Source organism: Micromonospora sp. NPDC051543 (genome assembly GCF_044454415.1).
Classification (GTDB): domain Bacteria; phylum Actinomycetota; class Actinomycetes; order Mycobacteriales; family Micromonosporaceae; genus Micromonospora.
This window is the reverse complement of sequence record NZ_JBITDT010000004.1, coordinates 421,940-463,716: the sequence shown is the minus strand read 5'-3', so window position 1 is coordinate 463,716 and position 41,777 is coordinate 421,940. Positions and strand designations below refer to the sequence as shown.

Here is a 41,777-nt window from a genome sequence, read left to right as displayed (position 1 = left end):
CGTCACCCGGCGCCCCTCCCACCACTTATTCCTACGCCGCCCCCCCCCCGGCGGCCCGCGGGCGCCCCCCCCCGCGCCCCTCGGTCCTGCCCAACCCTTTCACCCCAGGAGGACGTACGTGTCGACCGCCACTCATCGCGCGCAGCCCGGCCGTGTCGGTCAGGCCTGGCGCGGTTTCCGCCGCTGGCGGCGGTCCCGGCCATTCTGGGGCGGCCTCTTCACCCTCCTGGCCGGAGTGGAGATCCTCGGCACCACCAAGGTCAGCCTGGCCGGGCTGACCCTGCAGATGGGACCGACCGGCTTCCTGTCCTGGTTGATCCCCACCATCCTGGTCACCTGCGGCCTCCTGATGTGGCTCAGCCCCGCGCAGCGGATCTTCTATGCCATCGTCGGCGCGGTGACCGCGGTCTACTCGCTGATCGGAGTCAACCTCGGCGGGTTCTTCATCGGCATGTTGCTGGGCATGGTCGGTAGCGCGCTCGGCTTCGCCTGGGTGCCGGTCAAGAAGTCCGCGGCGGTGGCCCCCGCCGCCGAGGAGCCGGACGACGAGCAGGCCGAGGACGGCGACACCGCCGACGAAGCGCCGCTCGTCGACGAGCTTCTGCCGGCGCGGGAACGCCAGGACGAGGTCACCGGGCCGCTCACCGACATCATCCCGCAGCCCCGCAGCGTGCTGCGCGAGCCAGCCCCGCACCAGCAGATGGACGCGCGCGACACCGCTGAGCTACCGCCCGTGGTGGAGCCGGGACCGTCGCAGACCCGGTCGACGGTGGCCCGCGACCCGAAGACGTACGTGGTGACGCTGCTCCTGATGAGCCTCGCCAGCGCGGGTCTGACGACGGTCGACGGCGCGTCGCCGGTGCGAGCGGCGGCGCCCTCCTGCCCAACCCCGACATCGCCGGCCCGGCCCACCACGCCGCCCGCCTCCCCGCCCAGCGCGAGCCCGAGTCCGAGCCCCAGCGCCACGACGGAGAAGCCGGACGGAAATCTGATCAGCAGCATCGTCGACGGGATCGGCGACCTGTTGACCGGCGGTGACGACGACAAGACGGAACCGACCGGCAAGGCCGCCGCCACGGACGAGCCCACCAGCGGTACCGCCCGGGCCAGCGAGTCGGCCACGCCGAGCGCCGACCCCACGCATAGCGCCACACCCGACTCCACCCGGACGGCGACCCCCACCCGCGCCCCCGACGCTCCGTGTGCCACCCCGAAGCCGACCAAGCCCGCGCCCGTCGAGCCCGGCAAGCCGCTGCCGAAGCTGGCGGCCGATCCCGACATGCCAAAGGTCGCCGCCATCCCGGCGAAGCTGACCGGCTCCAAGGTGGTGATGACGGACCTGCGGTTTCGCGGGGTCGAGCCGTTGCGCACCGCCAAGGGCGAGATGCGGGCGTTGAAGTTCACCATGAGCAGGGCGGTGACCAGCGACTTCGCGTTGCTGGTCGCGGGGCCTTCGAGCGGCTCGCTGTTGAGCGAGACCGACCAGCTGACGATCGACGGTGACGTGACCTTCTACGCGACCCGGTTCGTCGGCCGGTTCCTGGGCATCAAGGTCACCCTGACTCCGGACCTGCCCTTCCCCGACGGCATCCCGGTCACCTCGCCGCTGCCGCTCACCTTCACCGACCCGCAGATCGATCTGGCCTTCATCTCCTGCGACACGTTGACCGGCCGACCCAGCCTCAAGCAGACGCAGCAGTGACCGCAGCGTGGAACGGCGTCCCGATCCGGACGCCGTCCCACGAGCTGCACACCGGTCAGAGTCGGGCCAGCGCCTTGCGCAGCGGGTCGAGGCCCAGCGCGCCCAGGTCCAACGCCTGCCGGTGGAACTCCCGCAGGTCGAAGTCGGCGCCCTTGCGAGCCATCGCGTCCTCGCGTGCCTGCAACCAGATCCGCTCACCCACCTTGTACGACGGCGCCTGGCCCGGCCAGCCCAGGTAGCGGTTCAGCTCGAAGCGCAGGTTCTCGTCCGGCACCCGGCAGTGCGCCCGCATGAACTCCCAACCCAGCTCGGGCGTCCACCGCTCGCCCGGGTGGAAGCCGAACGGGTTGTCCTTCGGGATCTCCAGCTCCAGGTGCATGCCGATGTCGACGATCACCCGTGCCGCGCGCATCGCCTGACCGTCGAGCATGCCCAGCTTGTCGCCCGGGTCCTGGAGGTAACCCAGCTCGTCCATCAGCCGCTCCGCGTACAGCGCCCAGCCCTCGCCGTGCCCGGAGACCCAGCAGAGCAGCCGCTGCCAGCGGTTGAGCAGGTCGGCCCGGACGGCCGTCTGGGCCACCTGAAGGTGATGCCCCGGCACGCCCTCGTGGTAGACCGTCGTCACCTCGCGCCAGGTGGAGAAGTCGGTGATGCCCTGCGGCACCGCCCACCACATCCGACCGGGGCGCGAGAAGTCCTCGCTCGGCCCGGTGTAGTAGATGGCCCCGTCGCTGGTCGGCGCGAGGCAGCACTCGATCCGGCGAACCTGCTCCGGGATGTCGAAGTGGGTGCCGTGCAACTCGGCGATGGCCTTGTCGGCGAGCGCCTGCATCCAGTCGCGGAACGCCTCCTTGCCCTGGATCGTGCGCGCCGGGTCGGCGTCGAGCCGCGCCACCGCCTCGTCGACCGTCGCACCCGAACCGGCGATGCGCCCGGCCACGACCCGCATCTCCGCCTCCAGGCGGGCCAGCTCCGCGAAACCCCAGGCGTACGTCTCGTCGAGGTCGATCTTCGCGCCGAGGAAGTACTGCGAGGCGAGTTCGTAGCGCTCCCGACCGGCGGCCTGCTTGTCACGCCCGTGCGGGGCCAGCTCGGCCCGCAGGAACTGGCCGAACTCGGCGGTCGCCGCGGTGGCCGCCGCCGCGCCCCTGCGTAGCTCGGCGCCGAGGGTGCCGTCGGCGCCCAGCCGCTCGACCAGACCGTGGTAGAAGTTGTCCCCGGTCGGGTCGGTCCAGATGTCGCACTGCTTGGCCACCTCGATGAGCTGCACCTTCGAGCTGACCTGCCCGTCGGCGAGCGCCTCACGCAGCGTGGCCTTGTAGCCCTCCAGCGCGCCGGCGAGGCCGTTGAGCCGGGTGGCGATGTTGGCCTGTTCGTCGGCCGTCGCGGTCGGCATCAGGTCGAACACCATGCGGATCTCGTGCAGCCCGCTGGTGATCACGCTGACCTCGCTGGTCGTCTCGCCGGCGTCGTAACGGGCCAGGTCCAGGCCGAGCCGTTCCTGCATGGCCTCCTTGGCGGTGCGCTCCGCCTCGGTGTCCGGCTCGGCCGTCTCCAGCTCGCTGAGCGTCTCGCGGGTCAGGTCGGCGCGCGCCCGGTATCCGTCCGGTGAGAGGTCGTCGAGCTTGTTGTCATGGCCGGCGATGCCGACGTAGGTCGCGCCGGTCGGACTCAACGACGCCCACTTGTCCACGTAGCGGTTCGCGATTTCATCAATTCGTCCCACGCTGCGACACTACGTGACCGCCCGGTCAGGTTGTCGAGGTCAATTGTCGTGTCCAAGCAACGGAAAATTGGACGACTCTGTCGCACCCCTCGGGCAGAGTGTCAGGGGTGACCACCGACATCACTCCTGACAGGGCCCCGCTGCGGGCCTGGTTACCGGGCTTCTTCGCCCTCGCCGCCATCTGGGGCTCCAGCTTCCTGTTCATCAAGGTCGGCGTGGCCGAGCTGCACCCCGTGCAGTTGACCCTCTACCGTGTCGGCGCCGGCGCGCTGACCCTGTTGGTCGTCCTCGCGGTGCTGCGCGACCGGCTGCCCCGTGAACCCCGGGTGTGGGCGCACCTGGCCGTCGTCGCCGCGTTCGGCGTGGCCGTGCCGTTCACCCTCTTCGGTTACGGCGAGCAACGGGTCGAGTCGATGCTCGCCGGCATCTGGAACGCGACGACGCCGTTGATCGTGCTGCCGCTCGCGGTGCTGGTGTTCCGGACCGAGCGGTTGACCGTACGCCGAGCGATCGGCCTCGGGCTGGGCTTCGTCGGCGTACTCGTCGTGCTCGGGGTCTGGGAGGGCATCGGCGGGGCCCACTTCGTCGGGCAGGTGATGTGCTTCGGGGCGGCCGCCTGCTACGGCGTCGCCATCCCGTACCAGAAGCGGTTCATCGCGGGCAGCACGCACTCCGGGCTGTCGCTGTCCACGGCGCAGTTGCTGCTCGCCACCGCGCAGCTCGCCATCGTCACCCCGTTCGTCGCGGGCGCGCCGCCGCTGCCCACCGAGCTGTCGGCGAAGGTCGTGGCCAGCGTCCTGGCCCTCGGCGCGCTCGGCACCGGGCTCGCCTTCGTCATCAACATGCGCAACATCCGGTTGGCCGGCGCGAGCACCGCGTCCACCGTCACGTACCTGATTCCGATCTTCGCGGTGCTGATCGGCGCCGTGGTGCTGGACGAGCGGCTCAACTGGCACCAGCCGGTCGGCGCGCTCATCGTGCTGCTCGGCGTCGCGGTCGCGCAGGGCGTGTTCGGCCGTCGGACGCCCCGGCCGGTCGTCGGCGTGGGTGCGCCCGCGGCGCCCGCCGCCGAGCCCGCCCGCCGCTGACCCACCGGCACGCCCCCGATCGGGGTCCGGACCGCCGGTCAGGCTCGGTTGCGGGTCCACTCCACCAGCTGCTCGGCCGACCAGGTGTTGACCACCCGGTCGGCCGGGACGCCGCAGAGCGCGGCCCGCTCGCAGCCGAACCGCTGCCAGTCGAGCTGGCCGGGCGCGTGCGCGTCCGTGTCGATCGCGAAGCGGCAGCCCGCCTCCAGGGCGCGGCGGATCAGCCGCTTCGGCGGGTCCTGCCGCTCCGGCCGGGAGTTGATCTCGACTGCGGTGTCGTGTTCCGCGCAGGCGGCGAAGACGGCGTCCGCGTCGAAGTCGCTCTCCGCGCGGGTCCGCGCCCGGTGCCCCCTGTCACCCGGGCCGGTCACCCCCGCCGGCCGGGACGACACCATCCGGCCGGTGACGTGGCCGAGGATGTCCAGGTGCGGGTTGGCAACGGCCCGCACCATGCGCCGGGTCATCTTCGACCGCTCGTCCTTCAGGCCGCTGTGCACCGAGCCGACCACCACGTCGAGTCGGGCCAGCAACTCCTCGTCCTGGTCGAGCGAACCGTCGGCGAGGATGTCCACCTCGATGCCGGTGAGAATCCGGAAACCCTCCGGCAGCGCCGCGTTGACCTGCGCCACATGGTCGAGCTGACGGCGCAGCCGCGCCGCCGTCAGCCCCCGGGCCACGGTCAGCCGCGGCGAGTGATCGGTCAACACCATGTACTCGTGACCCAACTCGACGGCGGCCAGCGCCATCTCCTCGATGGGGGAGCCGCCGTCGGACCAGTCCGAGTGGGTGTGGCAGTCGCCCCGCAAGGCGGCGCGCAGCGCGGCGGCCTCGGCATCCAGGTCGCTGCCCTCGGTCGCCACCAGCCGGCGCAGATAGACCGGTTCCTCACCGGCCAGGGACTCCGCCACGCAGCGAGCCGTCACGTCGCCGACGCCGGTCAGCTCGGTGAGGGTGCCGTTGCCGGCCCGTTCGGCCACCTCGGCCGCCGGCAGGCCGGCCAGCGCCGTGGCCGCCGAACGGAACGCGCGCACCCGGTAGGTGGCCTCGTTCGCCCGCTCCAACAGGAACGCGATCCGGCGCAGGTCGGCGATGGGATCCCGGGCGGCCATGTCAGGGAGCCTTCGGGCAGCCGTGTTGGCGCTGCCACGCGGTCACCTCGGCGGCCGGTTCCCGGTTGCCGCCGCGCCGCCACGAGTCCAGGTAGCGCGCCGGCCAGAGCACCCCGCGCCGGATCCACCACCCGTCCTTGCCCGTGCACGGCGGCGAGATTCCGAAGTGCACATGACAGACGTTGTTCGCGTTGCCGGTCCGACCCACCTTGCCGAGCTGCTGCCCGGCACGCACCCGGACCCCCGCCTCGACGCCCGACGAGACGACGCTCAGGTGCGAGCCGTAGTAGCGCACCCCGTCGTCACCGAGCAGCGACACCGACAGGCCGCCGTTGTCCGGGCCCTGCGGCCCGCTCTTGGAGTACCTGTCGACGCGACTCACCTCCAGCACCTTGCCGTCGGTCACCGCCACGAAGGGCTCACCGCAGTTGGCGAACACGTCCGTCGCCGGATACGCCCCGTGCGTCGGGTGGTAGTCCACGTTGTCGGCGCGTACCGGAAAGACGTGCCGGACCCCGGCGCGGGGCGCGCTCGGCGACGGCTTGGCCGACGACGGCGTCGGGCTGGCCGGGCCCTTCGTGGTCGGCGCGACCGTCGGGGCCGCCGGCTGCTCCCCGGTCGCCCAGACCGCCGACGGCGACGGCGCGGCGACGCCGTCCGGCGGCGCCCCGGGCCGGGTCGTCGCGCAGCCGGCGGCGAGCACCGGGGCGAGCAGCAACAGGAGCGGGTACGCCGGACGCACGCGGCGACCGATCGTCGGCGAGGGCATTCGGCCATCCTGACAGACCGGTACCGTGGGGACGAGCGACGCGCGTGAGGGAGGGCAGCCGGTGAGCATCGCCCGAGAAGGCCCCGTCCCGGACCCGGCCGCCGCGCGGCCGGCGTCACGTACCCCGTCGGGGCTCTTCCCGGCCGGGCCACCGACCAGACCGACCTACCGCGAACCGCACCCGGTGACCGGCGCTGGTGTCGCCTCCGGCGGCGGTGCGGCGGCTGCCTGGCTGCTGCTGTTCGGGCTCCTCGGCACCGACGTGGTCGGTTACGCGTGGTGGACGGTGGTGGCCGGCCTGCTCGCCTGGGCGACCGCCCTGGTGCTGGTGCGGTACGGCGACCGTGGAGTGGCCACCGGAGTGGCCATCGTGACCGCCGGCGGCTGGAGCATCGCCGCCGCCGTGGTGGCCGTGCGCTGGGCCACGAGCGGTGACTGGCCGCTGTGGTGAGCGAGCCCGGACCGGCCCGGTTCAGGGCGTGGACGACTGCGCCGCGTGCCCGGTTGGCTGCGTAGCGAACGCCGTCTTGACGTGGCCGCCGAGACTCGGCACTCTCGGCACTATGGCCTGGACCACCCCGCGGCAGGACCCGGATCGCAACCGCCGCCGCCTCCAGTTGCTCGCCGAGTTGGCGGGCGCACGGGCGGTACGCCAGCGCAGCCGGCCGCAGCGACAGCGCACCGAGCGTCTACGCCAACTCATCGCCACCCGCCGTCGGGTAGCTGGCTGACCCGACTTTGTCAGGTTTGGCCGGCGTCTCGGGGCGTTGACCGGTCGCCTGCCGACCCGACCGGCTAACGTGCACCCTTGACGAGTCGGCGCTGTGCCGAGGGCTTTTGGGGGAACCGTGTCGTACTTCGCTGCGGCCGTGGTGCGTGATGACAGTGGCTGGACCGCGTCCGAGGTCAACCTTCGGGGTGCCACCGACATCGACGAGGTCGCCGACCGGCTGCGCGATGTCGACCTGGAAGCCGACACCTCGCTGCTCTTCGTCGAGGCCGACGACGCGTACCTGGTGATCCTGCGTCTCGACGAGGGCGAGGACCTGCGGGTCTTCGGATCGGACTCGGCGTACGCCGAGGAGTCCCGGCTCGGTCAACTGCTGGTCGGTGACCTGAAGACGTCGGTGACCGGGCTCGACGGCGACGACGAGCCGCGCCCCACGGCCAGCGGCGACGAGGAGAGCGAGCAGCCCGCAGTCGACCCGGAGGCCGACCCGGTGGGCGACGCCGACCTGCTCGCCAACCTGGGCATCTCCGCGCAGAAGCTGCTGACGCTCTGCGGCCACGAGGGGATGCTGCCTGCGGACGTCACCGCCGAGATCTGCGAGGTGCTCGGCTGCGCCGACGAGGTCGAGGAGTTGCGTGAGGTCTGAGCCGGCCGACGCCACCGACCCATCGTTGGAGATGATCCGGCCGGGCCAGCCGACGCCCGGCGCGGTGGGCCGAGCCGGGCCGGGCGCACACGAGGGCCTGGCCGACCCCGGTGGGATCGGGCGACGGCAGCGGCACGAGCTGTGGATGCGCCGAGCCCTGGAGGTCGCCGTCACCGACCCGGCGATCCCCAGCGGTGGCGTCGACGACATTCCCGTGGGTGCGGTGCTCTACGGCCCGGACGGCGGCGAGTTGGCGATCGGGCGCAACGAGCGGGAACTGACCGGCGACCCCACCGCCCACGCCGAGGTGCTGGCCCTGCGGCGGGGGGCCGAACGGGCCGGCGAGTGGCGGCTGGACGGCTGCACGCTGGTGGTGACGCTGGAGCCGTGCACCATGTGCGCGGGCGCGCTGGTGCTGGCCCGGGTCTCCACGGTCGTCTTCGGCGCGTGGGAACCCAAGACCGGCGCTGCCGGCTCACTCTGGGATGTGTTGCGCGACCGCCGGCTCAACCACCGTCCCGAGGTCTACGGCGGTGTGCTGGAAGCCGAGACCGCCGCCGTGCTGCGCGCCTTCTTCCGCTGAGGCCGCACTGGGTCAGGCCGGCGGCAGGGTGACCGTGACGACCAGGCCGCCGCCCGGGCGGGGGTGCGCCTCGGCGGTGCCGCCGTGGGCCCGAGCCACCGCTCGGACGATCGACAGGCCCAACCCGAAACCACGCGTACCGGCCACCCGCTCGCGCGACAGCCGGCGGAACGGCTGGAACATCGTCTCGACGTCGTAGCCGGCGATCAGCGGGCCGGTGTTGGTCACCCTGAGGGTGGGTCGTCCGTCCACCAGGGCGGTGCGCACCTCGACCCATCCGTCGGCGGCCAGGTTGTGCCGTAGCAAGTTCTCCACCAGGTTGAACGTCAGCCGTTCCAACAGCACCGGGTCGCCGTTGGCCGGGGCCGGGGCGAGCCCGTCGATGAGCCGTTCGTGCCGCTCGTTGACCGCCAGCAGCGACTCGCCCAACCTGCGGGTCTCCTCCGGCGCGCCCGGCCGCGTCACGGCCAACTCCACCAGCGCGCGGTTCAGCGCCAACGGCGTCCGCAGCTCGTGCGAGGCGTTCGCCACGAACCGGCGCTGCCCGTCGAAGGAAGCGGCGTGGCCCGGGCCGGCGCGGTTCGGCGTGGCGTGGCGCGGCCGGGCCCGGCGTGAGCGAGAGAGCGTGATGACTGTGAGGCATCAAGATGCCTGTGAGTCATCACGCTCTCCGCGGTGCGCCGCCCCGGACGGTCAGGCGATGATCGTGTCGAGCGCGATCTCGACCATCTGGCTGAAGGTCTGCTCCCGCTCCTCCGACGTGGTCTTCTCGCCGGTCTTGATGTGGTCGCTGACGGTCAGCACGGTCAGCGCCCGAGCCTTGAACCGGGCCGCGATCGTGTAGAGCGCCGCCGACTCCATCTCCACCGCCAGCACGCCGTAGTCGGCGAGCGTGTCGTAGAGGTCCGGCCGGTCGGTGTAGAAGGCGTCCGCCGCCAGGATCGGTCCGACGTGCATCACGATGCCGCGCCGCTCGGCCACCTCGACCGAGGTACGCAGCAGCCCGAAGTCGGCCACCGGGGCGTAGTCGATCAGACCGTCGAAGCGCATCCGGTTCATGTTCGAGTCGGTGGACGACCCGATCGCCGCCACCACGTCACGCAGTTGCAGGTCGGTGCTGAGAGCGCCGCAGGAGCCGACCCGGATCAGCGTCTTCACGCCGTACTCGTTGATCAGCTCGTGGGCGTAGATGGAGGCGGACGGCATGCCCATACCGGAGCCCTGGACGGAGACGTCGACGCCGTTCCAGCGGCCGGTGAAGCCCAGCATGCCCCGGACCGTCGAGTAGCAGGTCGCGCCCTCGAGGTAGGTCTCCGCGATCCACTTGGCCCGCAGGGGGTCACCTGGCATCAGGACCCGCTCGGCGATCTCGCCCGGCTTCGCGCCGATGTGCGTACTCATGGCAAAGATCCTGCCAGGCCGGCTCGGGCGATACCGGTTCGGCGTCCGAACCCGGGGTCCTGTACCCTCGTCGGCGGTGGCGTGTCCGAGTGGCCTAAGGAGCACGCCTCGAAAGCGTGTGAGGGTTTACGCCCTCCGCGGGTTCAAATCCCGCCGCCACCGCTCGTGCGTAGCAGCGCGCCGGGGACCGTACGGTCCCCGGCGCGCTGCTTGTTCTCCGCCGCCAAGGTCTGCGTGAGGCTTTGCAAAAGAGACGAATTTCTACTGGTTGCGATCATCACATTAACTGTGGTAACTCTATGAGCTTCGGTGTCCGGGCGGCTCCGCACACGTGAATTCCATCGACTCGGCCGTTTCGGGGAGTGGCGATGAAGAGGCTTCTGAGGTTCTTGGACGCGGCATTCATCACGCTTCAGGCGATATTCGCGCTGACTGCGGTGGTCGTCACCGAGGTCCTCAACCAACAAAATCTGCATCTCACTTTCATTGAAGCGCTCCTGGCGATGATCGTCATTGACTTCTTTATTCTGTTCAGCAGTCGCTGGAGAGTGCTGACCAGGAGTACCGAGGAAATTGCGAGGACGCTCGCCCACCGGGGAATAGGCGTCGAGTTCGTCGAACGCCACACCTTCGACTGGAGAACCGCTGTGGCGTCGGCGCGTCACGACGTCTTCATCAGTGGTACGACGTTGACCGGCTTCGTGGCCGCGAAGGATCTGTTCGCCGGGCTGAACAGACGTGTGCAGGTGCGCTTCCTGGTGCTCAACGTGGGCGACCTGGACGTCCTCGAGGGGTTTCGGCGGATGAGGTACTCGGACTCCGAGCGCCACAGTCAGCAGCGGTACCTGAATCAGGCGAACCTCTTCAAGGATCTCTACATCCGTTTGCGCGACAGCGGAAATATCCAGTTCGCCGTGTCGGACCGCATCATGCCCATGGCCTTCATCGCGATTGACGTGAACCGGCTGTCGGAGAATTCCCTCATACGCGTGCAGCACTACCTGCACGAGAACGAGGCCGACCAGGCGACGGTTTCCTACGTCGTGCGACCCGGCAACCCCACCTATGCGCTGTACGCGTCGCAGATCAAGATCCTCTGGGATGCGGCTCTCAAGCAGAACACCTATCTCGACGCGCCATGACAGCGGCTACTTCTCGGCGATCCAGACCGTCCAGGTGTCCCGTTCGACCGCTGGCCAACGAGGAATCCGCTCGACGACGTAGTCGGCTAGTTGACGGATACGCCGGTCGTCGAGCGCGTGGAGCAGGGACCGGCCGCGCCGCAGCACGATCTCCTCGTACAACTCGCCCGGTTCGCGGAACACTTTGCGCAGCTCACAGACTTTGCTGCTGTCGACAAGCCGGAATCCTGCCTCCAGGAGAGCGGACGTGACATCCGGCTCTCGTCGCCGGCGCTCGATCTCGGTTGCCCTCAGCCGTTCGTCGAAGGCGAGGTAGTAGCCACGGATGTGTTCCGCCGAAGGCGGTAGGAGGACGTCGTCCACCGTGCGGTCCTGGACCCAGAGCAGGCCGCCGGGTTTCAGGATGCGGCGGGCCTCCCGGAAGTTGCGGTGCAACGTCGTGAAGTGGTGGATGAGAGCTCTCTCGACGACTCCGTCGAAGACGTCGTCCTCCGCGCCTACGGCCTCCGCGTCGGTCTCCAGAAATGACACGCGGTCGACTCCCTGGCAGTAGCTCCGGGCCGACTCCAATGACAGGTGCGACGAATCCATCCCGACGACCAGCTGCGGTGCCATGCCCGCGATCGCCTTGGTGTAGATGCCGCCGCCGCATCCCAGGTCGGCGACCAACCGACCCTCCGGGCGCATGAGTCGCGCGAAGAGCGCCGACCAGGCGGGGTCCGCAGACCGCCCGACGTAGGTGTCCCGATTGTGAGGGTCGTCGAAGTCGATGTACTTGCTCATTTGATCATCGCCTGATCCAGGCTCGCAGCATCAGTCTTCCCGCGCCTTCGGACGCGTCGACGAAGGCATGACGCCCGTGCAGGTAACGCCGGTTGTCGCTGATCACGATCTGCCCCCGGAGCAGTCGCCCCTCGATGTGTAGAGCCTCGCTCGCCATTACTGCGTCGAGGAGGTCCATGGCCCTCGTCTCGGCCGGAGTCAGCGGCCGTACCCCCGGCATCGCGTGCCCGGACTCGATGTAGTCCCGCAGATATGTTAGGTGGTGCGTGCGGTCGTCGATGCCCGAGCGCTCGACGACCCGCCGTACGATCGTGGCACCGGGTGCGTCCTTGCGCCGCTGGTCGAAGTGGAACTGGTTACTGAGGACGTCGACGATGTCCGGCATCTGTGCCGAAGCCAGCCGCAGGATCTCCTGCGAGTCTATGAAGACGAGTTCACCGCCGGCCGCCGCCTGACGCAGGCAGAGCAGTGCGATGAGATCCGGCACCTCGCCGGGAACGGGTACGCCGTCGGTGTGGAAGCTTCCGCCGGCCCGGCTGTCGGAGTAGCGGAGCGTGCGATCCGACAGGTCGTTCCCCCGGTACGTCACCTCTCTCAGCAACTGCGCCGAGGGGCCGACGCTCTGTGGGATCAACGTCCCGAGCGCCTCGCAGATCAGGGGGAAGACGACCCGCAACTGCGGGCCGGAGAGATCGTCGAGCCCGGACAACACTGCGATGCCGCGCGTGGTGAGCACCTCACCGATGCCGCAGGCGTCAACCATCCGGCTCATGTGCCGGCGCCATGTCTCGCGCGGCTGTCGCTCCAGGCGTGCCACGTCGGCGGGATCCATGAACACCCGGTACGGGGAGAAATCCACGACTCATACCTCCTCGGAGTCCTACCGGGACCGATGGGACGTCGTCCTCGTCCGCACGAACGGCGGCCGGGGCCGAGCAGGTGGCCCGACGCCTGCGGGGCGCGTCAGCATCTCGACCAGGACCGGGCCGGTCGCGTTCAGCAGTCGGGCCAGCGCGGTGAAGACATCAGGTGTGGTCGGGCCGCGGAACAGTCCCGTAGGCCAGCCGAGGTCGTGCCCGAGGGCCGAGAAGCTGAGGCGGGATCCGAGCGTGTCGCCGCCACCGACCGACTCGTGGCTGCCGTTGTTGACGATCACGTGCCGGTAGTTCGGGACGGTGAGCGCGGCGGGCAGGAGCACCGCTCCCAGATGCATCAGGGCCGAGCCGTCGCCGTCGACGCAGATGACCGGCACGTCCGGGCGGGCCACGGCCAGACCCTGGGCGACGGAGCACGCGTGACCCATGGCACCGACGCAGTACACGAACTCTTCGAACCGACCGGGGTAATCCGTGCGGTACTCGTGCACGAGTCTGCTGTTGAAGCCGGTGGAGCCGACGACGATGCTTCCGGACGGGGCAGCGTCCAGGACCAGTCGTACGGCGTCGCGACTGGTCCACTCCTCCTGTGCGCGGCCTCCGGTGGCCGGAGGTGTGGGCGGACGCGCGGTACCGACCTCGATCAGGACCGCGGTCACCGTGTTGCTGGCAACCGCCTGCTGGTGAGCCAGACCCAGCGTGGCGACGACGTCCGACAGGTCGGACGCGCAGGTCGTGCGGAACGGGATGTCCGCCGCGCGGAGCAGGCTCGCCGTGGCGCGGCCCACCGCCTCATGTTGAGGCTCGTCGCCGGCCCAGCCCCGCACGCCGATGAGGAGAACCAGTGGGACGGGCTGGACGGAGGTATGTGTCAGCGAGGTGAGGGGATTCAAGGCGTTCAGCAGCCCCGAGTTCTGCATGCAGACCAGCGCGCATCTGCCGCTGCCGAGCGCCCAGCCGGCGGCCAGCGCCACGGCGGAACCCTCGTTGGTGCACACGGACGCGTCCTCGCCCGGCCGCTGCCAGATCGGACCCAGGAACGCCAGTGAGGAGTCCGGCACACCGACGACCAGGCCGAAGGTCTCTCTGATTCGTTTGGCTGCGCCTGCCGCCTCCACGCTCACCCGTCCCTTATCGAGTCAGCTTCCGTGCGTTCGGAATGAACTCCTCGTGGCGTCGGATGAATGGTCGTTCCTCGACATCGCCAATCCATACGCCTTCGAGATTCTTGTACCCGCTGTCCGACCCGCCGAGGACGCGGACCACCGCGCTCATGAAACCGCCGTGGGTCACGGCCACGAGAGGCGTAGCCGAACCATCGTGGGTGGCCGCGTCGCGCCATTCCAGGAAGCGGCGGAAGACGGATTCGTCGTGTTCGTATCCGTCCGGCTTCCGCCCCGCTGCCCGCCAACCCGGCCACTTCTGGTCGACGTCCTCCGGCAGCATGCCTTCCCAGGCCCCCCAGCTCCGTTCGATCAGCCGTTCGTCGACCCGGCACGGGATGTCCTGGGATTCCGCGATCGCCTCGGCGGTCAGGCGGGCCCGTTGCAGCGGGCTCGTCCATACCTGCGAGAACGGGGGAAGGGAGGTGAGCGCCTGGCGAGCCTGGTCGATGCCGGCCCGGGTCAGACGGGTGTCGCTGAGACCCTGCATCCGGCCGGTGAGATTCCACTCCGTCTCACCGTGGCGCAGGAGGAGAAGCTCCATCAATTCCACCCTGATTCCGACTGCAACTTCAGGACCTCCTCCATCGAGGCGAGTGCCAGGTCCGCCGGTTGACGTCCGCCGGCACCGAGGATGGACTGGTACGTGTCGTCCATGGCTCGGACCGCGGCACGCAGCCCCTGATTGGCGTAGATGGCCAGTGCGAAGCCGGCGCGTTGCATCTCCTCGAAGCCTGCCTGGCGAATGGAGGTGGCCAACACCCCGAGGGGTGCCCGCGCGCGCCAGCCGTCGGCGAAGGCCTCCAGCGCGTGCATGTCGCTGGAGCGGTGCTGGATGATGATCGCGTCGGCGCCGGCCTCGACGTAGGCGTTCGCTCGCTCGAGTGCGTGGTCCACGGAGAACCCCTGGGAGAGCGCTTCGGTGCGAGCTACCACCAGGCAGTCGTCGGCGGTCCGGGATCCGGCTGCGGCCGTGATCTTCGAGCAGAAGCGATGGACATCGTCGAGCTGGTGTTCGCCATCCAGGAACGTGTTCCTCTTGGGGAAGGCCTGATCCTCGAGGCAGATCGCATCGATGCCCCGGTCCACCGCCTCCCGGGCGAGCCGCCGCACGTTGATCACGTCTCCGTAGCCGGTGTCGCAGTCCACGATGACCGGGTGGGAGGTGGAGCGCTTGATGCGCCAGGCGGCATCCAGCATCTCGTTCAGCGTGATGACACCCTCGTCCACGAGGCCAAGTGAATTCGTGACGCCGAAGCTGCTCACCCAGATGGCGTCGAAGCCCCGGTGCTCGGCCAGCCGGGCCGAGAGGGCGTCGTGGGCACCGGCGACAACTGCGATTCTGTCCCCTGTCAGCAGGTCGGAAAGACGTCTTGCGGGCCTCTCTCGACGTACCGTCACGCTGCGGCTCCTCCGACTAGGGATCCTTGGGCAGGGTGGCACCTCTCCCTGTGATACTGCCGACGATCTCAGTGCTTGTCGAGCGGGCCCGGAAGCGGCTCCGCCAGTATTCGAGGATGATGCCAATCGATGCGTTGGCCAACCTGCCAGGATCGGCAGGTCAGCCCCTCCATTGAATCCCCCAGGCCTCAACGGGGTCGGGGCGAAGAGGTTGCTGGTGCGGCCGCCACCGTTCGTGAAACACGGGAACGCCCGGTGCGATCCTTGCGGATCGACCGGGCGTTCTCCCGTCAGAGCTGCGTTTCGCCGCCGTCGACGAACAGCTCGCTTCCCGTCATGAAGCTGCTCTGGTCGGAGGCGAGGAAGAGTACGGCGTTGGCGATCTCGTCCGGGTGGGCGAGGCGGCCCATGGGCACGGTGGACGCGATCGACTTGAGCAGGGCGGGCGACTCCCCGGGGCTGGGCGCCAGGCCCGCGAGTCCGGGAGTCTCGGTGGAGCCGGGCACGAGCGTGTTGACCCGGATCTTCCGGCCCATCAGCTCGGCGGCCCAGCTGCGGCCGAACGAGCGGATGGCGGCCTTGGACGCGGCGTAGACGCTGAAGGCCGGAATGCCGCTGACCGCCGACGTCGATCCGGTCAGTACGACCGAGGCACCCTCGTTGAGCAGGGGTAGGGCCTTCTGGACGGTGAAGATGGTGCCGTAGACGTTGGTGTCGAAGGTGGTGGCGACGTGCTCGACCGTGATCGAGTCGAGTGGCCGGAACTCGCCGCCGCCGGCGTTGGCGAACAGCACGTCGAGCCCCGCGCCGCGTTCCTCGATGGCCCGCATCACCCGGTCCAGGTCGTCGAGGTTGCGGACGTCGCTGACGATGCCTGTCGTGTTGGCGCCGATGCTGCTCACCGCCTCGTCCAGCGGGCCCTTGCGTCGGCCTGTGACGAAGACGTACGCGCCTTCGGCGGCGAAGCGGCGGGCGGCGGCCAGGCCGATGCCGGTGGTGCCCCCGGTGACGAGGGCGGTCTTGCCGTCGAGCTGTCCCACGGTCGGTCTCCTTCGCAAATTGTGTACCGAGCGGTACTGATCCGACCGTAGCAACCCCCGAGCCGTGCGACAAATTTCTGTACCGATCGGTTCAACCGTGGCTAGGATGGGTGCCGGAGGTGGTGGACCGTGCCGGTACGAGGGCGCCCTCGGGGCTTCGACGTCGACGAGGCGTTGGAGCGCGCGCTTGAGGTGTTCTGGCGTCAGGGGTACGAAGGCGCCTCGATGACCGACCTCACCGCGGCCATGGGCATCAACAAGCCGAGCCTCTATGCCGCCTTCGGCAGCAAGGAGGAGCTGTTCCGCAAGGCCGTGGCCCGCTACGCCGAACAGGACATGGGGTACGCGCGGCACGCAATCGCCCAGACCGCCGCGTACGACGTCGTTGCCACTCTCCTGCGCGAGAACGTGCTCGCCGTCACCCGACCCGACCGCCCGGCCGGCTGCCTCTCGATCCAGGGCGGCACCGCCTGCTCCAGCGAGAACGGGGGCGTCGCGGAATTCCTCGCCGCCAGCCGCCTCGCCGGTGAGCGGGCCCTCGCCGACCGGTTCGCCCGTGCCGTCTCCGAGGGTGACCTGCCGGCCGACGCCGACCCGGCCGCGCTCGCCCGATTCGTCATGAGCGTCACCGAGGGGCAGGCGATCCACGCCGCCGCCGGGGTCTCTCGCGACGAGCTGCGGCAGACGGCGGAGATCGCGCTCGCCGGGTTCGCCGCCGTGTCCGGGGCGCGGCGCCCCGCGACCGCGGACAACCCGGCCTGAGCGCTCACGCTCGAACGAGCGCCGCCACTCCGTCGAGGAGCCGTTGCAGCCCGAACTCGAAGAGGCTGTCGGCGCTGAGGTCGATTGCCGACCGGGAGAGCCGGGCCAGGTGCGGGAACTCGCCGGCCGCGAGTAGCCGGCCCAACGCGTCGGCCTGGGACACCATCCATTCGTCATCGGTCAGGCCGGTGTCCTGTTCCGCCTCGGCCCCCTGCTGGAGGTTCACCGCAGTACCCCGTACGTGGTTGGCGAGGGCGACCACCAGGTGCAGCCGGGTGTGCCGGTCCAGGCCGCAGCCGGCGAGGGCGCGCAGGGCGCATTCGGTGTGCGCGACGGCGTGCGGGACCATCAGCGGACGGGTCAGCGAGACGATCTGGGCCAGCCAGGGGTGTCGACAGTAGATCGACCACTGCAACCGGCAGAGCAGCTCCAGTTGGGGCCGCCAACCGGGCGGGAGCGTGCTGGGCAGCCGATACGCGGCGAAGGCGGCGTCCGCCATCAGCAGCAGCAGGTGCTCCTTGCCGTGGACCTGCCGGTACAACGACATGGTCGGCACGTCCAGCTCGGTCGCGATGCGCCGCATGCTGAGCCCCGCCAGCCCTTCGGAGTCCGCGATCCCGATGGCCGTAGGCACCAGCTGGTCGCGGGTCACCGCGTGGAGGGGTCCGCGCCGCACCTCGGCCCGCCCGCCTCGACCGGGCGTCGCGGGCTCCGAGCCGGCGACCACCATGCCCACGCCGGGCACCGCCCGGATCAGGTTCTCCTGCCGGAGCGCGGTGAGGGCGCGGCTCGCGGTCGCCATCGCGACGCCCCGCTCCCGGACGAGCTGGCGGGTGGACGGCAGCCGGTCGCCGGGGCCCAGCTCACCGGACGCGATGCGCCGCCGTAGCTCCGCGACGATGCGCAGGTACGGGGGTGTGGACTCGCCGATCTCCGTCACGGTCGCCCTTCCGCCGGCCGAAGCCTAGCGCACTAGAGCGCCCGAACCCGTCCATCGGCGTCCCCCGAGGGGCTGCTCGTGGGTGCACTAGAGCTACCTGGCCGATCCGTCGCCGAATCGACATGCTCGCCGCAGACGGCCTGTACGCCGTACCAGGTTCGATGATCGGAGACTGTGATGACCAGCATCCCGTACCGCCGGTGGGTCGCCGCGATGGGCGCGGCCGTGCTCCTCGCGACGGCAGCGACAACGACGGCGGTCAGCCCGGCCGCCGAGGCGGCCGATCGCCGGGGCGCGGCCGTGGTGCGGACCGACCAGGGCGCCCTCCGGGGGACCGTCGCGGCGGACCACCTGAAGTTCGAGGGCATCCCGTACGCGCGCCCGCCGCTGGGCGCACTGCGCTGGGCCCCACCGCAACCCGGGCCACAGTGGACGGGCGTACGCGATGCGACCCGACCCGGCCCCGCCTGCGCTCAACTGAAGGGGCTGCCGATGGACGACCAGTCGGCGTCCGAGGACTGCCTCTACCTCAACGTCACCACACCCCGTACCCCCGCCCGGACGCCACGACCGGTGCTGGTGTGGCTGCACGGCGGCGACTTCCGGTTCGGCCGGGGTGACGCCTACGGCGGGGAGCGGCTGGCCGCCGACGGCGACGTCATCGTCGTCACGGTGAACTACCGGCTCGGTGCGCTCGGCTTCCTGGCACATCCGGCGCTGGCCGGGCCGGACGGGTCCGCCGGCAACTACGGGTTGCAGGACCAGCAGGCGGCGCTGCGCTGGGTGCGGCGCAACGCGACGGCCTTCGGCGGGGACCCGGGCAGCGTCACCCTGGCCGGCCAGTCGGCCGGCGCGACAAGTGTCTGCGCCCACCTCGCCGCGCCCGGCTCCGCCGGCCTGTTCCACCGCGCGATCATGCAGAGCAACTCGTGCGCCAACCCCGTTCAGACCCGGGCGGAGGCGGTCGAGGCGGCGCGGGAGTTGGCCGGACGGGTGGGTTGCACCGACCCCGGCGTACTCGCCGCGTGCCTGCGGGGGCGGGACGCCGTCACGCTTGCCGACGCGGTCGGCTACCCGGGTGCGGGCGTCGATCTGGGCCCGGTGGTCGACGGCCGTACCCTGCCGGTGGATCCGGCGGATGCGCTGGTCAGCGGCCGGTTGCACCCGGTGCCGGTGTTGACCGGGACGAACCGCGACGAGTCCATGCTCCAGGTGTGGGGGATGGAACGCAGCGGGATGAACTGTCCCGAGCCGCCCGCCCCGGGGCAGGCGCCCGAGTCGTGCCCGCTCACCGACGACCAGTACCGCGAGCAGGTACGCGCCATGTTCGGTGACCGGGCCCAGGAGGTGCTGGCCCGCTATCCGAGCGACGACACGCGCTCCGCCAGCGAGGCGTTGGGGGCCGTGTGGACCGATCAGGCGTACGCGGAGCCGCTCTACTCGGCCGCGCTGGCGTTCGCCCGGACCGTGCCGACGTACGTGTACGAGTTCGCCGACGAGGATGCGCCGTTCTTCGCCGAGGGGCCGGCGCCGACCTTCCCGACCGGCGCGTACCACTGCGCCGAACTGCCGTACCTGTTCGACGTCGACTACGCCCAGGCCTTCACGCCCACCCAGCGGCGGCTCTCCGGCGAGATGGTCCGCGCCTGGAGCGACTTCGCCCGGACGGGTCGGCCCGGGTGGTCCCGACTGCGCGACCGCTCCGGGTACGTGCGGGTACTGGCCGGTGGCGGCGGGTCGGGCACGACGGACTTCCCGGCAGAGCACTCGTACGACTTCTGGCGAGAGCTCCGGGGGTGACCGGCGGGCCGGCCCTCCAACCAGGTGGAGGGCCGGCCCGCCGCGCGTCACGCGGTTGGGGCGTTGCCGTCCCGGTGGGTCAACCGGTACGAGGCGTCCACGGCATCCGTCTCCAGGATCACCGTGACCGGACCGGCGGGCAGGGTGCAGGTGACGGTCCGCTCGACGGCCGGGCTGGTGGGGCCGCAGTATCGGATGCCCTGGCTGTCGAAGACCGACAGGCGGGCGTCACCCGAGCCGGCGGTACGCGTCCAGGTGAAGCTCTCCCGGCTGGCGTGCTGATCGGCCGGGACGGTGTAACAGGCCGCGAAGTGGTCCGCCCCGGTGGTCGCCGTGGCGCCCGCCGTGTCGGCCGGTAGGACCGGGCAGGCCGGCGGCCCGTCGACCCGGGCGAAGCCCACGGCGTACGAGGCGGTGGGCTCCCCCTCGTCCGCGGTGAGCAGTACGGAGAAGGGTGCCTCGCCGGTCAGCTCGCAGCTGTACTGACGCAGCGAGGAGTAGTCGCACACCTGATCGCCGGCGGCGTTCAGCACGCTGATCTCCGGTGAGGACGCGTCTCCGGCCACCAACTCGACGACGTGAGCCCCCGACGGGCTGGGCAGCTGGAGGCAGTTGTGCTGCCCCGCGGCGCCGAAGCTGCCCCGGAGCGGGGCGTCCTGCCAGCCGGTGTCGGACACCGGCGTGCAATCCGACGTCTTCCACGGCAGCAACGCGACGGCGTACTGGAAGTCGTTGTCGATCACCGAGGTGGTGTCGCCCCCGGCGAGGACCATCGTGTACCTACCCGCCGCAGGGACCTCACACCGGGTGCCGGTGCAGACCTTGATTCCGGCGGAGTCGTAGACGGTGGCCCACGCCTCGTAGTTCTCGTCGTCCACCGCCGTGACCCGGTACACGCCGGCGCTGGGGAGGTCCAGGGTGCGGCAGCGGATGCCACCGAGGCTGCCGGCCGGCGCCGAGTTGTACGTGCCCGGGGTGATGGTCGGGCAGCCGACCGCGTCGGAGAGCCGACGGACCTGGATCTTGTAGGTGAGGTCCGTGGCGTCGGCGGGCCAGGTCGCCAGGTAGGAGACGACGCGGTAGGTCCCGGTGGCGGGCAGGACGCACCCGTCCTCCTCCGACCAGTCGGTACACAGCACGACACCCTGCCCGTCGACGATCGAGGAGGAGACGTCGTTGTACCGGTCCGGAGCGCGGTAGACCATGATCCGCTCGCCAGCTACGCCGTGGAACGGCTGGCAGTTGGTCTGGACCGGCGAGGTCTGGTGCACCGTCAGGGCCGGCTGGTCCCAGTTGAGCCCGGTGGAGGCGGCGCAACCCGCGGCGCGGTCGAGACGTGTTGCCGCCACCCGGTAGGTGACCGGCTCCCAGTTCCAGTTCTGCGCCACGAACGTGTACGCGCCGGCGGCCGGCACCGCACAGGACCGCCAGGAGTCGTACTCGGTGCACACGACCTGTCCGGCGGGGTCGTACAGCCGCCAGTTGAGGTACTGGTTCGCGTACTGGTCCATCCGGATGACCAGCCGACCGGGGGCTTTGACGCGCAGCGACTGGCAGCCGATTTCGTCGTACGGTTGCACGGTGCCGGTCCCGACCGCCGTTCCGGGGTCACCGAAGGTGCTCAGGGACAGGGCCGGGCAGCCGACCGACTGCGAGATCCGGGGCATCTTCAGGGTGTAGGGGGCCTTGTTGCCGTACAGCTCCTGCAGGAAGAGCCGGTACGGTCCGGGCTCGCGGAGGGTGCACTCCGTCGGGTACCGCACCGCACAGATCGGCTGGAACTGGGCGTCCAGGATGTTGCCCTGGATGTCCTCGGCGCCGCCCGGGTCGGCGAGGTGCAGGACCGCGCCGGTGGGCTGCGTGAAGGTGAAACAGCGGGCCGCAAGGCCGGCGGGCAGCGTGCCGCTGCGCCCGGCGGAGGCGAAGGAGAAGAAGCCCGCGGGCAGGTTGACGCAGGCGGACGGGGTACGCGTCGACTCCGCCGACAGCGAGTAGGCACCCTTGCCGGTTCCGGAGTAGAGCTTCACCGTGATCGTGTAGGTGCCGGCGCCGCCGAGCTTGCACTCGTTGAGGTACGAGCTGACGTAGCAGACGGTGCCGCCGTCACTGCCCTTCACCTGTGCGCTGAGACTGTCACCGGATACCTCGCGGAGGCGGACGAGCAGGGTGTCCTCGTCGACCGTCGAGGTGATCGTCCAGTTCTGCTGTGCGGCCCCGGTGATCGACGCGCAGTTCTTGACCGTGCCCGTCGGGAGTTCGCCGCCGCAGGCTGCGGCGAGGCCGACGACGGACTTCGTGTCCGAGGTGGCTCGGCCCGGGGCCGGAGTCGTGGTCGCCGACTTCGGGGGCGTGGTCACGGTGGGCGGTTGCTCGGTGGTCAGCGCCGGTCGCGGCGACTGCTCGGCCGTCGGGGCGGCGGTGGCGGGACCGGCCAGCAGGCCCGCCCCCGTGAGGCTCAGGGCCGCCACCGCGACCCATCTGGGAAGGTGTTTCCACAGTGGACTTAGCGCGGGTGCACGCACGATGTCTTCCCCCGTTTCTGTCGCGCGAAGTGCGCGGGCGAGGGGATAATTTCACGACGATCCATGGCGGACAATCGGCTTGCCGTCTCAGCCGGACGGGCCGGTCAGCGGGGCCGGGACAGGTCGGTCAGCAGGGACCGGCGCCCTCGTCGAAGAGGCGGCGCGCCCACTCGGCGTACCCGGCGATGGTTTTTCGGACCGTGCGCCCGTCGTGCAGGAACAGGTACGCGCGGTCGCCGCTGCGGGCGAGCAGCCCGTCGAGCCGGTGCGTCCCCTGTGGAGCGGGCAGCCGGGTGACCGACGCGTAGCGGTCCCAGACCTCCTCGACCGGTGAGCCGGCCGTTATGCCCTCCGGTGTCCGCATCGGGTCACCGACCCACAGCAGCACCAGTTTGTCCTCGACGAAGACGGGACTGGCCGTGTCGTGGCCGGCGAGGACCGGTCCGCAGGCGTCCAGGTCGGTACGCAGGACGCCCCGGCGGGTCAGTTCGGCCTCGGTGTCACCGAACTCGATGTCGCGCAGGCCGTTCAGGTCGATGATCTCGACTATGCCGGCGGGCCGGTTCGCGGGCATCGGCCCAGCGGACGGCGCACCGCTGCCCGCGATCGTGGCAGCAGTCAGCAGCATGGCAATAAACGCGAATTGTCGCAATTTCATGGAATCCCCCAGTCCCCAACGGGGCTGGGCCGTTCAGGTTGCTGCCCGCCGGCGGATTACTGGTTTTCCCACTGTTCGATCAGGTCGTCCCAGTGGTCGGCGCTGAGTCGACGCCGCCCGTGCGCCAACCACCCGGCGGTGTTGCGTTCCAGATGCAACCCCAGCTCGGCGAACGGATCGATCCAGGCCCCACGCTCGACGCCGAGTCGGATGAGTGCCGCATTGATCGGCCACTCCTCCCGTGGGGCTTCCAGCACGTCGTCGAAGCGCGGGCCCCAGGACAGCGCCCCGCCGAGCCACACCGCGGCCGACTGGTGGCCGACGCCACCGCCGAACTCCGCCTCCAGGTACGCCACCGGCCCCGAACGTGACCACACGGCCAGCAGCTCGACCAGCGGCGGCGACAACACGAGGTCGAACGGCTGCTCGGCGCTGCGGTCGTCCGCCGCGTAGTCCGGCAGCGATCCGGTCAGCTCGGCCACCAGCTGCGGGGTGACCGGCAGCAGCGCGAAATCCTGACGGAGCTCACCGAGGACGGCGTGGTCCAGCTCGGCGGTGTGCTCGCGGAGCAGGTCCGCGTCCGCGACCACCGCGCTGAGCTGGTACGCCATCACACCCCCGCCGTCGTCCACAACCTGTGGATAGAACATGTGTACGACGGTCGCCCTCGCCGTCGCTCGTGCCCGGCACGGTACGCGGTGCTGCGGCCCCGGCCGGTCCACCTTCAGATCTTGGACAATATCCGTTCCGAGCTAACGGAAATTGTCCAAGATCTCGTCGTCTCGGCGCGTGGGCTGGTCGGCGCGGTCGGCTGCTCAGGCTCGGTTGGCGAGTTGGGTGACGAACGCTCGCCAGGCCGTCGGGGTGAAGGCGAGCGCCGGACCGGTCGGGTCCTTGGAATCCCGTACGCCGACCACGCCGGGCAGGTTGTCGGCGACCTCGACGCACGCGCCGCCGTTGCCGCTGCTGCGGGTGCTCTTGCGCCACCGCGCACCGTTCAGCTCCATGATTCCGCCACTTCCGTCATCAGCTCGACCGACTGTGAGTGCGACAGCGCCTCGCCGCGCACGTTCTCCCATGCCGCCATCATGGCCGCGATGTCGTCGGGGTCGCTAGCCACTTGTCCCTGAAGCTGGTTGTCCAGGTAGCCGGCGACCCGGTGGTCGTGGCTGTTCGCGATCACGAACGGCCCGTTCAGCCCGGCGTACGCGCCGACCGAGGCCGGCACGACGTGCACCCGGATGTGCGGTTCGGCGCAGGCCGTGACCAGGGACAACACCTGCTCGCGCATGGTCGACCGGCCGCCCACCGGCCGCCGCAGGATCGCCTCGTCGATGACGGCCGTGAACTGCGGCGGGTCGTCCCGCTTGAGCACGCCCTGCCGGTTGAGCCGAACGGCGAGGTGCCGCTCGACCTCGCTGCGGGGGATCAGGCCCGCGCCGCCGAGGACCGCGCGGGCGTACGCCTCGGTCTGAACAAGTCCCGGCAGGACCGTCGACTCGTACCAGCGCAGGGACACCGCCTCGCGCTCGATCTCCTGCCAGGGACGAAACCAAATGGGATCACGACGTCTTGCAGTGTCCGGCCAGATGTCCGACACGTCCTTATGGAGGGCTTCCGCTGCCGCCAGGCGGTGCCGAGGATGCGGGATGCGGCCCTCGGTCAACCAGCGCGCGACGGTCTTCGGGTCGACGCCGACGGTCTCGGCGAGGGATTCGGTGGTGTGCCCGGTGTCGGTGAGTGCCACCCGCAACGCGTCGTTCACGGCCCCTCCATCGGATGTCTCGAATATCTGAGAACCATATAGCTACGCCCTGTAGGTGCCCGGTTACGCGCCGCACCGTGGTTCACAGAAGACGGCGCGGCCGGTGGAGGCGCAGCAGCCCGGCGGTCGGCGTCAGTCGCGGGGTCGCCCCGACGCGGAGGCGTGGTGACCCCCTTCCACCAGGGAAGAAGGAGGTCCACTCATGCCGCGTCGTCGCCACCGGAACCACCTGCCGACCCGACCCACCTGGCGATGCCAGTCCTGCGGCATCGCCTGGCCCTGCTCGGCGGCGAAGCTCCGGCTCCTCGGCGAGTACCGGGGCGATCGGGTGGCGCTGACGATCTACCTCGCGACGCTGCTGAGCGAGGCCAGCGAACACCTCCGGGACGTCGATCCGGCCCGGCTCACCGACCGCTTCCTCTCCTGGACCCGCGCCCGAGGGTGAGTGCGGGAGCTGACCGTCGGCGCCGGCCGAGGCGGCGGCGTCAGGGTCGCCAGATGACGATGCTCACGTCGCGCCGGCGCTCGGCGAACAGGCCGTCCCGCGCCGTCGCCGTCAACAGGTCGCGCAGGTCCGCCTCGAAGGCGGGCAGCCGATCGCCGAACAGGTGCGGCGTCGAACTGGACAGCGAGAACACCGCCGACGTCACCTCGTCCACCGACCGCTGCACGACCATCCCCTGCTCGACGGTCAGCCGGGTGGGACCGGAGAAGCCCGCGGCGAGCATGATCTCTCCCTCGCCACTGGGCGTGCCGGCGGGCAGCGAGCCCTGTCCGGCCCGGCGGACCGGCCCCAGGTAGCGCGCGACCAGTTCGTTGATCCGTGGCCAGGGCGGGCGGGGATACGGCAGCGGGTCGTCGTCGGCGACGCCCTGGTGGGTGGTGGCGCCGACGTGGACCCAGGCCCCGTCGGGCGCGAGCATGTCGCGGACCCGGCGGGCCACCAGCGGCCGATCCATCCAGTGGTACGACTGGGCGAACGTGGCGACCCGGAACGTACCCAGGTCGGCGGGCATTTCCTCGGCCCGCAGGTGCCGCCACTCGACGTTGGTCACCTCGGCCTCGCTGGCGAGGCGTCGCGCCTCGGTGAGCATGTCCCGGTCGGCGTCCACCCCGACCGCCGCCTCGAACAGGGGCGCGAGCAGCAGCGTCAACGAACCGGGACCGCAGCCCACATCCAGGAGCCGGCCGGTGCCGTCCAGGTCGAGCGCGGCGCCGACGGCCTCGGCGACCTCGGGTGGGTACGGCCACCGGCCGACGCTGTAGTGACGGGCGCTGCCGGCGTACAACGTCTCGTCCCACCGCCAGGTCGAGTCAGCCATGGCATCGATGAGACCACAACGACAACGCCCGGCCGACCTATTATCGGTCTGCCGGGCGTCGATCATGCTCCGCGAGCGGAGGATACGAGATTCGAACTCGTGAGGGTGTAAACCCAACACGCTTTCCAAGCGTGCGCCCTAGGCCTCTAGGCGAATCCTCCGCGAGCCAGGATACAGGCCGCCGTCGACCGGGACACCCCACCACCCCCTGAAGATCGACGAGCCGTCGGGTAGGGTTGGCGTCACCTCCCGTGCGGCGGTATCTCGTGAACCTCCCCAGGGCCGGAAGGCAGCAAGGATAAGCGAGCTCTGCCGGGTGCACGGGAGGCCTTTTTGTCTCCGGGCCTTGATCCACTCGACATGCGTGATGTCGGGGCATCCCGGGCATGCGGACACCCCGATTTCCAGGAAGCCGAGTCGATCAAGGCGCGAGGCCGAGCTGGCCGGCGGGGTGGGTGGTCACCCGCGCCCGACCGGCGCAGAATGGCTCGGTCGAGAGGAGGCGGGACGAGTGACGCTGGCGCTGTACCGCAAGTACCGGCCACGTACCTTCGCCGAGGTCATCGGGCAGGAGCACGTCACCGAGCCGTTGTCGCAGGCGCTGCGCAGCGGCCGGCTCAACCACGCCTACCTCTTCTCCGGCCCCCGTGGCTGCGGCAAGACCACCAGCGCCCGGATCATGGCCCGCTCGCTCAACTGTGAGCAGGGCCCCACCCCGGAGCCGTGCGGCAAGTGTGCGTCCTGCCGCTCGCTGGCCGCCGACGGCGCCGGTTCGATCGACGTGATCGAGATCGACGCGGCCAGCCATGGTGGTGTCGACGACGCCCGTGAGCTGCGCGAGCGTGCCTTCTTCGCGCCGGCCAGCAGCCGCTTCAAGATCTACATCATCGACGAGGCGCACATGGTCTCGACCCAGGGCTTCAACGCCCTGCTCAAGCTGGTCGAGGAGCCCCCGGAGTACGTCAAGTTCATCTTCGCCACCACCGAACCGGAGAAGGTCCTCGGCACGATCCGGTCGCGGACCCACCACTATCCGTTCCGGCTTTTCCCACCGAAGGTGGTCCGCCCGTACCTGGAGCAGCTCACCCAGGCCGAAGGCGTCACCATCGAGCCGGCGGTCTTCCCGCTCGTGGTGCGCGCCGGTGGCGGCAGCATGCGGGACAGCCTCTCCGTACTCGACCAGCTCATCGCCGGCGCCGGCCCGGAGGGCGTCAGCTACGCCCGGGCCGTCTCGCTGCTCGGGGTCACCGACTCCGCGTTGATCGACGAGATGTGCGACGCGCTGGCCGCCGGTGACGGCGCCGCCGCCTACGCCACCGTCGACCGGGTCGCCGAGGCCGGGCACGACATGCGCCGGTTCGCCTCCGACCTGCTGGAGCGGCTGCGCGACCTGATCGTGATCCAGCAGGTGCCGGACGCCGCCGCGAAGGGCCTCATCGAGGGCCCCGGCGACCAGATCGAGCGGATGGCCGCCCAGGCTTCGCAACTCGGCTCGGCCACGCTCTCCCGCTGCGCCGACATCGTGCACGACGGCCTGGTCGAGATGCGCGGCACCACCGCGCCCCGGCTGCTGCTGGAGTTGATCTGCGCCCGGATGCTGCTGCCCGGCGCGGACGACTCCACCGGCGGCCTCCTCCAGCGCCTCGAACGGATGGAACGCCGCCTCACCCTGGGCGGCGTCGACCCCGCCGGGTCCGCGCCGGCCACCACCCCAGGGGTACGCCCACAGCACGCCCCTCCGGTCCCGGCTGCCGCAGCCCCCACACCCGCCGCCGCCCCGACGTCCGCCCCGCCGTGGGATGTCGACCCGACGGCGTCCCCGGCTCCGCGAACCGCAGGTGCCTCGGCTTCCACCGCCCCGGCCGCTGCCGGCTCTACGGCCCCGGCCGCTACCGCCGCCGGCCCGGCCGCCGGAATTGCCGGCTCGGCAGATGCCGCCTCGGGTGCCGGTGGCGCTGCTGGCAGGCCGGATGCCGCCTCGGGTGCCGGTGGCGATGCTGGCTCGGCCGATGTCGCCTCGGGCATCCGAGGTGTGCACGCGCCCTCGGGAGCGGACTCCCCGATTCCGGTGTCGGCCGGCGCGTCGGCCGCCGCCCCGACGGCCGCGCCCGTGTCGCCCGCCGGACCGGGCAGCGGCTCGACCCCGCGTCGCGCGGTACCGCCGTCGGCAGTGCTGCCCGACCCGGCGACGCCCGCGCCGCCCCGCCCGGGCACCCCGGCCCCCGCGCTGGACGCGGTAGCGGTGCGCCGGGTCTGGCCCGACGTGGTCGGCAAGGTCAACCGGACCAACAAGCGGATCGCCGCCCTCATGCGCGACGCGGTGGTCCGCGAACTCGACGGCGACATGCTGGTCCTGACCGTGAAGTCCTCCGTGCTGGCCAAGATGATGGCCGACCATGCGGCGGTGCTCACCGACGCGCTCTACGAGGAGCTGGGCGGGCGCTGGCAGATCCGCTGCGAGGTGGCCGGCGAGCGGGGTGCCGCGTCGCTGTCCGGCCCGCGTCCCCAGGCGGCCGCGCCGACCCGACCTGCCACACCGAACGTGGCCGCCGCCGGTCCGACGAGCGCGCCGCCCGTCGAGCCCGGCCCGAGCGCCGCGCCGACTGCCGCTGCCGGTCCGTCGGGTGCGCCGCCTGCGGTATCCCGTCCGAGTGCCGGGCCGACTGCGGCTGCCGGTCCGTCGGGTGCGCTGCCTGCGGGTCCGTCGGGTGCGCCGCCTGCGGCATCCCGTCCGAGTGTCGGGCCGACTGCGGCTGCCGGTCCGTCAAGTGCGCCGCCTGCGGCACCCCGTCCGAGTGCCGGGCCGCCTGCGGCAGCCGCTTCCGGCCCGACGAGCACCCCACCGCCCGCGCCGACCTCGACCACCGCCGCCGGCCCGGAGGACGACTGGCCGGAGGCAGCGCGCCCCGGCGGCGGAGCCCCGGCCGCCGAGGCGGCCGATGACGAGGCCTGGCCGGAGGCTGCCCGTCCCGGCGGAGCGTCAGCCGAAGGCACCGCACGCTCCGACGCCACGTCGGGCGACCCCGCACCGACCGGCACGAACGGTGCAAGGACGAACGGCAGTGGCGCGAACGGCAGTGGCGCGAACGGCAGTGGCGCGAACGGCAGTGGCGCGAACGGCGGTAGCGCGAACGGCAGTGGCGCGAACGGCGGTAGCGCGAACGGCGGTGGACCGGGCGTTGCGGGTGGCCCCGGCGCGCTGGCCGGTGGCGGTAAACCGGGCGGGCGGGACAACCCGACACCGGCGACCCGGCAGCCGGCGTCAGCCGGTGGCGCACCGGTGAGCAGCGCCATCGCCGCGGCTCGCGCGGCGGCGGCGGGGCGCGGTGCGCGTACCCCGTCGGCGAGCCGGCCCACTGCGGACGCGGAATGGGCGGGCGAACCTCCCTACGACCCGGACTTCGACGGACCGTTGCGCGGCGGACGGCCGGGCGGCACGGCTCCGGCAGCGAAACCCACCTACGAGGGGTTCGACCCGGGTGACGAGCCGTTGGACGAGGTCATCGACGAGAAGACGGCCCGGGAGTCGAGCGAGGAGCAGGCGGTACGGCTGCTGCGGGAGACCTTCGGCGCCGAGAAGATCGACGAGGTGGACGCGCGGTAGCGGGCGCTTCGCCCAGCAGGACGCCGAGGCAGCAGGCCCACAGGGGGAAGGGCAGCACGGCGACGCGTTCCAGGCCGCCCATCCCGATGCCGACGTCCTGTTGGGCGGTGAACAGCACGGTCCCGGCCAGCGCGGTGAGCCCGGCGGCGAGGGAGATCCGTCGCCACCGGCCGAGCACCGTGGAGTCGGGCGCGAAGCCGGCGAGCAGCAGACCGACGTTGCCCACGCCCATGATCAGGAACGCGCCGAGGACGTGCCGGTTCTCGTCGATGTCGGCGGGATAGAGGGCGACCAGGGCGTACCCGCCGGTCGCCAGCAGCAGCAGGATCTGCGCCGAGCGCACCACGCCGCCCCGGCCGAGGAGCCGCCAGGTCAGCAGCAGCCCGGTGGCGAGCAGGACGGCGGTGGCCAGCATCGCGGCGTTCATCAGCGGATGCCAGGGCGAGCAGACGAAGCGGGGTCGGGTGGTGTCCCAGATCCCGCAGTGGACGTTGCCGAGGTCGCTGATGTTGTGGGTGGCCCAGCTGTAGGTCGGCTCGCGCCAACGCAGGCCGGTGACCAGACTGGCCACCAGGAAGACCGGTGCGGCCACCGCCCAGCACAGGGCGGCGGCGCGTCCGCTGTGGGTGAGGTTCATACGCACGAGCAGACCAGTGCGGGGATGCCCGGCGCACTACCGGCAGAGGGCCGGTTCGGGGTAGTGGTAGCCGTACCGTCACGGGGTGGACGGTGTTCCCGTGCGCTGTCAGGATGTGCGCCGTGAAGATCACCTCGGCTGCGGGGGAAGCCACCGACACCGGCCGGTTCGGCCGTGACCAGGCGAAGACTGCGGTGCTGGCGGTCATCGGCCTGGTCATGCTGATCTCGGCGTGGTCGCTGCCCTGGGTGTCGGTGAGTCGCGGCGAGTACGCCGTGGATCGGTTGTTTGGCCGCGCCCCCTCGGGCGAGGTGCGGACGTTCATGCTGACCGATCTGGCGGGCTACTGGCAGCCGCTGGTGTTCGGGTGGGCGGCGTTGCTGGTATTGCTGGCGCTGGCCTGGGTCCGCCCGGTGTGGCGGTTCTGGCTGCGGTTGGCCGCGATACTGCTCGGCGTGGTGGTGGGCGTCGGCACCCTCCTGCCGGCCACGGCCGCCATCGACGTCAGTGGCTTCCCGGTGGACGATCACCCCGACACGGACCTGCTCAACGGCGTCTCGCTCGGGCTCTTCGGGGTGGTGCTGCTCGCGCGTGCCGTGACGACTCTGCCCGAGCCGCCCGCGCCCGCCGTACCGGAGGCCGTGCCTTTCGTATTCGTGGACGAGCCGATCGCGGCGAACACCACGCCCTTCGTCTGGCAGGGTTCACGCCCGAACGTCCGGCCGGCGGCACCCTGGTGGCGGCGACCCGCACCGGTCGCCGGCGTCCTGGCAGTCCTGGGCATCGCAGTTCTGCTCATCACGGTGACCTGGCGGGCGATCGACCCGGTCGACGATCAGACCCCTGATCTCGGCGCGTTGATGGTCGCGGCTTCCGCCGGCTGGGCCTCCGCCGCGCCGGCCGCAGGGGACGATCCCGTTGACCTGGGCCGTGTTCTGCCTCTGTCTGAGGCGCGGGCGCACCTGCTCGCCGAGCAGGCGGGCGGCGACGTGATCCAGACGGCCGCGTCGGCCTGGACCGGTCCGGACGCGACCCTCGTGTCGATCACCCTGCTCGAGTTCAGTTCGGCGGGCTCGGCGGACCAGTTCCAGCGCTCCTACAGCGACCTGCGGGAGGCGACCCCCGGCGAGGTGACGCCGCTCGCTGAATTGCCGGGATCAGCCGTCTTCGTGGACGCCGAGCGGACCGGTGTTTGGGCCGTCGCCGGCCGGGACGAGGTCGTTCTGATCGTCAGCGCGGTCGGCGGCCAACCGGGGACCGTACCGGTCGTCGAGTCGCTGGTGCGCGAGCAGTACGACCGACTTTGAGTTACGGCGTCCCCGTCGGCGAAGGAGCTGGGGAGCCCCGGCGTGGGCGGACGCACCGGGCACGGCGACGTCGGTCCCAGCGGCTAGGCTGGTCGGCGGCCGAGCAGACGAGTGCGAGAAGGAGCCATCCGTGCGCCCAGGTGGACAGCCGAACATGCAGCAGATGCTGAAGCAGGCGCAGAAGATGCAGCAGCAGATCGCCGCCGCTCAGGCCGAGCTGGCCGAGGCCGAGCTGACCGGCACGGCCGGCGGTGGGCTGGTCACCGCGACCGTGTCCGGCGCCGGTGAGCTGAAGGCCATCAAGATCGACCCGAAGGCCGTCGACCCGGACGACGTGGAGACGCTGGAAGACCTGGTGGTGGCGGCCGTGCACAACGCCGCCGAGGCGGCGCGTGAGCTGACCGAGCGCAAGATGGGCCCGGTCGCCGGTGGCATGGGCGGCCTCGGCCTGCCCGGTTTCTGAGCCGGCAGATGTACGAAGGCGCCATCCAGGATCTGATCGACGAGCTGGGGCGACTGCCGGGCGTGGGCCCGAAGAGCGCCCAGCGGATCGCGTTCCACGTCCTCTCGGCCGATCCGGCCGACGTCAACCGGCTGGCCGGCGCGCTGCGCAAGGTCAAGGAGCTGGTGCGCTTCTGCACGACCTGTTACAACGTGGCGGAGTCCGAGCAGTGCCGGATCTGCCGCGACCCGCGCCGCACCGACGAGGTGCTGTGCGTGGTGGAGGAGCCGAAGGACGTGGTGGCCATCGAGCGGACCGGTGAGTTCCGGGGCCGCTACCACGTGCTGGGCGGAGCGATCAATCCGCTGGAAGGGATCGGCCCCGACAATCTGCGCATCCGGGAGCTGTTGACCCGGTTGAGTGGCGGCGCGGTGCGGGAGCTGATCCTCGCCACCGACCCCAACACCGAGGGCGAGGCCACCGCCACCTACCTGGCGCTGATGGTGAAGCCGATGGGGATCGCGGTGACCCGGCTGGCGAGCGGTCTGCCGGTCGGCGGCGACCTCGAGTACGCCGACGAGATCACCCTGGGCCGTGCCTTCGAGGGTCGCCGGGCTGTCTGACCCCCACAGATCGTCACCGGTGGGCTACAACTGGGTGGGTCCGCGCGATGAGCGCGGGCCCATCGGCGTACCTGGGGAGGTGGCGTGTGGCGACGCGGCGTTCGGACCAGGGCCCCTGGGCTCCGGCGGTGCTCTCGGCCGTGCTGGCGCTGGCAATGGCCGGCGTCCTCGTGACGATCGAGGTGGGGCGCCGGCGAGTCGCGACCAAGAGTCGCGCGAGTGAGGCCGCGGCCGAAGCCACCGTGACCCGGAACGCCGGGGCGTTCGGCGACGCGGTGGTCGCCACCGACGATCCGACGCCGACCGACGAACGGTTGGCGGTGGTCGCGGAGGGCACCCAGGTCGAGGTGCGGGAGGTCCGCCGGGCACCTGACCTGGTGGTGACCGTGTACGGTTCCGCCCCCTACGGCACGATGTTCGGCAGGGTCAGCGTCGACGCGTGCCACCGTGTGACGTTCCACGACCTGGGCGCGGCCCGGGCCGGCGCGGACGTCGAGCGGTTGGAGGCCTGCCCACCGCCCGTGTCCTGATCGACCGCTCCGGATGCAGTCCGTGGCCCGCGTCGTCCGGTGGCCGGCGGTGCTCTCGTCGCGCCCCAGAGCAACGCGGTCGATGTGTCGCTCGATGCGTTCGTCCTGCCGATGACTGTCAGACGTCTGCGCAAGGTGTCGGCTTGGTAGCGATTGCCTGACGGCCGTTCCGCTTCCGGTGTTACATGTCATAGCCTCCCGCACACGGACCGAGCCACAGCTCGGCGTGGTCATGCGCATGACAGAGGTGAGAGATGCAGGCGAGAAGGCTCAAATCGGCTGTGGCCATCGCGGCCGTTGCCGCTCTGGCGGTCGGCGCGGCCGGCTGTGCGGAGAGCGAGCGCGGCAGCGACAGTGGCGAGGCCAAGACTGGCGGCACCTTCATCTTCGCGGGTGCCGGTGACCCGAAGAACTTCGATCCGATCTTCAACGACGACGGTGAGTCGTTCCGGCCGGTCCGGCAGATGTTCGACACCCTGGTGAGCCACAAGCCGGGCACCGCCGAGCTGGAGGGCGGCCTGGCCGAGAGCTGGGAGCACGACCCCGAGGGCAAGGTCTGGACGTTCAAGCTCCGTCAGGGCGTGAAGTTCCACGACGGCACCCCCTTCAACGCCGCCGCGGTCTGCTACAACTTCGACCGCTGGTACAACATGAAGGGCGCCGCCGCCCAGTCCCAGATGATCTACTACATGGACACCTTCGGCGGGTTCGCGAAGAACGAGGCCGAGGGTGCCGGCGAGTCGATCTACGACAAGTGCGAGGCCAAGGACGACGGAACCGCCGTCCTCTCGCTCAAGAAGTACAAGGGTGCCTTCCCCGGCGCCTTCGCGCTGACCTCGCTCTCGATCGCGAGCCCCGAGGCGCTCAAGAAGTACGACGCCGACACCGTCACGCAGAACGGTGACTCGTTCTCGTACAGCGCGTTCGCCAACGAGCACCCGGTCGGCACCGGCCCGTTCACCTTCGGTGGCTGGGACAAGGCCAAGAACGAGATCACCCTCAACCGGAACCCGGACTACTTTGGCGACAAGGCCAAGGTGGACAAGGTGATCATCAAGGTCATCAAGGACGAGAGCACCCGCAAGCAGGAGCTCCGTGCCGGCACCGTGCAGGGCATCGACTTCCCGGCGCCGGCCGACCGCAAGGCGCTCGAGGGTGAGGGCTTCCAGGTCATCAACCGCCCGGCCTTCAACATCCTGTACCTGGGCATCAACCAGAAGAACCCGAAGCTGAAGGACCTGCGGGTGCGGCAGGCGATCGCCTACGCGCTCAACCGTCAGCAGCTGGTGCAGACCAAGGGCCCGGGTGGCGCGAAGGTCGCCGACGAGTTCATGCCGGACACCGTGCTCGGCTACGCCCCGGACGTGCAGAAGTACGAGTACAACCCGGACAAGGCCAAGCAGCTCCTCAAGGAGGCCGGCGCCGAGGGTCTGACGCTCAACTTCTACTACCCGCCGGACGTCTCCCGGCCGTACATGCCGAACCCGCAGGAGATCTTCACCGTCCTCGCCAACGACCTCCAGGCCGTGGGCATCAAGGTCAACGGTGTGCCTCGTCCGTGGAACGGTGGCTTCAAGGACGACGTGCAGCAGTTCGGCAAGCAGGACCTGCACATCCTCGGCTGGACCGGTGACTACAACGACCCGGGCAACTTCGTCGGCACGTTCTTCGGCCGGGGCAAGGTCGAGTTCGGTGACCAGTCGATGAACGAGATGTTCGACGCGATCGCCAAGGCCGACGGCACCGTCGACGACGCTGCCAAGAAGGCCGCCTGGGAGCAGGTCAACCGGGACATCGCCGCCAAGTGGCTGCCGGCTGTGCCGGTCTGGCACGCGCCGCCGGCGATCGTCGTCACCAAGGACGTCGAGGGCCTGAAGGCCAGCCCGCTGACTGACGAGCGGTTCAACACCGTCAGCGTCAAGAAGTGACGTCAATCGGCTGACGCCGTAGGCGGAATCGGCCCGGGTTGGGGGTTTCTCCCCTGCCCGGGCCGATTCCGCGACCATCGAGAGTCTGGTGTGAGAGATGTTGCGAGTCATAGTCCGCCGCCTGCTGCAGTTGGTGGTGACCCTCATAGCCCTGTCGGCGCTGATCTTCATCTGGCTGCGGAATCTGCCCGGCGGCCCCGTCGAGGCGCTCCTCGGCGAGCGGGCCACGCCCGAGCGCCGCGCCCTGCTGACCAAGGCGCTCGGCTACGACCAGCCGATCCTGGTGCAGTACGGCAAGTTCATGCAGCGAGTCCTCACCGGCGACTTCGGCAACTCGATCCGTACCGGTGACCCGGTCACCGAGGTCATCAGCCGTGCCTTCCCGGCCACCATCGAGCTGGCCATCGCCGCGATGATCATCGCCGTCGGGCTCGGCGTGCCGTTGGGGTATCTCGCCGCGCGCTGGCGCGGGCGTTGGCCGGACAACCTCACCATCGCCGGCACCCTGCTCGGCATCTCGATTCCGATCTTCTTCCTGGGCTACCTGCTCAAGGACGTCTTCACGCAGAACATCCACTGGTTCCCGCCGTCCGGACGGCTCACCACGGGACTGGACAACACGAACGTCACCGGGTTCTTCGTCCTCGACGGCCTGCTGACCCGGGAGTTCGACGCCAGCGCCGACGCGTTGTGGCACCTGATCCTGCCGGCGATCACGCTGGCCACGATCCCGCTGGCCGTGATCGTGCGGATCACCCGGGCCAGCGTGCTCGACGTGCTCAACGAGGACTACGTACGGACCGCCGAGGCCAAGGGCCTGCGGCACCGCACCATCCGGGGCCGGCACATCCTGCGCAACGCGCTGCTGCCGGTGGTGACCACCATCGGTCTGCAGACCGGCGCGCTCCTCTCCGGCGCGGTACTCACCGAGAAGGTCTACAACTGGGGCGGCGTCGGCACCCTGATCACGGACTCGATCAGCGGCGGCCGGGACTACCCGGTGCTCCAGGCGATCATCCTGCTCGCCGCGCTGGTCTTCGTGGTGGTCAACCTGCTGGTCGACCTCTCCTACGCCTTCATCGACCCGAGGGTGCGTGTGCGATGAGTGACCCGATCACCCAGCCTGGAACGCCGGCGCCGCGCAGCGGAGAAGACAAGCCCCGACCCGGCATGAGCGAGCGCAGCATCGGCGTGCTCGGCGACCGCAAGAAGGCCCGGCTGGACGAGCTGGCCCGTGCGAGCGCATCCGACCGGGGTGGCGTCAGCCTCGTCCGGGACGCCGCCCGCCGACTCCGGCGCAACCCGGTCGCCATCGTCGGGGCCAGCATCGTCGGACTGTTCGTCCTGGTGGCGATCTTCGCTCCGCTGATCGCGCCACACGACCCGGTACAGCGCTTCGACGAGCTGACCAGGAACCTGACCGTGGACAGCATCCCGGGCGCCAGCAGCGACTTCCCGCTCGGCTCCGACCCGCTCGGCCGGGACTTCCTGTCCCGCATGATCTACGGGGCCCGGCAGACGCTCTTCGTCGGCGTGCTCGCCACCCTCATCGGTCTGGTGCTCGGTGTGCTGATCGGCGCGATCGCCGGTGCCTTCGGCGGCTGGATCGACGTGGTTCTCATGCGACTCACCGACGTGATGCTGGCCCTGCCGAGCCTGCTGCTGGCGATCACCCTGGTCGCGATGGCGAGCCGGTCGAGCCAGTGGACCGTCATCTTCGCGGTGGCGATCGTGAGCGTGCCGATCTTCGCCCGACTGCTGCGCGGCTCCATGCTGGCCCAGCGGGAGAGCGACCACGTGCTCGCCGCCCGCGCGCTCGGCGTCAAGGAGCGCAACATCGTGCTGCGGCACATGCTGCCCAACTCGCTGACCGCGGTGATCGTGCAGGCCACCCTGACCTTCGCGGTATCCATCCTGGACGCCGCGGCGCTCTCCTTCCTGGGCCTCGGCGACCCGGACATCAACCGGGCCGAGTGGGGTCTGATGCTGGGCGTGGACGGTCAGCGGTACTTCGAGGTCCGACCGGAACTGGCGTACTACCCGGCGCTCGCGATCATCGTGGTCGCGCTCGGCTTCACCCTGCTCGGTGAGGCCATGCGTGAGGCGATCGACCCGAAGAACCGGCGGTGACCGCCGTGTGCGCATCGCGAGCGATGAACCACAGCAGTGAGGAAGTGACCCGATGAGCCTGCTCGACGTCCGCGACCTGAGCGTCGTGTTCCAACGGCGGGGCGAGCGACCCTTCACCGCCGTCGACAAGGTCAGCTTCACGGTGGAGCCGGGGCAGACCGTCGGCCTGGTCGGCGAGTCCGGCTGCGGCAAGAGCGTGACCAGCCTCGCCATCATGGGCCTGCTGCCCAAGCGCGGCAACAAGGTCACCGGGGAGGTGCTGTTCGAGGGCACCGACCTGCTGAAGCTGCGACCGGACGACATGCGTGACCGGCGTGGCCGGGAGATCAGCATGATCTTCCAGGACCCGCTGTCGTCGTTGAACCCGGTCATCCCGATCGGTGTGCAGGTGGCCGAGGTGCTGGAACGCCACCAGGGCCGGGACCGCAAGCAGGCGCTGCGGGAGGCACGCGACCTGCTCGACGCGGTCGGCATCCCCGACCCGCAGCGGCGGCTCAGCGAGTACCCGCACCAGATCTCCGGCGGGATGCGCCAGCGCGCCCTGATCGCCATCGCGCTGGCCTGCAAGCCCCGGCTGTTGATCGCCGACGAGCCGACCACCGCCCTCGACGTGACCATTCAGGCGCAGATCCTCACGCTGCTCAAGCAGTTGGTCGACGACACCGGCACCGCGCTGGTAATGATCACGCACGACCTGGGCGTGGTGGCCGGACTCTGCGACACGGTCAACGTGCTCTACGGCGGCAAGGTGGTCGAGCGGGCGCGACGGCACGAGCTGTTCGCGCACGCCCGGCACCCGTACACCCACGGGCTGCTCAACTCGGTGCCGCGGCTGGACTCCCCGCGCGGCGAGCGACTGCACGCGATCCGCGGGTCGGTCGCCGACAACATCCCGTGGGCCGAGGGGTGCGCGTTCGCGCCGCGCTGCGACAACGTCGTGGACGCGTGCCTGGAAGGACCCCCGCCGCTCGAACCCACCGCCACCGGCGGCGACCTGCGCTGCAACAACCCCGTCTCCGAGGAGGTGGCGGTCCGATGACCGACGAGACCACTGCGCTGATCGAGCTGCGCGACGTCAAGGTCCACTTTCCGATCAAGAGCGGCCTGCTCTTCGACCGGACCGTCGGGTACGTCTACGCGGTGGACGGCGTCTCGCTGAGCATCCGCAAGGGCGAGACGTACGGGCTGGTGGGCGAGTCGGGCTGCGGCAAGTCGACGCTCGGCCGTGGCCTGCTGCGGCTCGTCGAACCCACCGACGGCGAGATCGTGTTCGACGGCACCGACGTCCGCGCGCTCAAGGGCGAGGCGATGCGGCAGGCCCGCCGCCGGATGCAGATGATCTTCCAGGACCCGCTGTCCAGCCTCGATCCCCGGCAGTCGGTGGAGTCGCTGCTGGTGGAGGGACTGAAGGCGCACGGGTTGGCCGGCGACAAGGCCGAGACGAACCGGCGGCTGCGCGAAACCCTGGAGGCGGTGGGCCTGCCCGCGTCCGCCCTCAGCAAGTACCCGCACGAGTTCTCCGGCGGTCAGCGCCAGCGCATCGGCATCGCCCGGGCCCTGGTGCTCAACCCGGACCTGATCGTCGCCGACGAGCCGGTCTCCGCACTCGACGTGTCGATCCAGGCGCAGGTGCTCAACCTGCTCGAGGATCTCCAGAACGAGCGCGGCCTGACGTACCTGATCATCGCGCACGACCTGGCGGTGGTCCGGCACATCGCCGACACGGTGGGCGTCATGTACCTCGGCGGTCTCGTCGAGGAGGCGTCCAGCGACGACCTGTACCGCGAGCCGATGCACCCGTACACCCGGGCGCTGATGTCCGCCGTGCCGGTGCCCGACCCGGTCGTCGAGGACCGCCGCGAGCGCATCCTGCTCGCCGGTGACCTGCCCTCGCCCACCAACCCGCCGTCGGGCTGCCGGTTCCACACCCGGTGCCCGTGGGCGCAGCCGACCCGCTGCGCGAGTGAGCGGCCGGAGCTGCGCGACGTGGTCGGCGGGCACCGGGTGGCCTGCCACTTCGCCGAGGACATCGCCGCCGGTCGGATCCGTCCGCACGAGGTCGAGGTGGAGCTGGTGCGCCCGACCGACGGCACCGGCCCGCTCGACCCGCCCGACGAGCTGATCCCCACCCCGTGACGCGGTCAGGGGCCGCCCGTCACGGGCGGCCCCTGACCGGCGTACGGGCTGTCTTCAGCCCTCGGGACGGTTCAGCAGGGCGACCGCCACGGCGTGCACCGCGTCCAACCCCGCCGGATCGGGCAGCGCGACCAGCCCGCCGGTCACCACGTACCACTCGTCCGCGTCCTTGTACTGCACCCGCAGCGTGACCTTGCCGTCCGCGTACTCGGTGCGCAGGGTCAGCTCACCGGTGACGACGCCGACCTCGTCGGTCATCACCCCACCCGGGCCGGGCACGATGTCGGCGGTCCGGCTCTGCGGGGCACTGGCGCCGGTCGAGTCCGCGACCATACCGGCCCCCGGCACCGCGGCCGGCGTGTCGCCGGTGCCGTCGGCGGTCATCCCGGCCGCGGACGGGGCCGTGTCCGGGTTCGCCTTGGCGTCTGTCGCAGGTTCCTCGCTCATCAGCAGCCCTCCAGCATGTCGGTCAGCGCGGATTTCTCGGCACTGGTCACCGTCAGCTTCCAGTAGTGCTTCACCGTCACCCAGTCCTTGGCGTACTGGCACCAGTACGACCGGTTTGCCGGCTTCCACTGGGACGGATCCTGGTCACCCTTTGCCCGATTGGAGGACGCGGAAACCGCGATGAGCTGCGGACGTGTGGTGTCGTTGGCGAAGTCGCCACGCTTGGCGTTGTCCCACTCGTCAGCGCCCGAGCGCCACGCGTTGGCCAACGGCACCGTGTGGTCGATGTCCACCTCGGAGGGATCGGTCGCGCTGCGGCCGTCGTACACGCTCTCCCAGCGACCCCCGACCACGTTGCAGCCGGAGAGCTTCACGTCCTTACCGTCACGTTGCAGGATGGTGTCCCGCACGTCGCAGTTCTTGCCGGTGTCCCGCCAGTGCGGGAAGCGCTCCCGGCTGTAGCCCTTCATCGAGCCAGCGGTGGCGACGGTCAACTGGCCCAACTGCTCGACGGCGTTACCGCCGCCGCCACCCGGCGTCGGCGTGGTTCCCGCCTCCTCGGGCGGGACGCAGCCGGCCATGACGAGCGCCAGCGCCGCGACGAGCGCGGCCATCGACGCACGCGTTCCTGATCTGGTACGCACAGACGACACCTCTCCAGCTTGCGGGCTCCCGGCGCTTGCGCACAGTACCCGGGCACGGTTTCGGCGTTTCGTGGCGTCTCCCACTATGTGCAAGCAAGATTGGTGGGATGACCTCCTCCGTACCGTCGCCCGCACTGCGGATGGGCACCGCCGCCGGCCGGGGAACCCTGCTCGCCGCGGTGCTCGCGTCCGGCATGGTCTTCCTGGACACCACGGTCGTCAACGTGGCGCTGCCGAAACTCGGCCAGGATCTCGGGGCCAACGTCGCCGATCTTCAGTGGACCATCAACGGGTACCTGCTGACGTTGGCCGCCTTCGTCCTGCTCGGCGGGTCGCTCGGGGACCGCTTCGGCCGGCGACGGGTGTTCCTCATCGGGGTGTTCTGGTTCACCGCCGCGTCGGTGCTGTGCGGGCTGGCCCAGGGCACCGGCACTCTCATCGCGGCCCGCATCGTGCAGGGCGCGGGCGGAGCGCTCCTCACGCCCGGTTCGCTCTCGGTGCTCCAGGCGAGCTTCCACCCCGACGACCGAGGTCGGGCGATCGGCGCGTGGGCCGGACTGTCCGGAGTGTCCACGGCGTTGGGGCCGTTCATCGGCGGCTGGCTGATCGACACGCTCTCGTGGCGGTGGATCTTCTTCCTCAACCTGCCGATCGCCGTCCTGGTCGTGCTGGCCGCGCTGCGTTGGGTGCCGGAGAGCCGCGACGAGAACGCCTCCCGCACCCACGGGCCGGGCCGTACGCGCCGCCGCTTCGACGTCGCCGGGGCGGTGCTCGGCGCACTGGCGCTCGCCGGCGTCACGTACGCCCTGATCGACGCGCCCGCGCGCGGCTTCGCCTCGGCACCGGTGCTGATCGCCGCGCTGGTCGGTGTGGTGGCCGCGGTGACCTTCGTGCTGCTGGAACGGCGGCGCGGGGACACCGCGATGCTGCCCACGGGGCTGTTCAGCAGCCGGCTCTTCTCCGTCCTGAACGTCTTCACCGTGGTGGTCTACGCGGCGCTCGGCGGGTTCACCTTCTTCTTCGCCGTCTACCTGCAGAACGTCGTCGAGTGGTCGGCGTTCCGGACCGGGATCGCGCTGCTGCCGATGACGGTGCTGCTGCTCGTCGGCTCGGCTCGGGCCGGTGCGATGGCAGCCCGGATCGGTCCCCGGCTGCCGCTGGCCGTGGGCCCGGTGATCGCCGCCGTCGGCCTGCTGCTGCTGCGCGGCGTCGGCCCCGGCGCGTCCTACTGGACCGACGTGCTGCCCGGGGTGCTGCTCTTCGGCCTCGGACTGACCCTGGTGGTGGCACCGCTGACCGCGTCGGTGCTCGCCGCCGTGCAGGATCGGTTCTCCGGGGTTGCCAGCGGCTTCAACAACGCCGCGTCCCGGGCCGGCGGTCTGCTCGCCGTGGCCGCGCTGCCGCTGCTGGTGGGCCTGTCCG

General features: G+C 70.7%; 41 protein-coding genes, 2 tRNA genes, 1 other RNA gene and 1 pseudogene (1 of these 45 cut by a window edge). 23 read left to right on the top strand and 22 right to left on the bottom strand.

Translation table 11 applies throughout. From position 1 onward, the window contains the following. The first annotated feature begins 118 nt into the window (after nt 1-118). Nucleotides 119-1,702 (top strand): DUF6114 domain-containing protein, encoded by a 1,584-nt coding sequence (locus tag ACIA3K_RS10085; protein WP_396800280.1) that lies wholly within the window; start codon nt 119-121, stop codon nt 1,700-1,702. A gap of 55 nt (nt 1,703-1,757) precedes the next feature. On the opposite strand, the gene ACIA3K_RS10080 is transcribed toward ACIA3K_RS10085, so the two are convergent. Then, entirely contained in the window at nt 1,758-3,428 is a 1,671-nt protein-coding gene (locus ACIA3K_RS10080) for a DUF885 domain-containing protein (protein WP_396800278.1), read from the bottom strand. Between the two features lie 107 nt (nt 3,429-3,535). On the opposite strand from ACIA3K_RS10080, the gene ACIA3K_RS10075 reads away from it, so the two are divergent. Beyond that, nucleotides 3,536-4,516, top strand: coding sequence for a DMT family transporter (locus ACIA3K_RS10075; protein WP_396800277.1), 981 nt, complete (start codon nt 3,536-3,538; stop codon nt 4,514-4,516). 38 nt (nt 4,517-4,554) lie between these two features. On the opposite strand, the gene ACIA3K_RS10070 is transcribed toward ACIA3K_RS10075, so the two are convergent. Both ACIA3K_RS10070 and ACIA3K_RS10065 read right to left on the bottom strand, forming a co-directional pair. Next, a complete protein-coding gene (locus ACIA3K_RS10070) occupies nt 4,555-5,625 on the bottom strand; it encodes a PHP domain-containing protein (RefSeq protein ID WP_396800276.1) in 1,071 nt (356 codons plus the stop codon). A gap of 1 nt (nt 5,626) precedes the next feature. Beyond that, nucleotides 5,627-6,394, bottom strand: a complete 768-nt coding sequence (locus tag ACIA3K_RS10065) for a M23 family metallopeptidase (protein ID WP_396800274.1) — start codon at nt 6,392-6,394, stop codon at nt 5,627-5,629. Nucleotides 6,395-6,455: 61 nt separating this feature from the next. On the opposite strand from ACIA3K_RS10065, the gene ACIA3K_RS10060 reads away from it, so the two are divergent. The 4 genes from ACIA3K_RS10060 to ACIA3K_RS10045 all read left to right on the top strand — a co-directional run bounded on the left by ACIA3K_RS10060 (nt 6,456) and on the right by ACIA3K_RS10045 (nt 8,353). After that, nucleotides 6,456-6,845: a hypothetical protein gene (locus ACIA3K_RS10060; protein WP_396800273.1), complete on the top strand. Its 390-nt coding sequence runs from the start codon at nt 6,456-6,458 to the stop codon at nt 6,843-6,845. Nucleotides 6,846-6,957: 112 nt separating this feature from the next. Next, a complete protein-coding gene (locus ACIA3K_RS10055) occupies nt 6,958-7,125 on the top strand; it encodes a hypothetical protein (RefSeq protein WP_167626078.1) in 168 nt (55 codons plus the stop codon). A 117-nt stretch (nt 7,126-7,242) separates the two neighbouring features. Further along, a complete protein-coding gene (locus tag ACIA3K_RS10050; protein WP_396800272.1) occupies nt 7,243-7,770 on the top strand; it encodes a tRNA adenosine deaminase-associated protein in 528 nt (175 codons plus the stop codon). A gap of 31 nt (nt 7,771-7,801) precedes the next feature. After that, the gene (locus ACIA3K_RS10045; RefSeq protein WP_396800312.1) at nt 7,802-8,353 is read left to right on the top strand and encodes a nucleoside deaminase; all 552 of its coding nucleotides are present in this window, start codon (nt 7,802-7,804) and stop codon (nt 8,351-8,353) included. A 12-nt stretch (nt 8,354-8,365) separates the two neighbouring features. Here the strand turns inward: ACIA3K_RS10045 and ACIA3K_RS10040 are convergent. Continuing rightward, nucleotides 8,366-8,908: pseudogene (locus ACIA3K_RS10040) on the bottom strand (sensor histidine kinase); the annotation flags it as partial. A gap of 138 nt (nt 8,909-9,046) precedes the next feature. Next, a complete protein-coding gene (gene deoD, locus ACIA3K_RS10035; RefSeq protein ID WP_396800271.1) occupies nt 9,047-9,754 on the bottom strand; it encodes a purine-nucleoside phosphorylase in 708 nt (235 codons plus the stop codon). Between the two features lie 75 nt (nt 9,755-9,829). On the opposite strand from deoD, the gene ACIA3K_RS10030 reads away from it, so the two are divergent. Beyond that, nucleotides 9,830-9,916, top strand: a tRNA-Ser gene (locus ACIA3K_RS10030). 206 nt (nt 9,917-10,122) lie between these two features. Further along, nucleotides 10,123-10,896, top strand: coding sequence for a hypothetical protein (locus tag ACIA3K_RS10025; RefSeq protein WP_396800269.1), 774 nt, complete (start codon nt 10,123-10,125; stop codon nt 10,894-10,896). A gap of 6 nt (nt 10,897-10,902) precedes the next feature. Here ACIA3K_RS10025 and ACIA3K_RS10020 read toward each other — a convergent pair whose 3' ends face one another. The 6 genes from ACIA3K_RS10020 to ACIA3K_RS09995 all read right to left on the bottom strand — a co-directional run bounded on the left by ACIA3K_RS10020 (nt 10,903) and on the right by ACIA3K_RS09995 (nt 16,158). Continuing rightward, nucleotides 10,903-11,679 carry a class I SAM-dependent methyltransferase gene (locus ACIA3K_RS10020; protein ID WP_396800267.1) on the bottom strand — a complete coding sequence of 259 codons (777 nt, stop codon included), beginning with the start codon at nt 11,677-11,679 and terminating at the stop codon, nt 10,903-10,905. A 4-nt stretch (nt 11,680-11,683) separates the two neighbouring features. Further along, a complete protein-coding gene (locus ACIA3K_RS10015) occupies nt 11,684-12,538 on the bottom strand; it encodes a TauD/TfdA family dioxygenase (protein WP_396800266.1) in 855 nt (284 codons plus the stop codon). A 21-nt stretch (nt 12,539-12,559) separates the two neighbouring features. Then, nucleotides 12,560-13,672 carry a thiamine pyrophosphate-dependent enzyme gene (locus ACIA3K_RS10010; RefSeq protein ID WP_396800264.1) on the bottom strand — a complete coding sequence of 371 codons (1,113 nt, stop codon included), beginning with the start codon at nt 13,670-13,672 and terminating at the stop codon, nt 12,560-12,562. A 13-nt stretch (nt 13,673-13,685) separates the two neighbouring features. Next, the gene (locus tag ACIA3K_RS10005) at nt 13,686-14,261 is read right to left on the bottom strand and encodes a histidine phosphatase family protein (RefSeq protein WP_396800263.1); all 576 of its coding nucleotides are present in this window, start codon (nt 14,259-14,261) and stop codon (nt 13,686-13,688) included. Continuing rightward, entirely contained in the window at nt 14,261-15,118 is an 858-nt protein-coding gene (locus tag ACIA3K_RS10000) for an isocitrate lyase/PEP mutase family protein (protein ID WP_396800261.1), read from the bottom strand. Before ACIA3K_RS10000 ends, ACIA3K_RS10005 begins: the two co-directional genes overlap by 1 nt. Before the next feature lie 290 nt (nt 15,119-15,408). Next, nucleotides 15,409-16,158 carry an SDR family oxidoreductase gene (locus ACIA3K_RS09995; protein WP_396800260.1) on the bottom strand — a complete coding sequence of 250 codons (750 nt, stop codon included), beginning with the start codon at nt 16,156-16,158 and terminating at the stop codon, nt 15,409-15,411. Between the two features lie 129 nt (nt 16,159-16,287). On the opposite strand from ACIA3K_RS09995, the gene ACIA3K_RS09990 reads away from it, so the two are divergent. Beyond that, the gene (locus tag ACIA3K_RS09990; protein ID WP_396800259.1) at nt 16,288-16,920 is read left to right on the top strand and encodes a TetR/AcrR family transcriptional regulator; all 633 of its coding nucleotides are present in this window, start codon (nt 16,288-16,290) and stop codon (nt 16,918-16,920) included. 4 nt (nt 16,921-16,924) lie between these two features. Here the strand turns inward: ACIA3K_RS09990 and ACIA3K_RS09985 are convergent, their stop codons facing one another. Next, nucleotides 16,925-17,860, bottom strand: a complete 936-nt coding sequence (locus ACIA3K_RS09985) for a TetR/AcrR family transcriptional regulator C-terminal domain-containing protein (RefSeq protein WP_396800258.1) — start codon at nt 17,858-17,860, stop codon at nt 16,925-16,927. 177 nt (nt 17,861-18,037) lie between these two features. Here ACIA3K_RS09985 and ACIA3K_RS09980 point away from each other — a divergent pair, with 177 nt between their 5' ends. Further along, nucleotides 18,038-19,660, top strand: a complete 1,623-nt coding sequence (locus ACIA3K_RS09980) for a carboxylesterase/lipase family protein (protein ID WP_396800256.1) — start codon at nt 18,038-18,040, stop codon at nt 19,658-19,660. A 47-nt stretch (nt 19,661-19,707) separates the two neighbouring features. Here ACIA3K_RS09980 and ACIA3K_RS09975 read toward each other — a convergent pair whose 3' ends face one another. The 5 genes from ACIA3K_RS09975 to ACIA3K_RS09955 form a co-directional block, all read right to left on the bottom strand. Further along, nucleotides 19,708-22,128 (bottom strand): hypothetical protein, encoded by a 2,421-nt coding sequence (locus ACIA3K_RS09975; protein WP_396800255.1) that lies wholly within the window; start codon nt 22,126-22,128, stop codon nt 19,708-19,710. A 181-nt stretch (nt 22,129-22,309) separates the two neighbouring features. Beyond that, nucleotides 22,310-22,804, bottom strand: coding sequence for a hypothetical protein (locus ACIA3K_RS09970; protein WP_396800311.1), 495 nt, complete (start codon nt 22,802-22,804; stop codon nt 22,310-22,312). Between the two features lie 92 nt (nt 22,805-22,896). Continuing rightward, the gene (locus ACIA3K_RS09965) at nt 22,897-23,451 is read right to left on the bottom strand and encodes a hypothetical protein (protein ID WP_396800310.1); all 555 of its coding nucleotides are present in this window, start codon (nt 23,449-23,451) and stop codon (nt 22,897-22,899) included. Between the two features lie 204 nt (nt 23,452-23,655). Further along, nucleotides 23,656-23,847 (bottom strand): DUF397 domain-containing protein, encoded by a 192-nt coding sequence (locus ACIA3K_RS09960; RefSeq protein ID WP_396800253.1) that lies wholly within the window; start codon nt 23,845-23,847, stop codon nt 23,656-23,658. Beyond that, entirely contained in the window at nt 23,838-24,605 is a 768-nt protein-coding gene (locus tag ACIA3K_RS09955; RefSeq protein WP_396800251.1) for a Scr1 family TA system antitoxin-like transcriptional regulator, read from the bottom strand. The genes ACIA3K_RS09960 and ACIA3K_RS09955 overlap by 10 nt, the downstream gene beginning before the upstream one ends. 202 nt (nt 24,606-24,807) lie before the next feature. Here ACIA3K_RS09955 and ACIA3K_RS09950 point away from each other — a divergent pair, with 202 nt between their 5' ends. Then, on the top strand, nt 24,808-25,050 hold the full coding sequence (locus ACIA3K_RS09950) for a flavin reductase (RefSeq protein ID WP_396800250.1): 243 nt from the start codon (nt 24,808-24,810) through the stop codon (nt 25,048-25,050). 40 nt (nt 25,051-25,090) lie between these two features. Here the strand turns inward: ACIA3K_RS09950 and ACIA3K_RS09945 are convergent, their stop codons facing one another. Then, nucleotides 25,091-25,927 (bottom strand): class I SAM-dependent methyltransferase, encoded by an 837-nt coding sequence (locus ACIA3K_RS09945; RefSeq protein WP_396800248.1) that lies wholly within the window; start codon nt 25,925-25,927, stop codon nt 25,091-25,093. A gap of 76 nt (nt 25,928-26,003) precedes the next feature. Beyond that, nucleotides 26,004-26,088: transfer RNA gene (locus ACIA3K_RS09940), tRNA-Ser, on the bottom strand. Between the two features lie 82 nt (nt 26,089-26,170). Here ACIA3K_RS09940 and ffs point away from each other — a divergent pair. Together ffs and ACIA3K_RS09930 are read left to right on the top strand one after the other, a co-directional pair. Further along, nucleotides 26,171-26,260: signal recognition particle sRNA small type (gene ffs, locus ACIA3K_RS09935), an RNA gene on the top strand. Between the two features lie 178 nt (nt 26,261-26,438). Further along, the gene (locus ACIA3K_RS09930) at nt 26,439-29,531 is read left to right on the top strand and encodes a DNA polymerase III subunit gamma and tau (protein WP_396800246.1); all 3,093 of its coding nucleotides are present in this window, start codon (nt 26,439-26,441) and stop codon (nt 29,529-29,531) included. Here ACIA3K_RS09930 and ACIA3K_RS09925 read toward each other — a convergent pair. Next, nucleotides 29,428-30,168: a DUF998 domain-containing protein gene (locus ACIA3K_RS09925; RefSeq protein WP_396800244.1), complete on the bottom strand. Its 741-nt coding sequence runs from the start codon at nt 30,166-30,168 to the stop codon at nt 29,428-29,430. The genes ACIA3K_RS09930 and ACIA3K_RS09925 overlap by 104 nt on opposite strands. 122 nt (nt 30,169-30,290) lie before the next feature. On the opposite strand from ACIA3K_RS09925, the gene ACIA3K_RS09920 reads away from it, so the two are divergent. The 9 genes from ACIA3K_RS09920 to ACIA3K_RS09880 all read left to right on the top strand — a co-directional run bounded on the left by ACIA3K_RS09920 (nt 30,291) and on the right by ACIA3K_RS09880 (nt 39,264). After that, nucleotides 30,291-31,475 (top strand): hypothetical protein, encoded by a 1,185-nt coding sequence (locus ACIA3K_RS09920; protein ID WP_396800242.1) that lies wholly within the window; start codon nt 30,291-30,293, stop codon nt 31,473-31,475. A gap of 154 nt (nt 31,476-31,629) precedes the next feature. Beyond that, nucleotides 31,630-31,938 carry a YbaB/EbfC family nucleoid-associated protein gene (locus tag ACIA3K_RS09915; protein ID WP_238433593.1) on the top strand — a complete coding sequence of 103 codons (309 nt, stop codon included), beginning with the start codon at nt 31,630-31,632 and terminating at the stop codon, nt 31,936-31,938. 8 nt (nt 31,939-31,946) lie between these two features. Continuing rightward, nucleotides 31,947-32,540: a recombination mediator RecR gene (gene recR, locus ACIA3K_RS09910; RefSeq protein WP_355052561.1), complete on the top strand. Its 594-nt coding sequence runs from the start codon at nt 31,947-31,949 to the stop codon at nt 32,538-32,540. A gap of 86 nt (nt 32,541-32,626) precedes the next feature. Further along, on the top strand, nt 32,627-33,070 hold the full coding sequence (locus tag ACIA3K_RS09905) for a hypothetical protein (RefSeq protein ID WP_396800240.1): 444 nt from the start codon (nt 32,627-32,629) through the stop codon (nt 33,068-33,070). 254 nt (nt 33,071-33,324) lie between these two features. After that, the gene (locus ACIA3K_RS09900; RefSeq protein WP_396800238.1) at nt 33,325-34,998 is read left to right on the top strand and encodes an ABC transporter substrate-binding protein; all 1,674 of its coding nucleotides are present in this window, start codon (nt 33,325-33,327) and stop codon (nt 34,996-34,998) included. Between the two features lie 97 nt (nt 34,999-35,095). Beyond that, nucleotides 35,096-36,103 carry an ABC transporter permease gene (locus ACIA3K_RS09895; protein ID WP_396800236.1) on the top strand — a complete coding sequence of 336 codons (1,008 nt, stop codon included), beginning with the start codon at nt 35,096-35,098 and terminating at the stop codon, nt 36,101-36,103. Between the two features lie 65 nt (nt 36,104-36,168). Further along, on the top strand, nt 36,169-37,128 hold the full coding sequence (locus tag ACIA3K_RS09890) for an ABC transporter permease (protein WP_396800308.1): 960 nt from the start codon (nt 36,169-36,171) through the stop codon (nt 37,126-37,128). Between the two features lie 52 nt (nt 37,129-37,180). After that, nucleotides 37,181-38,167: an ABC transporter ATP-binding protein gene (locus tag ACIA3K_RS09885; protein ID WP_396800235.1), complete on the top strand. Its 987-nt coding sequence runs from the start codon at nt 37,181-37,183 to the stop codon at nt 38,165-38,167. Then, nucleotides 38,164-39,264: an ABC transporter ATP-binding protein gene (locus ACIA3K_RS09880; protein ID WP_396800234.1), complete on the top strand. Its 1,101-nt coding sequence runs from the start codon at nt 38,164-38,166 to the stop codon at nt 39,262-39,264. Before ACIA3K_RS09885 ends, ACIA3K_RS09880 begins: the two co-directional genes overlap by 4 nt. 54 nt (nt 39,265-39,318) lie before the next feature. Here the strand turns inward: ACIA3K_RS09880 and ACIA3K_RS09875 are convergent, their stop codons facing one another. Further along, the gene (locus ACIA3K_RS09875; RefSeq protein WP_396800233.1) at nt 39,319-39,711 is read right to left on the bottom strand and encodes a hypothetical protein; all 393 of its coding nucleotides are present in this window, start codon (nt 39,709-39,711) and stop codon (nt 39,319-39,321) included. Then, on the bottom strand, nt 39,711-40,325 hold the full coding sequence (locus tag ACIA3K_RS09870) for an HNH endonuclease family protein (protein WP_396800306.1): 615 nt from the start codon (nt 40,323-40,325) through the stop codon (nt 39,711-39,713). Before ACIA3K_RS09870 ends, ACIA3K_RS09875 begins: the two co-directional genes overlap by 1 nt. Nucleotides 40,326-40,462: 137 nt before the next feature. Between ACIA3K_RS09870 and ACIA3K_RS09865 the strand changes: the two genes are divergently transcribed. Then, a protein-coding gene (locus tag ACIA3K_RS09865) for an MFS transporter (protein ID WP_396800231.1) crosses the window boundary here: on the top strand, nt 40,463-41,777 show its 5' portion. It continues 200 nt past the right edge of the window; only the first 1,315 of its 1,515 coding nucleotides appear in the window; its start codon is at nt 40,463-40,465; its stop codon lies beyond the right edge, outside the window.

Coding starts and splice junctions, on each gene's coding strand:
- ACIA3K_RS09900 (WP_396800238.1), top strand. CDS start 33,325: ATGCAGGCGAGAAGGCTCAAATCGGCTGTGGCCATCGCGGCCGTTGCC.
- ACIA3K_RS10065 (WP_396800274.1), bottom strand. CDS start 6,394: ATGCCCTCGCCGACGATCGGTCGCCGCGTGCGTCCGGCGTACCCGCTC.
- ACIA3K_RS09890 (WP_396800308.1), top strand. CDS start 36,169: ATGAGCGAGCGCAGCATCGGCGTGCTCGGCGACCGCAAGAAGGCCCGG.
- ACIA3K_RS10005 (WP_396800263.1), bottom strand. CDS start 14,261: ATGGAGCTTCTCCTCCTGCGCCACGGTGAGACGGAGTGGAATCTCACC.
- ACIA3K_RS09925 (WP_396800244.1), bottom strand. CDS start 30,168: ATGAACCTCACCCACAGCGGACGCGCCGCCGCCCTGTGCTGGGCGGTG.
- ACIA3K_RS10055 (WP_167626078.1), top strand. CDS start 6,958: ATGGCCTGGACCACCCCGCGGCAGGACCCGGATCGCAACCGCCGCCGC.
- ACIA3K_RS09870 (WP_396800306.1), bottom strand. CDS start 40,325: ATGGCCGCGCTCGTCGCGGCGCTGGCGCTCGTCATGGCCGGCTGCGTC.
- ACIA3K_RS09980 (WP_396800256.1), top strand. CDS start 18,038: ATGACCAGCATCCCGTACCGCCGGTGGGTCGCCGCGATGGGCGCGGCC.
- ACIA3K_RS09960 (WP_396800253.1), bottom strand. CDS start 23,847: ATGGAGCTGAACGGTGCGCGGTGGCGCAAGAGCACCCGCAGCAGCGGC.
- ACIA3K_RS09950 (WP_396800250.1), top strand. CDS start 24,808: ATGCCGCGTCGTCGCCACCGGAACCACCTGCCGACCCGACCCACCTGG.
- deoD (WP_396800271.1), bottom strand. CDS start 9,754: ATGAGTACGCACATCGGCGCGAAGCCGGGCGAGATCGCCGAGCGGGTC.
- ACIA3K_RS10070 (WP_396800276.1), bottom strand. CDS start 5,625: ATGGCCGCCCGGGATCCCATCGCCGACCTGCGCCGGATCGCGTTCCTG.
- ACIA3K_RS09945 (WP_396800248.1), bottom strand. CDS start 25,927: ATGGCTGACTCGACCTGGCGGTGGGACGAGACGTTGTACGCCGGCAGC.
- ACIA3K_RS10025 (WP_396800269.1), top strand. CDS start 10,123: ATGAAGAGGCTTCTGAGGTTCTTGGACGCGGCATTCATCACGCTTCAG.
- ACIA3K_RS09885 (WP_396800235.1), top strand. CDS start 37,181: ATGAGCCTGCTCGACGTCCGCGACCTGAGCGTCGTGTTCCAACGGCGG.
- ACIA3K_RS09880 (WP_396800234.1), top strand. CDS start 38,164: ATGACCGACGAGACCACTGCGCTGATCGAGCTGCGCGACGTCAAGGTC.
- ACIA3K_RS09965 (WP_396800310.1), bottom strand. CDS start 23,451: ATGGCGTACCAGCTCAGCGCGGTGGTCGCGGACGCGGACCTGCTCCGC.
- ACIA3K_RS10045 (WP_396800312.1), top strand. CDS start 7,802: ATGATCCGGCCGGGCCAGCCGACGCCCGGCGCGGTGGGCCGAGCCGGG.
- ACIA3K_RS10020 (WP_396800267.1), bottom strand. CDS start 11,679: ATGAGCAAGTACATCGACTTCGACGACCCTCACAATCGGGACACCTAC.
- ACIA3K_RS09875 (WP_396800233.1), bottom strand. CDS start 39,711: ATGAGCGAGGAACCTGCGACAGACGCCAAGGCGAACCCGGACACGGCC.
- ACIA3K_RS09915 (WP_238433593.1), top strand. CDS start 31,630: ATGCAGCAGATGCTGAAGCAGGCGCAGAAGATGCAGCAGCAGATCGCC.
- ACIA3K_RS09895 (WP_396800236.1), top strand. CDS start 35,096: ATGTTGCGAGTCATAGTCCGCCGCCTGCTGCAGTTGGTGGTGACCCTC.
- recR (WP_355052561.1), top strand. CDS start 31,947: ATGTACGAAGGCGCCATCCAGGATCTGATCGACGAGCTGGGGCGACTG.